Origin of the sequence: Streptomyces sp. NPDC003247, from assembly GCF_042888135.1 — a bacterium.
In the GTDB taxonomy this organism is placed as follows: Bacteria; Actinomycetota; Actinomycetes; order Streptomycetales; family Streptomycetaceae; genus Streptomyces.
On record NZ_JBIAPF010000024.1, the window covers coordinates 1 to 56011 of the forward strand.

At 70.6% G+C, this 56011-nt stretch carries 55 protein-coding genes and 5 pseudogenes (1 of these 60 cut by a window edge); 33 read left to right on the forward strand and 27 right to left on the reverse strand.

What is annotated here, in order from left to right:
* Positions 1-91: 91 nt before the first annotated feature.
* The gene (locus ACFYWQ_RS42165) at positions 92-667 is read right to left on the reverse strand and encodes a DinB family protein (RefSeq protein WP_389525736.1); all 576 of its coding nucleotides are present in this window, start codon (positions 665-667) and stop codon (positions 92-94) included.
* A 237-nt stretch (positions 668-904) separates the two neighbouring features.
* Here ACFYWQ_RS42165 and ACFYWQ_RS42170 point away from each other — a divergent pair, with 237 nt between their 5' ends.
* Positions 905-1117 carry a DUF6207 family protein gene (locus ACFYWQ_RS42170; RefSeq protein WP_389525739.1) on the forward strand — a complete coding sequence of 71 codons (213 nt, stop codon included), beginning with the start codon at positions 905-907 and terminating at the stop codon, positions 1115-1117.
* Here ACFYWQ_RS42170 and ACFYWQ_RS42175 read toward each other — a convergent pair.
* Together ACFYWQ_RS42175 and ACFYWQ_RS42180 are read right to left on the reverse strand one after the other, a co-directional pair.
* Entirely contained in the window at positions 1060-1437 is a 378-nt protein-coding gene (locus ACFYWQ_RS42175) for a hypothetical protein (protein WP_389525742.1), read from the reverse strand. The two genes, ACFYWQ_RS42170 and ACFYWQ_RS42175, sit on opposite strands and share 58 nt — an antisense overlap.
* Before the next feature lie 225 nt (positions 1438-1662).
* Positions 1663-2397: a formylglycine-generating enzyme family protein gene (locus ACFYWQ_RS42180; RefSeq protein WP_389525745.1), complete on the reverse strand. Its 735-nt coding sequence runs from the start codon at positions 2395-2397 to the stop codon at positions 1663-1665.
* 278 nt (positions 2398-2675) lie between these two features.
* Here ACFYWQ_RS42180 and ACFYWQ_RS42185 point away from each other — a divergent pair.
* From ACFYWQ_RS42185 to ACFYWQ_RS42200, 4 genes and pseudogenes are all read left to right on the forward strand, one after another.
* A pseudogene (locus ACFYWQ_RS42185) lies at positions 2676-2747 on the forward strand (DUF6420 family protein); the annotation flags it as partial.
* A 50-nt stretch (positions 2748-2797) separates the two neighbouring features.
* Entirely contained in the window at positions 2798-2965 is a 168-nt protein-coding gene (locus tag ACFYWQ_RS42190) for a DUF6420 family protein (protein WP_389525884.1), read from the forward strand.
* 351 nt (positions 2966-3316) lie between these two features.
* Positions 3317-3568: a hypothetical protein gene (locus ACFYWQ_RS42195; RefSeq protein WP_389525748.1), complete on the forward strand. Its 252-nt coding sequence runs from the start codon at positions 3317-3319 to the stop codon at positions 3566-3568.
* Between the two features lie 341 nt (positions 3569-3909).
* Positions 3910-4038, forward strand: coding sequence for a hypothetical protein (locus tag ACFYWQ_RS42200; RefSeq protein ID WP_389525751.1), 129 nt, complete (start codon positions 3910-3912; stop codon positions 4036-4038).
* A gap of 365 nt (positions 4039-4403) precedes the next feature.
* Here the strand turns inward: ACFYWQ_RS42200 and ACFYWQ_RS42205 are convergent, their stop codons facing one another.
* Complete coding sequence (locus tag ACFYWQ_RS42205; RefSeq protein WP_389525753.1) at positions 4404-4595, reverse strand: hypothetical protein; 192 nt, start codon at positions 4593-4595, stop codon at positions 4404-4406.
* Between the two features lie 563 nt (positions 4596-5158).
* Positions 5159-6172, reverse strand: coding sequence for an NAD(P)H-dependent glycerol-3-phosphate dehydrogenase (locus ACFYWQ_RS42210; RefSeq protein WP_389525756.1), 1014 nt, complete (start codon positions 6170-6172; stop codon positions 5159-5161).
* Between the two features lie 252 nt (positions 6173-6424).
* On the opposite strand from ACFYWQ_RS42210, the gene ACFYWQ_RS42215 reads away from it, so the two are divergent.
* The 4 genes from ACFYWQ_RS42215 to ACFYWQ_RS42230 are packed head-to-tail and all read left to right on the forward strand — an operon-like array spanning position 6425 to position 7898.
* Positions 6425-6778, forward strand: a complete 354-nt coding sequence (locus ACFYWQ_RS42215) for a hypothetical protein (RefSeq protein WP_389525758.1) — start codon at positions 6425-6427, stop codon at positions 6776-6778.
* A 23-nt stretch (positions 6779-6801) separates the two neighbouring features.
* Positions 6802-7083, forward strand: coding sequence for an AAA family ATPase (locus ACFYWQ_RS42220; protein WP_389525886.1), 282 nt, complete (start codon positions 6802-6804; stop codon positions 7081-7083).
* Positions 7077-7370: a hypothetical protein gene (locus ACFYWQ_RS42225; protein WP_389525762.1), complete on the forward strand. Its 294-nt coding sequence runs from the start codon at positions 7077-7079 to the stop codon at positions 7368-7370. Before ACFYWQ_RS42220 ends, ACFYWQ_RS42225 begins: the two co-directional genes overlap by 7 nt.
* A 45-nt stretch (positions 7371-7415) precedes the next feature.
* The gene (locus ACFYWQ_RS42230) at positions 7416-7898 is read left to right on the forward strand and encodes a hypothetical protein (protein WP_389525765.1); all 483 of its coding nucleotides are present in this window, start codon (positions 7416-7418) and stop codon (positions 7896-7898) included.
* Positions 7899-8003: 105 nt separating this feature from the next.
* On the opposite strand, the gene ACFYWQ_RS42235 is transcribed toward ACFYWQ_RS42230, so the two are convergent.
* A complete protein-coding gene (locus tag ACFYWQ_RS42235) occupies positions 8004-9488 on the reverse strand; it encodes an MFS transporter (RefSeq protein ID WP_389525768.1) in 1485 nt (494 codons plus the stop codon).
* Positions 9489-9615: 127 nt separating this feature from the next.
* On the opposite strand from ACFYWQ_RS42235, the gene ACFYWQ_RS42240 reads away from it, so the two are divergent.
* From ACFYWQ_RS42240 to ACFYWQ_RS42250, 3 genes and pseudogenes are all read left to right on the forward strand, one after another.
* Complete coding sequence (locus tag ACFYWQ_RS42240) at positions 9616-10617, forward strand: Lrp/AsnC family transcriptional regulator (protein ID WP_389525771.1); 1002 nt, start codon at positions 9616-9618, stop codon at positions 10615-10617.
* A gap of 299 nt (positions 10618-10916) precedes the next feature.
* Positions 10917-12095: a Cmx/CmrA family chloramphenicol efflux MFS transporter gene (locus ACFYWQ_RS42245; protein ID WP_389525773.1), complete on the forward strand. Its 1179-nt coding sequence runs from the start codon at positions 10917-10919 to the stop codon at positions 12093-12095.
* Positions 12096-12625: 530 nt separating this feature from the next.
* Positions 12626-14488 (forward strand): annotated as a pseudogene (locus ACFYWQ_RS42250) (SMI1/KNR4 family protein); the annotation flags it as partial.
* Positions 14489-14796: 308 nt separating this feature from the next.
* On the opposite strand, the gene ACFYWQ_RS42255 reads toward ACFYWQ_RS42250, so the two are convergent.
* The 3 genes from ACFYWQ_RS42255 to ACFYWQ_RS42265 are packed head-to-tail and all read right to left on the reverse strand — an operon-like array spanning position 14797 to position 16439.
* Entirely contained in the window at positions 14797-15651 is an 855-nt protein-coding gene (locus tag ACFYWQ_RS42255) for a helix-turn-helix domain-containing protein (protein ID WP_389525776.1), read from the reverse strand.
* A gap of 28 nt (positions 15652-15679) precedes the next feature.
* Complete coding sequence (locus ACFYWQ_RS42260; protein WP_389525779.1) at positions 15680-16207, reverse strand: DUF6879 family protein; 528 nt, start codon at positions 16205-16207, stop codon at positions 15680-15682.
* Positions 16179-16439, reverse strand: a complete 261-nt coding sequence (locus tag ACFYWQ_RS42265) for a hypothetical protein (protein ID WP_389525889.1) — start codon at positions 16437-16439, stop codon at positions 16179-16181. The genes ACFYWQ_RS42260 and ACFYWQ_RS42265 overlap by 29 nt, the downstream gene beginning before the upstream one ends.
* A 401-nt stretch (positions 16440-16840) precedes the next feature.
* Between ACFYWQ_RS42265 and ACFYWQ_RS42270 the strand changes: the two genes are divergently transcribed.
* On the forward strand, positions 16841-17230 hold the full coding sequence (locus tag ACFYWQ_RS42270; protein ID WP_389525781.1) for a hypothetical protein: 390 nt from the start codon (positions 16841-16843) through the stop codon (positions 17228-17230).
* Positions 17231-18010: 780 nt separating this feature from the next.
* Positions 18011-18400 carry a hypothetical protein gene (locus ACFYWQ_RS42275; protein WP_389525784.1) on the forward strand — a complete coding sequence of 130 codons (390 nt, stop codon included), beginning with the start codon at positions 18011-18013 and terminating at the stop codon, positions 18398-18400.
* 105 nt (positions 18401-18505) lie between these two features.
* On the opposite strand, the gene ACFYWQ_RS42280 is transcribed toward ACFYWQ_RS42275, so the two are convergent.
* Complete coding sequence (locus tag ACFYWQ_RS42280; RefSeq protein ID WP_389525786.1) at positions 18506-19078, reverse strand: GNAT family N-acetyltransferase; 573 nt, start codon at positions 19076-19078, stop codon at positions 18506-18508.
* Positions 19079-19449: 371 nt separating this feature from the next.
* Here ACFYWQ_RS42280 and ACFYWQ_RS42285 point away from each other — a divergent pair, with 371 nt between their 5' ends.
* A complete protein-coding gene (locus ACFYWQ_RS42285; protein ID WP_389525789.1) occupies positions 19450-19926 on the forward strand; it encodes a hypothetical protein in 477 nt (158 codons plus the stop codon).
* 20 nt (positions 19927-19946) lie between these two features.
* The gene (locus ACFYWQ_RS42290; RefSeq protein ID WP_389525792.1) at positions 19947-20345 is read left to right on the forward strand and encodes a DUF721 domain-containing protein; all 399 of its coding nucleotides are present in this window, start codon (positions 19947-19949) and stop codon (positions 20343-20345) included.
* 188 nt (positions 20346-20533) lie between these two features.
* Here the strand turns inward: ACFYWQ_RS42290 and ACFYWQ_RS42295 are convergent, their stop codons facing one another.
* Positions 20534-21730, reverse strand: a complete 1197-nt coding sequence (locus ACFYWQ_RS42295) for an MFS transporter (protein ID WP_389525795.1) — start codon at positions 21728-21730, stop codon at positions 20534-20536.
* A 111-nt stretch (positions 21731-21841) separates the two neighbouring features.
* On the opposite strand from ACFYWQ_RS42295, the gene ACFYWQ_RS42300 reads away from it, so the two are divergent.
* Positions 21842-22462 carry a TetR/AcrR family transcriptional regulator gene (locus tag ACFYWQ_RS42300; protein ID WP_389525797.1) on the forward strand — a complete coding sequence of 207 codons (621 nt, stop codon included), beginning with the start codon at positions 21842-21844 and terminating at the stop codon, positions 22460-22462.
* 13 nt (positions 22463-22475) lie between these two features.
* Positions 22476-22609 (forward strand): annotated as a pseudogene (locus ACFYWQ_RS42305) (MFS transporter); the annotation flags it as partial.
* Between the two features lie 782 nt (positions 22610-23391).
* On the opposite strand, the gene ACFYWQ_RS42310 reads toward ACFYWQ_RS42305, so the two are convergent.
* Positions 23392-24042 (reverse strand): NAD(P)-dependent oxidoreductase, encoded by a 651-nt coding sequence (locus ACFYWQ_RS42310; protein ID WP_389525800.1) that lies wholly within the window; start codon positions 24040-24042, stop codon positions 23392-23394.
* Between the two features lie 317 nt (positions 24043-24359).
* Between ACFYWQ_RS42310 and ACFYWQ_RS42315 the strand changes: the two genes are divergently transcribed.
* The gene (locus tag ACFYWQ_RS42315; RefSeq protein WP_389525802.1) at positions 24360-24605 is read left to right on the forward strand and encodes a hypothetical protein; all 246 of its coding nucleotides are present in this window, start codon (positions 24360-24362) and stop codon (positions 24603-24605) included.
* A 213-nt stretch (positions 24606-24818) separates the two neighbouring features.
* Positions 24819-25565, forward strand: a pseudogene (locus ACFYWQ_RS42320) (Tn3 family transposase); the annotation flags it as partial.
* A 139-nt stretch (positions 25566-25704) separates the two neighbouring features.
* Here the strand turns inward: ACFYWQ_RS42320 and ACFYWQ_RS42325 are convergent.
* Positions 25705-26742 carry an amidohydrolase family protein gene (locus tag ACFYWQ_RS42325; RefSeq protein ID WP_389525805.1) on the reverse strand — a complete coding sequence of 346 codons (1038 nt, stop codon included), beginning with the start codon at positions 26740-26742 and terminating at the stop codon, positions 25705-25707.
* A 32-nt stretch (positions 26743-26774) separates the two neighbouring features.
* Entirely contained in the window at positions 26775-27083 is a 309-nt protein-coding gene (locus ACFYWQ_RS42330) for a hypothetical protein (protein ID WP_389525808.1), read from the reverse strand.
* A gap of 257 nt (positions 27084-27340) precedes the next feature.
* Between ACFYWQ_RS42330 and ACFYWQ_RS42335 the strand changes: the two genes are divergently transcribed.
* Positions 27341-28009 (forward strand): hypothetical protein, encoded by a 669-nt coding sequence (locus ACFYWQ_RS42335; RefSeq protein ID WP_389525810.1) that lies wholly within the window; start codon positions 27341-27343, stop codon positions 28007-28009.
* 244 nt (positions 28010-28253) lie between these two features.
* Here ACFYWQ_RS42335 and ACFYWQ_RS42340 read toward each other — a convergent pair whose 3' ends face one another.
* The 5 genes from ACFYWQ_RS42340 to ACFYWQ_RS42360 all read right to left on the reverse strand — a co-directional run bounded on the left by ACFYWQ_RS42340 (position 28254) and on the right by ACFYWQ_RS42360 (position 32678).
* Entirely contained in the window at positions 28254-29525 is a 1272-nt protein-coding gene (locus tag ACFYWQ_RS42340; RefSeq protein WP_389525813.1) for an MFS transporter, read from the reverse strand.
* Complete coding sequence (locus tag ACFYWQ_RS42345; RefSeq protein ID WP_389525815.1) at positions 29506-30264, reverse strand: hypothetical protein; 759 nt, start codon at positions 30262-30264, stop codon at positions 29506-29508. The genes ACFYWQ_RS42340 and ACFYWQ_RS42345 overlap by 20 nt, the downstream gene beginning before the upstream one ends.
* Entirely contained in the window at positions 30257-31726 is a 1470-nt protein-coding gene (locus ACFYWQ_RS42350; protein ID WP_389525818.1) for a radical SAM protein, read from the reverse strand. The genes ACFYWQ_RS42345 and ACFYWQ_RS42350 overlap by 8 nt, the downstream gene beginning before the upstream one ends.
* Positions 31727-31797: 71 nt before the next feature.
* Complete coding sequence (locus ACFYWQ_RS42355; RefSeq protein WP_389525821.1) at positions 31798-31947, reverse strand: hypothetical protein; 150 nt, start codon at positions 31945-31947, stop codon at positions 31798-31800.
* 497 nt (positions 31948-32444) lie between these two features.
* A complete protein-coding gene (locus tag ACFYWQ_RS42360; protein ID WP_389525824.1) occupies positions 32445-32678 on the reverse strand; it encodes a hypothetical protein in 234 nt (77 codons plus the stop codon).
* 862 nt (positions 32679-33540) lie between these two features.
* Between ACFYWQ_RS42360 and ACFYWQ_RS42365 the strand changes: the two genes are divergently transcribed.
* Together ACFYWQ_RS42365 and ACFYWQ_RS42370 are read left to right on the forward strand one after the other, a co-directional pair.
* Entirely contained in the window at positions 33541-34002 is a 462-nt protein-coding gene (locus ACFYWQ_RS42365) for a hypothetical protein (RefSeq protein WP_389525827.1), read from the forward strand.
* Positions 33999-37457: a hypothetical protein gene (locus ACFYWQ_RS42370; protein WP_389525830.1), complete on the forward strand. Its 3459-nt coding sequence runs from the start codon at positions 33999-34001 to the stop codon at positions 37455-37457. Before ACFYWQ_RS42365 ends, ACFYWQ_RS42370 begins: the two co-directional genes overlap by 4 nt.
* A gap of 408 nt (positions 37458-37865) precedes the next feature.
* Here ACFYWQ_RS42370 and ACFYWQ_RS42375 read toward each other — a convergent pair whose 3' ends face one another.
* The 3 genes from ACFYWQ_RS42375 to ACFYWQ_RS42385 form a co-directional block, all read right to left on the reverse strand.
* The gene (locus ACFYWQ_RS42375; RefSeq protein ID WP_389525833.1) at positions 37866-39002 is read right to left on the reverse strand and encodes an FAD-dependent oxidoreductase; all 1137 of its coding nucleotides are present in this window, start codon (positions 39000-39002) and stop codon (positions 37866-37868) included.
* A 62-nt stretch (positions 39003-39064) separates the two neighbouring features.
* The gene (locus tag ACFYWQ_RS42380; RefSeq protein WP_389525836.1) at positions 39065-39208 is read right to left on the reverse strand and encodes a hypothetical protein; all 144 of its coding nucleotides are present in this window, start codon (positions 39206-39208) and stop codon (positions 39065-39067) included.
* Complete coding sequence (locus ACFYWQ_RS42385) at positions 39145-39996, reverse strand: hypothetical protein (RefSeq protein ID WP_389525838.1); 852 nt, start codon at positions 39994-39996, stop codon at positions 39145-39147. Before ACFYWQ_RS42385 ends, ACFYWQ_RS42380 begins: the two co-directional genes overlap by 64 nt.
* Positions 39997-40135: 139 nt before the next feature.
* Between ACFYWQ_RS42385 and ACFYWQ_RS42390 the strand changes: the two genes are divergently transcribed.
* Positions 40136-40744: a TetR/AcrR family transcriptional regulator gene (locus ACFYWQ_RS42390; RefSeq protein WP_389525841.1), complete on the forward strand. Its 609-nt coding sequence runs from the start codon at positions 40136-40138 to the stop codon at positions 40742-40744.
* 355 nt (positions 40745-41099) lie between these two features.
* Here ACFYWQ_RS42390 and ACFYWQ_RS42395 read toward each other — a convergent pair whose 3' ends face one another.
* The 4 genes from ACFYWQ_RS42395 to ACFYWQ_RS42410 form a co-directional block, all read right to left on the reverse strand.
* The gene (locus ACFYWQ_RS42395; RefSeq protein ID WP_389525844.1) at positions 41100-42137 is read right to left on the reverse strand and encodes an aldo/keto reductase; all 1038 of its coding nucleotides are present in this window, start codon (positions 42135-42137) and stop codon (positions 41100-41102) included.
* A gap of 451 nt (positions 42138-42588) precedes the next feature.
* Positions 42589-43467 carry a sulfurtransferase gene (locus ACFYWQ_RS42400; protein WP_389525847.1) on the reverse strand — a complete coding sequence of 293 codons (879 nt, stop codon included), beginning with the start codon at positions 43465-43467 and terminating at the stop codon, positions 42589-42591.
* The gene (locus ACFYWQ_RS42405) at positions 43464-43898 is read right to left on the reverse strand and encodes an OsmC family protein (protein WP_389525850.1); all 435 of its coding nucleotides are present in this window, start codon (positions 43896-43898) and stop codon (positions 43464-43466) included. Before ACFYWQ_RS42405 ends, ACFYWQ_RS42400 begins: the two co-directional genes overlap by 4 nt.
* Positions 43899-43907: 9 nt before the next feature.
* Complete coding sequence (locus tag ACFYWQ_RS42410) at positions 43908-44336, reverse strand: transposase (RefSeq protein WP_389525853.1); 429 nt, start codon at positions 44334-44336, stop codon at positions 43908-43910.
* Between the two features lie 201 nt (positions 44337-44537).
* Here ACFYWQ_RS42410 and ACFYWQ_RS42415 point away from each other — a divergent pair, with 201 nt between their 5' ends.
* The 8 genes and pseudogenes from ACFYWQ_RS42415 to ACFYWQ_RS42450 all read left to right on the forward strand — a co-directional run.
* The gene (locus ACFYWQ_RS42415) at positions 44538-46160 is read left to right on the forward strand and encodes an ABC transporter substrate-binding protein (RefSeq protein ID WP_389525856.1); all 1623 of its coding nucleotides are present in this window, start codon (positions 44538-44540) and stop codon (positions 46158-46160) included.
* 4 nt (positions 46161-46164) lie between these two features.
* A complete protein-coding gene (locus ACFYWQ_RS42420) occupies positions 46165-47094 on the forward strand; it encodes an ABC transporter permease (protein WP_389525859.1) in 930 nt (309 codons plus the stop codon).
* 1 nt (position 47095) lies between these two features.
* Complete coding sequence (locus ACFYWQ_RS42425) at positions 47096-48004, forward strand: ABC transporter permease (RefSeq protein ID WP_389525862.1); 909 nt, start codon at positions 47096-47098, stop codon at positions 48002-48004.
* A complete protein-coding gene (locus tag ACFYWQ_RS42430) occupies positions 47991-49661 on the forward strand; it encodes a dipeptide ABC transporter ATP-binding protein (protein WP_389525865.1) in 1671 nt (556 codons plus the stop codon). Before ACFYWQ_RS42425 ends, ACFYWQ_RS42430 begins: the two co-directional genes overlap by 14 nt.
* Positions 49662-49695: 34 nt before the next feature.
* Positions 49696-51153 carry an NtaA/DmoA family FMN-dependent monooxygenase gene (locus ACFYWQ_RS42435; RefSeq protein ID WP_389525869.1) on the forward strand — a complete coding sequence of 486 codons (1458 nt, stop codon included), beginning with the start codon at positions 49696-49698 and terminating at the stop codon, positions 51151-51153.
* Entirely contained in the window at positions 51150-52517 is a 1368-nt protein-coding gene (locus ACFYWQ_RS42440) for an NtaA/DmoA family FMN-dependent monooxygenase (protein WP_389525872.1), read from the forward strand. Before ACFYWQ_RS42435 ends, ACFYWQ_RS42440 begins: the two co-directional genes overlap by 4 nt.
* A 10-nt stretch (positions 52518-52527) precedes the next feature.
* The gene (locus ACFYWQ_RS42445; RefSeq protein WP_389525875.1) at positions 52528-53541 is read left to right on the forward strand and encodes an aldo/keto reductase; all 1014 of its coding nucleotides are present in this window, start codon (positions 52528-52530) and stop codon (positions 53539-53541) included.
* Between the two features lie 291 nt (positions 53542-53832).
* Positions 53833-54483, forward strand: a pseudogene (locus ACFYWQ_RS42450) (transposase); the annotation flags it as partial.
* 181 nt (positions 54484-54664) lie between these two features.
* Here the strand turns inward: ACFYWQ_RS42450 and ACFYWQ_RS42455 are convergent.
* On the reverse strand, positions 54665-55240 hold the full coding sequence (locus ACFYWQ_RS42455) for a TetR family transcriptional regulator (protein ID WP_389525878.1): 576 nt from the start codon (positions 55238-55240) through the stop codon (positions 54665-54667).
* A gap of 91 nt (positions 55241-55331) precedes the next feature.
* On the opposite strand from ACFYWQ_RS42455, the gene ACFYWQ_RS42460 reads away from it, so the two are divergent.
* Positions 55332-56011, forward strand: the 5' portion of a protein-coding gene (locus tag ACFYWQ_RS42460; RefSeq protein ID WP_389525882.1) for an oxidoreductase. 247 nt of this gene lie beyond the right edge of the window; the window shows 680 of its 927 coding nt (coding positions 1-680); it begins with the start codon at positions 55332-55334; its stop codon lies beyond the right edge, outside the window.

Genomic DNA, 56011 nt, shown 5'->3' on the forward strand with positions numbered 1-56011 from the left:
GAACGGGGCTATCCAGGAGGGCTCCGACGCCGTGATCACACCAGCCACGGCAAGATCATCTCACCCATGAACAGCAGTTACGGGACAACGCTTAGGGTGCGGCGGACCTGGCGGCCTGCTCGATCTTCGCGCAGTGGGCTGCACGGGCTTCTTCGTCGATCTGCTTCTCGAGTTCGGCGCGCACCCCGGTCCGGCCGTCGAGGCCCTCGCGCAGGATATCGGCGTGCCCGGCATGCCGGATCGACTCGCCCAGGACATGGACCATGACGGCGAACAGGTTCGTGTTGGGATAAGGCTCCGGCCACCACGGCACGTGGCCGGGGGCGTCGAGGGGAAGCTCGTTGATCGTCGCGTCCGAGTGTTCCCACGTGCGCCGGTAGAACCCGATGATCTGATCGCGCGTCTCGTCCTCGGTCGCCCACAGATCGCTGCCGTTGTAGTCCTGCCACCGGGGCAGCGGTTCCGGGGAAGGGCGGTCGAAGACCTCGCCGAAGTACCTGGCCTCGACGCTGGCCACGTGTTTGACCAGGCCGAGAAGGTTGGTCCCGGTCGCTGTCAAAGGTCGGCGGGCGTCGTATTCGGACAAGCCGTCGAGTTTCCAGAGCAGCGCCTTGCGGTCCCGCCGTAGTCTCGCGTGCAAGTGGTCTTTCGCGAATTCATCGATCATGCGGCATGAGCCTGCCATGGGCTACTCGTGGTCTCAAGATCACGTACGTGGTCCACAACGACTGGCAGAGCCGAGGCCTGGCCATGGCCGCCGCCCTGACCTGCTACAAGAAGCTCGCGAACCTTGCCACCTCACGACCAGGTTCAGGACATCGTCCACCGAGGCCCGCGTCTCCCCGCTCAGGTGGAAGCGGCGGGACCGCAGAACCTCCGCGGGCACCGGCGCGTAGTGCCAGGCATGAGGCAGATCAATGACGCGCATGTGGCCGTGCCGGGCCTGGCCGTGGTGGAGGTCGCGGCCGCCGCCGACGAGATCGCCGTCGCGGTCCAGAAGCTGCTCGCCGCGCGGTGTGCGATCGCGCCGGCGGACCGTACGACCCCCCGGGAACCCGATCAGCCCGGCGTGCGGCTGCGGTTCTTCCTGGACCTGCAGCAGGACGCCGACACGTAGGCCCGCAGCGAACGCCTGAGTCCGGCATCCGGCAGCGCGGCCGTGGACCGGTTCTCGAACAGGGCGCCGCGCAGCGTCTCGGCGACCGGCTCGGCCGGCATCCGGCCCTCGCTCAGCTCGGTGAGTTCGCGGCGCACGTAGTCGTGTTCGGCGGTGCCGACCAGCGCGGCGGACAGCATCTGCCCGACCGGGTTGCTGTGGGTGTGCTCGCCGCAGCGCACGGCGCGCATCCGGTGAAGGTTGACGGCGTCCCAGGCCCGGTTCTTGGACGCGCGCACGGCGACGCTCGCGTCGCGGGCGGCCTGCAGGGAGTGCAGCACGCCGACCACGCCGTGGCCAGCGAGGTGCTCGAAAACCTTGGCCTCGGGGACGCGGTGGGATACGCGGCCCTGGCTGAGACGCCCTGGGGCGACGACGACCACTGGCCCCTGGGGTTCATGGAGGGGTCTTGGGCCCGGGCCCGGCCGAGGTCTTCTCCTCCGGAGCTCTGCTCCGGCCCCACAGGGACGAAGAAGCCAGCGCGGATATCGGCACGGTGTCCGGTTCTACGCGGCCGGTGCCGCCAGGCGGAAGCCCACGCCGATCGCTTCGAGATCCGGCTCGTAGGCGCCGTGCCGGCGGGCGCACCGGGCCAGGTCCCGGTCGTGGCGGAAGGAGCCGCCTCGGGTGATGTGCCGGTCGAAGGCCCAGTCCTCGGTGCTCGGCACCTCTGCGGGCGCGCCGGGGTAGGGGGCGTAGAGGGTGGAGGTCCACTCGTCTGCGTTACCCGCCATGTCCAGCACCCCGAACGGGCTGGCGCCCTCGGGGAACGAACCGACCGGCATCGTGGTGCCGACACCGAGGTCCGCCAGGTTGGCCAGGCCGGTGCGGTACTCCTCACCCCACGGGAACTCCCGGCCGTCGTCTCCCCGTGCGGCGCGCTCCCACTCGTCCTCCGTGGGCAGCCGCACGCCGAGGCCGAGCCGTTCCCCGAGCCACCGGCAGTAGGCCGTCGCCGCCTCCCAGACGACCCCGATGACCGGGTGGTCCGCCGGCGCCCGTGGGACCGGTCGGCCGGTGGCCGCCGCGAAGAGTGCCCACTGGCCGACCGTGACCGGGGTACGGGCGATCCGGAACGCCGGGACATGGATCTCCGCGCGCGGGGCTTCCTTCATGTACCACTCCACCGGCACACCGGTGTCCGCGTAGTGGCGGGCTACCGCCGCCACTTCATCGACCGGCGTACCCCGACGCAGCAAACCGGCCGGGATCGCGACCCAGTTCACCTGCTCCACCCGCATGGCTCCTCCTCGGCTCGAGCGGACAACTCAAATGATCACCTCGGTGGTCGGGGCGCGCGTCGGCCGATGGACCCATCCCAACAGCGACCTTGGAACCAGGACATCGGGCTCCGTGATCACCGCCGCCTCAAGGGGGGCGCCGCTGAACTCGGCGCCACAGGCCCTGGACTGCCCGGTCCGTTCGGCGTCTGGCCCCTCGACGGCGACGCCGACGCCGACGTCGACGGGGACCAGGAGCACGAGCCCGCCGACGACCGAGCGAGAGAGACGAGGACCGCATGACGACCAAACACCGCTGTGCCGCCGGCCCGTACACCGAGTACGACGGCCTGCCCGCCCTGCATGCCGCGGAGAACGCCCTGCCGCTGCTGCACCTGTACGGGCCGGTGCCCGACGGCCGCTGTGTCAGGCCCGGGGGGGCGGCCGGCTCACTGTCTGGTCCGGCGGCGGCCATCAGCGGGTCACCCTTGATCACCTCGGCTGCCCGGCCCAGGTCACCGGGGAGAAGAAGCCACCTTCCGGCGGCTCGCCCTGGCGGTCCACCCCAGCGCCAGCAGGCCGAGCCTGATGCCGTCGCTCAGGGCGGGGCCGTGCCGCCTCCTGCTGCTGGCGGTAGTGCTTGCCCGGCTCCGTCTTCACGAGCTCGCCTGCCATCGGTCGTCCTTCCGCTGCCGGCTTAGCTGGGCCCGACGAGTCGTGCCCCGGTCAGGTGACGCCTCGGCGCGGCGGGAGAGCTGCCGGCACCTCAGAGGGTCTGCGCAGGCCGCGACCGGCGCGGGCGGACCCTCCCGGGGCGATTGTCACTGTTCTGTCGCCCGTCATGAGTCGTGAGCGAGCGACAATGTCCGCACAAGGGGCGGGGGGAGGCAGTGTGGATCGAGATGCCACGAGCGTGTGGTGGACAGGGCTCGCTCGCCGGATGGCTGTCGCCGTGCCGGCATCGGTCGTGCTCTCGTTCCTGACCTCGGCCGTTCTCATCGGCTTGCCTCACGGCTGGAAGACGGCCACGTCCTGGGCCGACATCACACTGCGCACGTCGTGGATTGCCGGTTTCCTCGTCCCGGTCACCGTCACCACACATCTGGTGATTCACTTGTGTCGCCGCACGCGGCGCCGTACGCACAGTCCCTACCAGCCCGGATCCTTCAAGAGGGGCGGTCAACACCGTTGACCGGGACCGCGCGCAGCTTCCCGGCTCGCGAGCCATTTCCGGCACTGAGGGGGCCGGCGGCCGTGACTGAGGCCATAGGGTTCGGAACGGTCACGTTGCGCCGAGCCAGCCCCCGTGCGGTGGCTGGTCACGACTCGTCGAATTCGGCGGCGGCGGCGGCAGGCTCCTTGCGGACCCGGGCCAGCCCGTGGAGCTGCCCGGCCCGCTCATCCTCCGGCGTCCGCGCGGATGACGCGCTCCCAGATCAGCGACCGGGACCTCGACGAGCCCGTGTTCAGCGACCGCTGCTGGGCAGCTGCGGCACGCTCGCCGGGACCACCCGGCAGCGCCTAGTGAACGGCTTGGTCCAACTGGAGGTCGCCGAATGGATCGAGGCGTTCGAGGCGGCCGCGGCCGCGCTGGACAGGCGGATCGGCTTGTGGAGCCGGCGGGAGGTGTCTGTCGTGGCCTACCTCAGCTTCTACCTGTAGAACGAGGTGAAGCTGACCGACGTCGACCTGCACGAGGTGCTCGACGTGCCGCGCCGGCAGTTCGTACAGGTCGCGTCACGGCGACCGGCAACTCCGCGCCGCCGCTGATGCCGGCGGCCGCCGCCCGCACCCACGGCACTCGTCCCACCGCTCCCACTTTGGCGCCGGAGCTCCGGGCCGCGCCGCGGCGAGACCCCGGCCGCCGGGCACGGGCGAGCGCACACCCGGCCGCGTATGGCGGTGGGCCCCGCGGCGTCCACGCGTACCCGGCCCCCGGCCGGCCACCAGCCCGCGTGCGATCCCCAGGCCGCGGCCCTGCGCTCCGCCGCCCGAGCCCTCCACCTCCGTCTTCGGCCGTCCACCGGTCAGGCGGTGGAGGCCGGGCCTGGTCCGAGTTGGCGCCGTCCGCCGCGCGGCGCCTGGTGGTACTCAGCGGTGGTGGGCGGCGGCTGCACGGCGGCCCGCTCGGCGACGGTGCCCGCTCGTGGGACGGCGGCGTCCGTCGCGAGCGGGGTGGACTGGGGACCTGTGGCCAAGGGGCGGCGGGTGGTGCTCACGGCGTCATCCTGGCAGGTCCGGTCGGGCCGTGCAGGCCTTCGCCGGGGGCGTTGAGGGCGTTTTCTGCGGGACAAGGGCGGCGTGGCAAGCGGCGCACACCGGGAAGCCGTCGGTGATGCCTGTCGGGTGGCACTGCCTCTGGGGCCCGGGCATGGCCACGCGCAGCAGGCGGCCCCGCCCACCGCCCGGCACGGCGCCGTGATGCTCGCGGTCGGCATACGCGCCGACGGCGCCCCGGTGGTCGAGGATCGTCTGGGGCCGGGGCGGGCTGAGGATGAAGCGGCCGGGGGGAGAGGTGGCCCGGAGACGTTCACGGGCTCGGTGCGGCCGTTCTTGGTGGTGCTGGTGAGCGTGATGGTCGTGAACGTGGCGCGGCAGGACATTGTCCAGCGCGACCGGCGGCCGGGCAGCGGAGTGAAGCCGGTGATCAGCCGTGCCACCGGGCCGAGGGTGACGGCGATCTGGACGGCGGGCAGCACGGATGCCTGCATGGGCAGCAACCGCCGGGCGGCGAGGGGGAAACGTGATGTGGGGCGGCTTGCGCAGCGCGGGGCGCCAGGGGTCAGCGCTCGGGCTTGGCGGGCCGCTGCATCAGCGCGGCGGTGGCCTCGTCGAGGGTGACCTTCTCGTGCAGCAGGGCGGAGATGACGTCCGTGATGGGCATCTCGACGCCGTGGGCGCGGGCCAGGGCGCAGATCGCTTCGGCGGACTTGACGCCCTCGGTGGTCTGCCGGGTGGCGGCCGTCGCCTCCGCGACGGTCAGGCCCCGGCCGAGGTGGGTGCCGAAAGTGCGATTGCGGGAGAGCGGAGAGGAGCAGGTGGCCACCAGGTCGCCCAGGCCGGCAAGCCCTGCGAGGGTGGCCGGGTGGGCACCCATGGCCACCGCCAGCCGGGTGGTCTCCGCCAGACCGCGGGTGATGAGCACGGCCTGTGCGTTGTGGCCCAGGCCCATCCCGGAGGCGATGCCGACCGCGAGGGCGATGACGTTCTTCACCGCGCCGCCGAGCTCGCAGCCGGTCACGTCGGTGCTGGTGTAGGGACGGAAGGAGGAGGTGCGGCACGCCTGTTGGAAGCGGCGGGCGGAGTCCTCGTCGGGGCAGGCGACGGTTGCCGCGGCGGGCTGGCCGTCCACGATCTCCCGGGCGAGGTTCGGGCCCGAGAGCACCGCGACCCGTTCGGCGGGCACGCCGGTGGCCTCGATGATGATCTGACTGGCCCGCAGCCCAGTGCGCTGTTCGATGCCCTTCATCAGCGACACGATCACGGTGTCGCCTTCGATGCGCGGCGCCCACGCGGCGAGGTTGGCCCGCAGGGTCTGAGCGGGGACGGACAGCACCAGGAAGTCCGCTCCCGAGAGCGCGGCGGCCGGGTCGGTCGTCGCGGTCAGGGCGGCGGGCAGCTCGACGTCCGGGAAGTAACCGGGGTTGCGGTGCTGCGTGTTGATCGCGTCGGCGATCTCGCTGCGGCGGGCGTGCATGATGACGCTGGTGCCGGCGTCGGCCAGGATCTTGGCGACGGCGGTGCCCCAGGACCCGGCCGAGAACACCGCAGCACGGACGGAACGCTGCTGGGGCACTGAGGGTCCTCTCCCTGCGCGGGGGCCCGTCCACGGTGCGGCATCCGGGCGCCGTCATCGTAGCGCCCGGGGCAGGCCGGGCCGCCCCAGCCGGTCCGGCCGCCGGGCAGACCAGAGGTGATAAGGACGGCGCGGCGGCCGGGCAGGCGGGACAGCAACTGCCGCGCCTCGCTCGGCATCCGCGCGGCCCGGACGTCTCCACGCCTCGGACCACGCCTGCTGGCACTTCTTGATCGATCGGCGCGAGCACGCGTGCCCGCCCGGGCCGACGGCCCCGCACACACTCAGCGCGAGGACTCCGGTGACGTCACGTTGAACGAGGCGGAGCGTTCGGCGCTGCTGGCCGAGGCGATGGCCGAGCTGGACGCGATGGTCGGCCTCGCCCCCGTGAAACGCCAGGTGCGCAGCCTGTCGGCCCAGATGAGGATGGCGACGATACGCAGGGACCATGGGCTCGCCGCGGCGCCGGCCCTCCAGCACCTGGTCTTCGCAGGGCCGGCCGGCACCGGCAAGACCACCGTCGCCCGCGTCGTCGGCAAAGTCTTCGCCGGGCTCGGCTGCTGGACCGGGGGCACGTCGTCGAGGCCCAGCGCGTCGACCTCGTAGGACAGCACCCGGGAGAGACGGCCATCAGGACGACGAACATCATCGACGAGGCCCTGGACGGCGTTCTCTTCATCGATGAGGCGTACGCACTGTCCAACACCGGCTACTCCGGCGGTGACGCCTTCGGCAAGGAAGCCCTCCAGGTGCTCCTCAAGCGAGCCGAGGACGACAGGGACCGCCCGGTCGTCGTTCTGGCCGGGTATCCGGACGAGTTCGCCGAGCTCCTGTCCACCACCCCCGGGCTCGCCTCCCGCTTCCACACGCGGGTGGACTTCCCGTCTATTCGTCCGACGAACTCGTGCTGATCGCGGAATCGTTCCTGGACGCCCAGGGGGACGCCCGCACCGGGGAAGCGGCGGCTGCGCTGCGCGCGTCATGTGACCTCGCCGTCACCAGCGGGTCGATCGACCGGCTCGGCAACGGCCGCTTCGCGCGAGAACTCGCCCGCAAGGCCGCCGCAGCGAGGGACCTGCGCGTCTTCGACCTGTACGGCAGCTCAGGAGTCCCCTCGCAGGACGAGCTCACCACGCTGCACGCCGGTGACGTCATGGACGCCCACCAGGAGCTCACGGCACGCGTACCGTCGGCGTGACGATGCCGTCAGTGCTTCCACACGTCCGGCCCACCCCCGCGCCACATGCTCACCGAGCGCCAGGGCGAGCGCCTGCCGGCCCGGCTCGACGCCGTACGGCAGGGCGACCTGCCCAGCCGCCACACCCTCGCCGCAGGCATCGACCGCGACCGCGACGCCGTCATCGCCGGCTTGACCCTGCCCTGGAACTCGGGCGTCGTGGAAGGGCACGCCAACCGGATCAAGGTGCACAAGCGCCGGATGTTCGGCCCGGGTCGTGTGCGCCAGGCGCGCGGAGCCGCCGAGGCCCGCGGCGAGTCGGGCACCCGCAAGACGAAGCGCCGCGTCCGGGCGGTGGTGCGGCCTGACGGCCGGGAGCCGGCAGGGACCGCCGTCGTCCTCCAGGGCCTGATGGCCGACCGGGCCGGAAACGTGCCGGCAGCCGGCGGGAGCATCCTGGACCTTCTCTGCACCGACTGCTGTCGCCAAGGGAGCGGGCTCGTGACGCGAGTACGCAATGCTCCTCCACGAGCCTGTTCGGCGCTGTGACCGCGTGACGGGCGCGGGCCCGTGGAGGGGACAGCCGGTGTGACGATCACCCTGTCTCGTCCCCGGCCTCGTCGGCAGGACCGGCCGGTCGGATAGGGCGCCCCGTCATCCTGTCTCCTCCCCGGCGTCGTCGGTGGGACCGGCCGGTCGGGTACGGCGCGCCGTCATCACACCGGCCGCCGCCGCGGTGGCGGCCAGCAGCACGGCGGCTACGCCGAGCGCGTGTTCGACTGCGGTGCGGGGGCCGCCGGTTGTGTCGAGGTAGAGCCCGCCGATGAGGGCGACGCCGAGGGTTCCGCCGAGTTGTTGGACCGCGTTGAGCAGTCCCGCCGCGGAGCCGGTCTCCTGTGGTCCGACGGCTCCCAGCGCGGTGGTGAAGAACGGCGGTGTGAACAGCCCGGAGCCCACTCCTGCCAGCGCGAGGGCGAAGGGGAGGGCCGTCGGGTAGGCATCGGGGGCAGCGGCGCGGCAGGCCAGCGCGGCGGCGGCCAGTCCGCCGGCGAAGGCTGCGACGCCGGCGTGCATGACGCGGGCGCCGTACCGGGGGACGAGATGGCTTCCGGCGGCCCAGGAGGCGACGGCCAGTCCCGCGGACCAGGGCAACAGGCTGAGGCCGGCAGTGAGCGGACCGTCGTCGAGGCCGAGTTCGAGGTGGAGGACGACGGTGATCATGACGCCGTTCATCACGGCGAAGAACAGAGTGGACGTGGCCAGCGCTGCGGGAAAGGAACGGCCGCGCAGCAGGGCGGGTTCGATCAGCGGGGCTTTGCCGCGGCGGGCGGTGCGGCGCTGCTGGGCGACGAACACCGTCAGGACGGCGGCGCCGGCCGCGGCGGTCGCCCACGCCGCGGGTCCGGGGCGGCCGGTGGCGAGCGGGCACACCAGCAGGGCGGTGCCGAGCATGGCCAGTGCGGTGCCGGCCGGGTCGAGGCGAGGCCGGACGGGGGCGCGGTCCTCGCGCAGCCGGGGTGTGGCGGCCAGGACGGCAGCGGCGAGAGGAAGGTTGACGAGAAAGACGGCGCGCCAGGAGGCGCCGAGCAGGTCGGCGTGGGTGAGGACGCCGCCGAGCGCGGGGCCGGCAACGGCGGACAGTCCCATGACGGGACCGATCATGCCGAGGGCCTTGGACAGTTCGGTGCCGGTGAACATCGCGCGGATCAGCCCGAACGTCTGCGGGATGATCGCGGCCGCGGCGATACCTTGCAGGGCGCGCAGGATGATGAGAGCAGTGCTGGTAGGAGCGAGCGCGCACGCCAGGGAGGCGGCGGCGAACGCGATGACCCCTGCGCGGAAGACGAGCTTCCGGCCGTGCATGTCGCCAAGGCGTGCGCCGGTGAGCAGGCCGAGGGCGAAGGCGAGGGTGTAGGAGGCGCTGAACCACGGGATGGCAGCGCCCGCTCCACCGAGGTCGGTGTGTATGACAGGGGCGGCGACCTGGACGATCGTGGCGTCGAGCAGGTTCATGGCCTCGGCGGCAAGCAGCGCGGCGAGTGCGATCCAGCGCCATCGGTACGGCGCGGGCGCGCCGGCAGAGGCGTGGGTACCCGGTGCGGCAGGCACGGTGGCGGGTGTGCCGGTGGTGCGGGACATGCGGTCTCCCTGGGGATACGGGGTGCGGCGGGCCGGTGACCACCGTGCCTTCCCACTCGCGTGCGCTTCCCTTTCCTCGCCGTCGATTAGGTGATTTCTTCCATCCGGATCGGCCGCTTTGCCGAATGTGCTCGTACTGGATGATCTGGATCGAGGTCTGATCCATGCCCTGCAGGTGGACGCGCGGGCGCCGTTCACTCTCATCGCCGAGGTCCTCGGCTCCTCGACGCAGACCGTCGTTCGTCGCTACCGTCGCCTGTACGCACAGGCCGGGCTGCGGGTGGTGACGCTGCCGACACCGCGCAGCGCGGGCGCGCACCAGTGGTTCGTACGGCTGACGGCCGCGACGCGCAGCGCGCACGACATCGCGGTGGCGCTCGCGCGCCGGCCGGACACCTCGTGGGTGCGGCTGACGTCCGGCGGCACGGAGATCGTGGCGATCATCCACACAGCACCGTCCGGTCCGGACGCGCACGCCCTGTTGCTGCGCGACATCCCGCGTACCGCCGGGATCACCTCCGTCTCCGCGCACTACCTGCTGCACACCTACCTCGGCGGGCCGACCGCCTGGCGGGGACGGGTGAACGTCCTGGACGAGGAGCAGCAGGCCCGGCTACGCGCCGAACGGGAAACAACCGGCGTCAGCGGGCGCGCCACGCACCCCGGGGAAGAGCCGTACCGGCTGACCGACGCGGACCGGGCGCTGCTGGACGCATTGCGCGAGGACGCTCGGACCAGCTACGCGGAACTGGCGGCGGTGACCCGCACGACGGCGTCGACGGTAGCCCGCAGGCTCGCCGAACTGCGGACGCGCGGAGCATTGTTCTTCGACGTGGACGTGGATCCGGCGCTGGTCGGCGTCACGGTGTCGGCGCTGTTGTGGATGCAGGTCGCGCCCGCGCAGTTGGAGACGGTGGCGACCGCCCTGGCGGGTCACGAGGAACTGGCGCTGGTCGCGGCGACGACGGGGCCGACGAATCTGGTCGCGCAGGCGCTGTGCCAGGACGCAGAGGCGCTCCACGCGTACCTCACGCGGCGCGTGGCATGGGAGGCGGTGACACGCATCGAAACGGCCCCTGTACTGCGCACATACAAAGCGGCGGTGGCTTTGCGGACGCGGACGTCCTGATCCCCGCCCCGCTCCGGTGGTCGCCCACAGCCTTGATGTTGCGGGACATGACGTGGGCGGCACAGGTCGATGCCGTGAAACCAAGATGCTTCCACGGGCATCGGTCGGCTAGCGTGCGGACCATGTCGAGTCCTGAGTCGGACGAGGTGGGGGCTTTCGGTCACGCCGTCAGCCCCCTGGACCACTGAGCTCGTAGCCCTGTCGTCGCGCCGCTTTTCGCGGTGGGACGCGTGTGCGCCGGGGACTGGCCGCGGTGACGAGATGACCTTCTCGTGCCTCTCTCACCTCGGAGCCACTCGATGCCTCTGCCGCTGTATCTGCTGGCCATGGCGGTCTTCGCCATGGGGACCTCGGAGTTCATGCTCGCCGGCCTCCTGCCGGACATCGCCTCAGATCTTGACGTCACCGTCGGGACAGCAGGCGTCCTCACCTCGGCCTTCGCGATCGGCATGATCGTCGGCGCCCCTGTGGTGGCCGCGCTTGCCCGCAACTGGCCCACGCGCGCCGGCCTTCTCGGGTTCGTGCTCGTTTTCGCGGCAGCTCACGCCGTCGGCGCCGTCACCACGAGCTTCCCCGTCCTGTTCGCTGCCCGAGTCGCCGCCGCGCTCGCGAACGCAGGGTTCCTCGCCGTCGCTCTGACGGCTGCCGCCACGCTGGTCCCGCCCGACAGGAAAGGACGCGCGCTGGCCGTGCTGCTGTCGGGCACGACGGTGGCCACGATCGCCGGTGTCCCCGGCGGGTCGGTGCTCGGCACGTTGCTCGGCTGGCGGGCCACGTTCTGGGCTGTCGCCGCTCTCTGTCTGCCTACAGCTCTCGGCATCCTGAAGGGAATGCCAGCAGGACGTGATGAGGAGGAGGCGACCGGCAGGCCGGCCTTGCGAGCGGAACTCGCCCAGCTCACCCGGCCGCAGTTGATCCTGGTGATGCCGCTCGGTGCGCTGGTGAACGCGGCAACGTTCGGAAGCTTTACCTTCCTCGGCCCCGTGGTGACCGACAGCGCCGGGCTGGGGGAGTTGTGGATCTCTGTCGCTCTGGTGCTCTTCGGTACCGGTTCCCTCGTCGGCGTCACCGTCGCCGGCCGGCTGTCCGACCGGCGTCCCGGTCTGGTCATCGCGGTCGGCGGTCCGCTGCTGCTCGTCGGCTGGCCGGCCCTGGCCATGCTGGCCAACGAGCCGGTCGCCCTGTTCATCCTCGTGTTCGTACAGGGCGCACTGTCGTTCGCGCTGGGCAGCACGCTGATTGCGCGGATCCTCCACGCGGCCGCGGGAGCCCCCACCATGGCCGGCTCGTATGCGACCGCGGCGCTCAACGTGGGCGCCGCCGTCGGCCCCGTCATCGCCGCGGCCACCCTCAGCACCGAAGCCGGGACCCTCGGGCCGCTCTGGGCAAGCGGACTCCTCGTCGCTGTCGCGCTGCTCATCGCGTTCCCCTTCCTGACCGCCATCACGGCCGGCCGGAGCACCGAGGTGCTCCGGTGACACATGCGAGATCCCGCGGTGGTTCGGGGCTGGGGTCGAGTCGCCGGTCGGTCCCCTCCACCGTCCCCGGCACCGGGTGAGTACGGCTTGCGGATCCCGTCCTCGAAGCGGGCGACGACAGAGTTCTTCGCCTCCTGGCGCGAGGCTTTGCCGGGCGCCCGCAAGTATCCGGTGGCTGTACGCGACTACTGCATGGCGAAGATCGCTTGCATCTCCGGCGTTCGGGCCACCGAGCTGTGCACGGTGCGGATGGGCGATATCCACTGGGATCTGTTTGCTCCGTTGTGGCCCTCGGAACGGCTATCGACCGCCGTTGCCTCCCTGAATCTCTGCAGAAATTGATGAGCGACCGGATCCGACGAAGCACACGAGACTGCCGACCCCGTCCACCTGATGCGCGTCTTCGGGATCGCACCCGATACCGCGATGAAATACGTCAAGGCCGCTCACTGGCACCGCTTCATCAAGGACCCCACCAAGGCGTGACAATCTGAAGCTGGTTCGCGGCCCCGCTCGTCACTCAGCAATAGGAGGAGTGGGTTCCGCGCCCGGACGCGGACGAGGACGAGGACGAGGACGAGGACGGCGAGCGGACCCTCGTCCGCCCGGGCAGGCCCGGTGCGGACGAGGCGGCGATCGCCGCGGCCGAGGCGCGGCTGGGGCGGCGGCTGCCCCTCTCGTACCGAGGGTTCCTGGCCGTGAGCGACGGGTGGCACGTCGACCAGACGGCCGGGATCTATCAGCTCGGCGGCACCTCGGACATCGACTGGTTCCGGGATCCGTACGGCATGACCCGGCTGTACGAGCAGAATCTGGGCGACGACCCGCGCAAGGAGGACGTCCTGTTGGCCGGGATGTGGCAGCGGGCGTTACGGCTGGAGACGGACTCCGACATGTCGTACGCCCTGCTGGACCCGGGCGACAGCGACCAGGACGGAGAGTGGGCGCTCTACGTCTACAAGGGCTGGAGCGGTGAACTGCCGGTCCGTTACCCGTCGTTCCGCGCGTACATGGAGGCCATGTACCGCGGCTTCCACTCCGACCAGGTGGTAAGGCCCGACTTCGTGAACGCGACCACGCGCGCCCAGGACGCCCATGTGGAGGAGGCCCGCCTGCTGGCCCTGCGCGGACGGTACGAGGAGGCCATCCCCCTGCTCGAGGAGGCGCTGTCCTTCGGAAGGCCGCGAAGCGCCGTCCTGCTGAACCAGCTCCGGCATCTGCTGGCTCCGCGCGGCTGCCGGGATCACGGCAACCTGGTGGCCGACCCTCGCTACCTGCCCGAGATTCTACCCGTGCAGGCCATGACGCCGGCACGCGGCGATTGGCGGCTGGGCGGGGACGAGCACTGGCTCGGGATGATGACCGCCCGCGGCGCCGCCCGGAAAACCGCCGAGGCCGTACTGAGCGCGATGCGGGACGGCACCCATCGCTACGCGCCTCCCGGTCCGTGGGGGCGGGCCGTGGCCGAGGCCTGGGAATCAGCCCGCTGGGGAGCGACCGACGCCGCGTGGCGGGTGCTGCGGGACGCGCTCCCGCTGTGGGAGGCTCCCGGGCCCTCGCTGATCGCCCCGACCGGCCTGCTCGCCGATCCGGTCCTGGGTCCGCTGATCACCCCGGAGCGCGGGCGGGAGATCCTCGCGACACCGCGGGCCGGGGAGACGGGACCCGCTCCCGATCCGGTGCCCGATCTCGACCCGCCGGGGCTCGCCTGGCTGACCGAGCCTGCAGCGAACGGGCGGCCCCTCGACGGATACCGCTGTGTCTGGGCCGAGGGGATCGATCCCGCCCGCCTGTCCGCCCTGATCGGCGAGGATGGCGCCGAACTGAGCGCGCCCGTGGATCCGCAGAGGGCTTCCTGGCGGGCACCCAAGCCCCACGAGAGGGAGGGCGTGGAACTCTGGGAGGACCGGGCCGTCGTCGCCGTCGGCCGCACGGGTGAAGGGTGGGCCTTCGCCTTCGACGGCCACTCCCACCACTACCTGAACGAGTTGTTCTTGTCCCCCGCCACGGCCGCCTCCGCGCCCGGTCGTGCGGTGGTGGTGTGGTCCGGCCCGAGGCGCTCTTCCCCGGGTGACCACCCGGCCGCGTTCCACCTGTCGGTGGCCGAACATGGCCAGGAGCTCTACGCATTCACCGTGCGGGGTACGGAGATCCAGCGCTCCGGCGCGATACCCGATGCCCTGGATCCCGCACGGCTGTTCCGCCCGGAGGACACTGAGCTGAACAACGAACTGCGTGTGCTGGAGGCCCTGCACACCGAACTCGGGCTCTCGCTCCCCCGCTTCGCGCTGACCCGAGGCAGGCTCCGCACCTTCACCACCCGGTCCTGGACCCGGGCGCCACGCGCGGGCGAGGGCTTCGCCTATATCAGCTTCGTGCGGCACCGGTCCTGAACGCGGGCGGGCCCGCACCCCCCGTGGAGGTCGGGCCCGCTGGCGACGACCGGCCGTGGTCTCAGCTCCGATTGATCGCGCGGGCGCTGGTCGCGCCGACCGATCTCTGGGCGACCTCCGTGAGGACCGGCTGGGGCACCGTGTCGTCCACGGTCAGGGCCCTGCTCTCGTACAGCTACGCTACGGCCAAGTGGCGTCTGTAGCCATCCGCCCTGACCAGCGGCGCCGACCCGAAGAGGCCGCCCGGCCCGCATGGTTCATCCTCGACGTGGCGGTCGCGCTCCCTGACCGTTGTGCTGTTTTTGCCGTCAGTGAAGAGCGTCGATGGCCTGTGTGATGAGGGTTCGGGCTTCGGCTCCGTAGACGGCGGCACCGCGTAGCTGTTCGAATGCTTTCAAGTAGAGGGCGATCTCGTCTGGTTGCGTGATTTGTACGCGCGCGGATACGAGCTCGACGCTGACGAGCCGGTCGTCGTAGACATGGAAGGTCTCGCGGGGCCACTGCCGGCGTGAGGGGGAGGCCGAGGGGATGATGCAGACGGAGACCTGGGGGAGGGCGCCGGCGGTCAGGAGGTAGCCGAGCTGGGCTGCCATCGCGTCGGGGTCGCAGACCTGGTGGCGCAGGGCTGCCTCCTCGATCACCGTCACGAGGCGGTGGCCGGGTTCGTGGATGATCCGGCTGCGCTCGACGCGGGCGCGGGCTGCGTCCCAGCTGTCGTCCACGGGGACGTCGTGGAGGCGGGCGCTGGTGTGCAGGATGCCCGCGGCGTAGCCCTCGGTCTGCAGCAGGCCGGGCACGAGAGTCGAGGAGTAGACACGGAACAGCGCTGTGCTCCGGTACAGGTCGACGTAGCTGTCCTGGAGCCGGCGCAGTCCGCTGCGTACCTGGCGCCGCCATTGTGTGTAGGCCGTCTCGGCGTCGCGGGACTCGGCGATGATGTGGTCGGCCTGGTCGTCGGCGCCGCAGGCGTGGCACCAGCGGCGGATGTCGTCGGGTGTCGGTGCGGTGCGGGCGTTCTCCAGGCGGGATGTCTTGGGATGGGTCCAGCCGCACCGCGCGGCGAGTTCGGTCCCGGTCAGGCCCGATTCGGCCCGCAGGTCGCGCAAGCGGCGTGCGACGCGTTCGCGGGCGGCCTGGGCCGAGGAGGACGGAGAGGTGGCCATGAGACGCGGCTGGACCCTTCGTGTCGTGCTAGCGGATCTTGTACTCGTCGTGCGGGACGGCCCTGGCCCAGACGGAGTTGAAGGCCTCGGCGCACAGCCGGGTGATGGCCGGATCCCGGCTGGTCTCCCCGGGGGCCGATGCACCGTCGCCGGTGAAGTGGTTCCAGCGGATCAGCCGGCCGTCGATCAGCCAGAAATCGTTGCCCGGCAGAGCGATGTCCGACGCCTGGCGGCGGGGCAGCCACCGCACCTGCTCGCCGGCCGCAAGGTTGACGACCGTGCCCGCATGCTCGTACCGGATGTAGTCGCTCACCGGCTCCGACACGATCCGTGCCCGCCGCACGACCACACCGCGCGCGACCGTGCGGCGCACGAGGTCCACCCACGGCCGCCAGTACGGCGAGCCGGGGTCGGTGTCGACCTCGCCGGTCTGTCTCCACCGGATCAGTGCCTCCGCCTCGCCGGTCACCTCGTAAGCGTCGCGCATTTCCAGGTGAAGGGCCGATTCGCCTGCGCCGTCCAGCAGCTCAGCGAAGCTGGGCACGCTCAGCGGCATCGCACGCCTCCCTCAGGATCGCCGCCATACGGGCCGGTACCCGCACGATCTGCTCGTGCTCCGGTATGCCGACGGCGTGGCCGGGCACCTCGAAGGCAGCACACTCGGCTTCCGTCGCCGCGTCAGGCTTCCACCCCTGGATGACGAGCTCGCCGCTGTTCTCATCAACCCACACGGTGGGGCTCTCACCCTGCCCGGTGTTCGGGTCGATGCCGATGAACCGTAATGACACGTCGGCCTCCAGCACTTGGAATGTGCACGAATGTACACACACTCATCGCTGCTGGTGTCACGGTCAAGAAGACAAACACGCCACCAGGCATGGACAGAACAGCCAGCGCGAACATTCGTGAACATCGCTGGCCGCACCGCACCCCCCGCCTCTAGCGTCGACGGCGGACACAAGCGGCAGTGAGCCGTCCATCTCACCAGGAGACGGCCCACGCACAAGGGAGCGACAGAATGCAGCAAGGCAGCCCCGCCCGGCCGCCTGCCCCATCGACACTGCTGTCGTCAGCTGCGCACCCCGGCGACAGCAGCGGACGAACCGACCCACCCCACGCCATCAGGGCCTGGCTCGCCGGCGCACACGACCTCCCTGCTCAGGCCCGCACTGAGTGGGCCGCCCGGAAGGTGGCCCTGCTCCCGCTCGGCCGGCGCTTCGCGGCCGTACGCATCCCCGGCACCGTCATCCACGCGGCCGTCGGCACCGATGACCGCCAGACCGTCGCCGATACGGTGGGAGTACAGGTGCGCGGACCAGTCATCCACGACGTACGCGCCGTCGGCCCCACCTATTGGGCACTCGTCCCCTGGCACCCCGGTCGCCATTGGAACGCCACCGCCGAGACCCCCTACCTCGGTCCCGGCACCTACCTTGGCGTCCCGGACCTCGGCTGCACCGAGCCACCCGGCCCCTACTGGGTGACCCGGCCCCGTCATCGCCGCGACCTGTGCCCCCCTGAAGCCGTCCTCGACCTCATCACCCGGGGCAGAGACCGGCTCCAGTACGAGCCACCGTGACCTCGACCGACCAGCACCGCAGCCACCCCCGAGCCCGAAGCCGCATGGCATGCTCCCCGCGCTCCCGACAAGGCGGTCGAGAGACCGACCTGGCCTCGAGGCCACGGGCCGAGGGCCTGCCCAGCGGGCGGCCTGTCCAGCGTGTGCCAGCCCCACGACTCGTACAGGGAGTGGACCCGGTCACAGAAGGCGTAAGTCGCGGACGGCCGCCTCCCATGACAGGTTCTCGCCTCACTGCGGACGGGCTGATCGGTACGCGTACTGGCCGGGCCGCAGCGACGGTGACCCGGCTGCTCGGGTGCACGGCGTTGGCGGGGGAGCGGGTGCTGGAGCGCCTGGAGGACCGGGAGCTGGTGCTGCGGGTACGTGTGCGGACGGCTTCCGGGCTCCCGAACCGGTCGCGACGGATGGTGTCGGCGGTCGCCGCCGCGCACGGTCGCACGGCCGCCGACGACGCCCAGGAGGACCGTGCAAAGGCCCTGGAGCCCGAGTTTTCAGACCCCGACGTTGCGGCAGACCTTCACACTGATCACCTTCACCTGGTTACTCCCGTCTCTTCCCCCACTCCCTCTCGTGGCTTTTCCGGCGAAGGCCGTGGTGGGTCCGGTGATCTGCCAGACCGCGCGTGCGTGCGCGAGGACGGTCCGCTGCGTGGGGAACAACCGAAGAAGTCCCCGGTCAGCGAAGCCCGGAACGGCGGCCGCGGGCCGGTGGCCGGTGCCCCGGTGCGGGTCCTGGACGGTGGAGGTCAGGGAAGACAGCAGCCGGGGGAGGGTGTCCTTGCCGCCGGAGGATCTGCGGGCCGTTCTGGCTCTGGTGGACCTGGTGTGGGCGCGGCTGGAGCGTCCGGCCGCCCGCCGCCTGGTGGAAGCCGCCGCCCACAGCGAGCTGGGCAGCGTGGTCGGGTTCGCCGGCCGTGCGGACGCACCGCAGGTCCTCGCCGACCGGCTCGCCCGGCGGTTGGCCGACCAGGTGCGGCCGGCCGGGCCGATCAAGGGCCCGGTGGGCTGGCTGATCGGCCTCGGTCTGCCGCAGCGTCAGCGGTGCGGCGACGTGCGGTGTGGCTTTGTTCACCGGTTTCGACAGCGGTTGTTCAGTCCTTCGGGAGGCACCTGGGCCGCGGCGTGTTCGATGTTCACGAGAAGCGACAGCACCCGCGCACGCCGATGAGGCTGTTGCCGTTCCAGCCAGACCCTACGAACTACCGGATGCTCCAGCGGTGCGGACGGTCGGGATCGGTGGGGTGGCGGACCGAAAGGCGAGCAGGTCACCGTCCTAGCGGCCAGCCGTGGGCGTGACCGTCGGGTGCCACTCGCGGCGGAGGAGGCCGAAGACCCAGGAGTCGGAGACGTCGCCGTTGACGACGCAGTCCTCGCGGAGGGTGCCTTCGCGGACGAAGCCGAGCTTCTCCAGGACCCGGGCGGACGCCACGTTGCGGGTGTCGGTCTCGGCCTGGACGCGGTTCAGGTCCAGGGTGTCGAACGCCCACCGCAGGATGGCGTGTGCGGTCTCCGTGGCGTAGCCGTGGCCCCACGCGGCGGCGTCGAAGACGTAGCCCAGGGACGCGCTGCGGAAGTCCGGGTTCCAGCTGGTCAGGCCGCACCAGCCGATAAACGCGCCGTCGGAGACGCGGTCGACGGCCACCCGCGCTCCCGTGCCTTCCTTCTCGATCGTCCGGCAGGTCGCGATGAAGCGCTGGGCGCGGGCTGGTTCGGTCCACGGCGGGGAGTCCCAGTAGCGCAGCACGTTGGCGCTGCTGTGCAGCGCGTAGAGCGGCGCCGCGTCGGCGTCGGTGAACGGCCGCAGTCGCAGGCGGGCGGTGTGCAACTCGGGGGTGGGCAAGGTCATGCGGAGCATCCTGCCGCGTCACGCTCGCCCCCGACCATCCGTTTATCCGGACGGTTGGGGGCGCGTACGTCCGCGGTGACATCGGACGCGCCGGATGGGCGGTGAGTCCGCAGTACCGTGCCGGCCATCGCACCCGGCAGCAACCTCTCCGTGCCAGTGCTGCTGTCGAAACCCGTGAAGATTTCGATTTCCTCTGGGGTGGCGGTTGCCTCCCAAACCGGTGTACATCCGCTGCCCGTTCTCGCGGACAGAGCCAGCGGTGCGACGACCGGGTGCTCCTGTACTCCGGGCAGGACTGCCCCCGGTGCGCGTAGCGGCAGGAAGACCGCAGGGATCAGCGCCGCGCGGTCGCGGCCGCCGTCGACGCCGGGATGCCCGGTGCCTCGGAGGCGGAGCGGCGGACGGCCACCGCCAAGCAGTTGCCCCAGGACGTGACGGCCAGGGTGTGGGTGCAGGCGCACGAGTGGGGCCTGTACCGGGAGAGGCAGGCCGCCGCAGCTCAGGACCGTGCCGAAGCCGCGGCCGCGCAGCCCGAGGACGACTTCCCAGCCGTGCCGGTGATCCCGACCGGGCTGCCCGCCCCCCGTCCGGCCGTCGCCGCCCCGGCCCCGGAGGTCGCGGACGTCCATGACGGCCAGGAGTTGGTCATCGAGGACCTGACCCGCGAGCAGGTGCTGGACTGGCGCACCCGCGCTACGCACGACCACCAGGTCGTCCACGGCCACATCGCCCGGTACGGCGAGCACTCCGCGCAGCGCCTGTTCACCAGGGCGTTCGTCGCGACCGTGCAGCGCCTCGCGGGGCTCGGGCACCTGGACCTCGACCACGCCCCGTGGGCTCAGGCCTGAGCGGCAGCGAGATGTCCGGCGTGACCTGGCCCGGGTCGCGCCGCGGGCCGCGCTGGGCGGCGTGGAAGAACGGCGGCGGCCAGAAGGCGGAGTCGAAGCTGCGGGTCGTCCGTACGGCGCGCCGCGGCGGGCGTGAGCCGATGGGCCTCGGGGCTGCGATCGGTGCGCTGGTCACCGAGCGCACGTGGAAGCGCACAGCCGCCGGCGCGACGCTGCGCGAGCAGTGGGTGGCCATCGCCCCCGAGCTCGCCGGGCACGGGGTGGCGGTCGGCTACGCCCCGGACTCCGGCCAGCTCACCGTGTGCCCGGGATCGTCGGCCTGGGCGACGGGGGCCCGGTTGGAACAGACCCGGATCACCGCGGCCGCCAACGCGTCAGAGGGTCCATCCCCGCGCGTGCGGGGATGGACCCGTCCTTGAGGGACGCGGGTACGAGGCATGTGTCTGCTCCCCGCGCCCGCGGGGGAAGATCGTGGTCTGCATCTGAGTCTGTCTCACCGCTCAGGGCTTCCCGCAGCATCGGCGGTGGGAAGCCCGCACTCCGGAACACGATTCTGGAGCGATCCGACCTGCGGGGGCGAGGATGCCGTGGGTCGTCGGGCCGGCCGTCATCTGCGGGCTGACGCCACCTCACGCACCGCTCGGGGTGAGCGGGCGGCGGGCGTGGCGAAGACAGCGGCCACCACCAGGATGAGAACGGGGAGGAGGGCACCGCGCAGTCCGTACTGCTCGCCGAGGTAGCCGAGGGAAGGCGGGCCCACGAGGAACGCGACGTAGCCGACGGTGGCGGCGAGCGCGACGCGTGCGGCGGCGTTGTCGCCGGACGCGCCTGCCGCGGAGAGGGCGACGGGGAACCCGAGTGATGCGCCGAGCCCCCACAGGATCGCGGCGGCGGCCGCGACGGCCTGGTTGTCGACGAAGATCACCAGTGCCAGTCCGGCCGCCCCGGTGATCGCACTTCCGCCCAGTGCGGCGGCTCGCCCGAAGCGGTCGACGAAGCGCCCGCCGGTGAAGCGCCCGAGGGTCATCGCGGCGGCGAACACGGCGTACACGGCTGAACCCAGGGCGGCATCGAAGCCGTGGCCGTCCACCATGACCAGCGGGAGCCAGTCGTTCGCGGTTCCCTCGGCCATGGCGAGGGCGAGAATGACGCATCCGATGAGCAGCAGCGTGGAGTCCTTCCACACCGCGGCACGCACCGCGCCCGCCTCCCGGGTCTCGGCGTCGTTGCGTCGGCCCACGCCCGGGGGGATGTATCGGATCACGGTGGCGAGCGTGGCCAGGCCCACGAGGGTGACGACCGCGAGATGGACGAGGACAGGGAAGGCGATGGCGGTCAGGGCCATGCCGCCGATCGCGCCGATGACCGTGCCGAGGCTGAAGAAGCCGTGCATGGCCGGCATCGTGGAGCGGCCGAGCAACCGCTCCACCTCCGTACCCTCGACGTTCAGGGCCACCTCGCCGCCGCCCATCCCGAGGCCGAACAGGCCGAGGCCCAGTGCCACGCCGGTGCCCGAGCCCGCGGCGGCCCCGATGCCGATGAGCGCGGCAGCGGCCGCCAGGGTCGTCGTCCCGACCGCGATGACGGGTCGGGTGCCCCAGCGGGCCACGAGCGCGCCGGAGCACAGGATGCCGGTCATCGAGCCGATGGAGAGCCCGAACAGGATGAGGCCCATCTGCGCGGTGGAGGCCCCGAGCATGTCGCGTACGTCGGGGGTGCGCGTCACCCAGGAGGAGATGGTCAGGCCGGGGACGAAGAACAGGGCGGACACGGCGGTACGGCGGTGGGTGAGGTCGGCGGTCACGGACGGTGGCTCCTGGGGGTACGGACATGAGTCTGTACGAGCGTACACACTTGCATGTACATCCGTACACACTCTTGGTCGGTCACGGTCACCCCATGGCACATTAGGGCCGTGAGCGGCACACGACGCGAGATCCCCAACGACCCCGGACGCAAGGAGCGCATCCTGGATGCCGCCCTCGACGTCATCGCCGAGGGCGGCGTGCACAAGACCACCCACCGCAAGATCGCGGCCCGGGCACAGGTCCCTCTCGGCTCGTTGACGTACTACTTCGACGGCATCGACGACCTGCTCGCGCAGGCGTTCGCGCGGCTCGCGGACACCATGTCGCTGCTCTACCGGCAGACCGTGCACGCCGCCGCGTCGACGGCCGAAGCCGAGGCGGCCGTCATCGAGCTGATCTGCGGACCGGCCTACGCCACAGACCGTGACATGACGCTCATCTTCGAGATGTACGCCTACGCCAACCACAACGAGGCGGTGTCCGTCACGGCCCGTACCTGGCTCGAACGCAGCCGGGAGAGCCTCGCCCTCCACTTCACCCCCGGAGTCTCCCGCGCGCTCGACGCACTGATCGAGGGCTGGCCCATGCACCGCGCCTTCGACGACGCCCCCCTGGACCGGCAATTGGTCACCGAGACCGTGCACGCGATCGTCACCGCCGCACCGCGACTCTCGGCGACGACCGCCGGCCGGCGCCCCGGCAACGGTCGTCGCGGTGGTCCGCAGTGAGCCCCCGTCTCCCCGCGGGCGAGTTCCTTGGGAGCGGGTTTCGGCGGTCGCGGTGATGTTCGCCGGGCTCGGGCCGCCGGCGTGCCGGGCGTGCCGTTCGGCGCCCTGGTCGGCGAAGGCTGGGGCTGGTGCGCCACGGTCTGGGCGTTCAGCGTCTCCCGGCCGCCCCACGCGGCACAGAACGACCAGCCCGTCCACGGATGCCCACGCCGCCCCGTAGCCCGTAGGCCGGCGACCGCGGCACCTGCCGCCCGGGAAGGGCGGTGGTGCGGCCGACGTACCGAAGGCGGCCTTCGCCGTCGTACTTGCCGATCGGCAGCGTGCGGGGAGCGGCCGGGGAGCCGGTGACCGCGCCGGCGCTCGCCTCGAGGACCTACCGGTGAAGGCGTACTCTTCCGACCTTGCACGGGGCAGCGCGAGCGCGATCCACTCCGACATCCCGGGATCGCCCGCCGCCAGGACGTCGACGGATGTCGTCACGCCGTGGGCGCGCTTGTGCCAGCAGCGCGGCGGCCGCTTCGCCGCCGAGTAACTCCGGGCCGCCGAGGTGCAAAGGCAGGACCGCGACCGGCCGCGGCGTCCCACATGCGAGCGTGGGAAGCTCCCCCGGTGAGCACCGCGTCCGACGCGGACTCCGGCGAGGGCGGGGCAGGCGGCGCGGTCCAGGGCGCGCAGCGGCTCGGGCTCCCACGCGGCGCACGGGGGGCATAGGTGAGCAGGACGGGGCCTGCGAGTACGTCGAGCTGCACCTGGCGCTCGATGCCGAGCCGCCACGCCTCGCGCAGTACCTGCCGGGCCTCGTCGCGGGCGCGTCCGGTTCGAGAACCGATCTCCACACGGCATCCGAGGGGCGCCCTTCAACGCCCTCCAACTGTGATCGCACTCAGTCAGGCGGCCGCCATGCGCAGCGCCGACGCCGGGCCTCGGAGTCAGTAGCCGACGGTGAAGCGTTCGCCGATGTGCCGGGGCTCTTCGATTTCGTCGATCAGGGCGACCGCGTAGTCCTCGGTGGAGATACGGCTACTGCCGTCCTCGTCGACGACCAGGTCGTCCAGGGCGGTGCGGTAGTTGCCGGTGCGCTCGCCGGGCTCGATGGTGCCAGCGGGGCTGAGGCTGGTCCACCTCACGTCGGTGACGGTGCGGCAGAAGTCCAGGGCGTCGCCGTGGGCGTGCATGATCTGGAGGAGGAACCCCGGCAGGCCCTCGGCGTCCCAGACCTGTGTGCCGTCCGGTGTGCGCAGGGAACCGGCGCCGCCGACCAGGATGAGCCGAGGGGCATCGGCGCCGAGCGTGCGCAGGCCGGTGACCAGGGACTCGGCGGCGGGCTTGATGGTCGCCATGTGGCCCGGCCCGCCGCCTCCGCCGACGGCGCTGACCACGACGTCCTGCCCCTCGGCCACCTTGGCGACGGACGCCGGGTCCAGGGCGTCGCCGGTGACCACGTCCAGATGGGGGTCGCTGCGGGTGAGCTTCGCCGGATCACGCACAACAGCCTTGACCTCGTGGCCGCGACGGAGCGCCTCGTCCAGAACGCGGGTTCCGATGGTTCCGTTGGCGCCGAACAGGGCGATCTTGGACACGTGCTGCTCCCGCTGCGGTTGATCATCTGAGGGAGTCCGCAGACTAGCGAAAGGGCCCACGGTCAGCACGGGACACCGGCCCCGCCCGGTCAACTTGACCCCATCAGGTGACACTGCCGGCCGGGCCGAATACCTCGGTGGTGACGGGCCAGGCTGCTTCGGCCGCTCCGATTCGCCAGCTCATCCGGCTCTGCCGGTGACAACTCCTGCGCTCGCGCTGCCGACGACTGCCAGCACCAGGATGAGGAAGCGGCCACCCTCCCGCGCCTGGCCGAAGGACTTCCCCCGTTCACCCTCATACTCCTCCCCGAACCTCAATGCCGCGGTGCTGTGAACCCCCCCGCCGCCTGGACGCCGCCGTCGAGCAACTGCGCGCCCTGCCCTCCGACCAGCGCGAGCACCGGGCGCTGGACAAGGTCGTCACCTGGGCCTCGCCGCTCAAGCACGCCAATCTCAACGTCCCGGGTCGCTACAGCTTCCGGACCTCCGGTCCGGTCGGCGGGGTTCTTCGGCCCCTGCATGACCCGGCTGAGGTCGAGGACGAGGACGACGCCGAGGAGTGAGCGGCACACGGCCTTGGGACTGGTAGGCCCGCATGTTCAGGAGTCGCGTATTCGCCGTAGCCGTCAGCCGATCGTCACCCTGTGTCGGTGCTCTGCGGCATGATGACCGGCGTGAACACCGGGATACGGATAGACGTCTGGCAGCGGCTTCTCGCCGACCCTCGCAAGTCGTGGGTGCTGTTCGAGCATGGCACTTGCGTCACTTCGCAGTGATGGAGCCCCCGCTCCAAGGACCTGGACGATCAGCGGTTCTGGCGGGCGACCATGCCCGGCGTGGAGACGGGGACGTACGGGGTGCTGGAGCCGCTCGCACGCAACCGGGTGAACCTGAAGAAGATCGAGACGAGGTGGCCGGACATGCTCCGGGTCGCGGGCTCCCTGGTCACCCACCAGGTCCGCGCCTACGGCCTGCTGCGGATGTTCGGCCGCGAGGGCCACCCCACGCCGCTGGGGCAGGCGTTCGCGGAGTGCGGGCGAATCGCCAGGACCGAGCACCTGATGCGGATGGTCGACCCGGTCGACGACACCTGCCGACGGCGGATGAACCGGCAGCTCACCGTGCAGGAGCCCTGCCGCAAGCCGGCCCGCGAAGTGTGCCACGGCAAGCGCGGCACCATCCACCAGGCGTACCGCGACGGGACGGAGGATCAGCTCGGTGCGCTCGGCCTGGTCCTCGACTCGATCGTGCCGTGGACGACGAAGTACATCGACGCCGCCGTCGGCCGGCTCCGCGCCGAGGGCCATGAGATCCGGGACGAGGACGTTGCCCGACTCTCCTCGCTCAAGCACCGCAACCTCAACGTGCTCGGCCGCTAGAGCTTCACCGCCGGCGTCCCGGCCGCCGGCGCCCTGCGCCCGCTGCGCGACCCGGACGCGGCCGGGCTCGGACTCGATGAGGACGACGAGGAGTGGACACCTTCTTGGCGTTTGATGCCGGGGGCGGATCGTTGTCCGGGGTGAGGTGGCGGGCCGGGAAGAACTCGGCTGGGAGTGAGGAAGGGTGCTGTGGCACGTTCGCTTCGGCGGGTGCCGGGGATCGACGGCGGGGCCGGCCGGAGGGCGTGGTGGCAAATTCCGGCCGGCCCATGTGGGTAGCGCTTCAGGCGGACGGGCGCTTGGCGCAGGCGGTGAGGCGTTCCCAGTTGCGGTGGCCGATGTCGGCCTTCTGCCCGTCGGTGAAGGGCGAGTTCTCCAGGAAGGAGCGGGCTTCGCCGTTGCTGGTGTCGACGTAGGGGAAGCCGCCGGGGCGGAAGCCGTAGGTGAAGGGGTAGTCGGTGGAGTACAGCATCCGGTCGGTGCCCATCACTTCCGCGGTCCAGCGCAGGTAGCGGGGGCTGTTGGTGCCGCTGCCCGCGACCCAGAAGTTCTGCTTGAAGTAGTCGGCGAGGGGCTGGCGCAGGCGGCCTGCTTCGCCGAAGAAGCCGGTGTGGTCGAGGTAGAACAACACGACCTCGCCCCAGTGTCCGGCGATCACCTGCAGGTCGGGGAACCGGTCGAAGACCCCCGAGAAGATCATGCGCAGGTACTGGACGCCGAGGTCGTAGTACCAGCCGAGGCCGGCTCCGGCCAGCACCGGGCCCATGGGGGCCGGAAGGTCGGAGTAGTAGGCGTCGATGACGGGCTGGACCGGCGTCTGCGGGTGGAAGTGCAGCGGCACTCCCAGCCTCTCGGCCATCGCGTACAGCTCGTCGTTGTCCCGGTGGTCGGCCAGCTTGTCCCCGGTGCGGCCGTAGAGCATGGCGCCTGGGAAGCCCAGCTCGATCACCGCGCGCTCCAGCTCCGCCGCGGCCGCGGCCGGTGACTGGGTGGGGATCGCGGCGAACGCCTGGAAGCGGTCGGGCCGGGAGGCGACGATCTCGGCGAGCTGGTCGTTGGCCTCGCGGGCCACCGCGACGGCGTCGACCTTCGGCAGGTCCTGCACGCCCGGAGACGACAGCGACAGCACGGCGACGTCGATGCCCTGATCGTCCATGTGTGCCAGCCGCTGCTCACCGACCTCGTGCAGATTCTTTGCGACCGGACTGTCCCCGAAGCCGCGCGCGGGGATCTGCGGCGATCCCATCCGCTCGTACGCCTTGTAGACAGCCGGTACCACGACGGTCTCTTCCACTCCGATGATTCGTAAACGGTCGGGCATGACGGTCCTCCCCATGTTATCAATGGAAATACTTAAACGTTATCAACGATAGCATCGATGGAAGCGTGTTGTCGGTAACACTGATAGCGTTGTTGTTGTCGCGAAAGCGCTATCGCTGGTCCGTGCCCGTCGAGCCGACCTTTGCGCGGCGTGTTGCGGAGCCCGGCGCCACGGCGCGTGAACAGACGCGCCGCCGGGTCGTCGACGCCGCGATAGACCTGCTGGAGCGCGGCGGCCGCGACGCGGTCACCACCCTGGCGGTCGCCGACGCCGCCGGACTGCGGCCGAGGTGGCGGCCGTTGCGCACGGTGATTCTCATCAATGTGACGGTAGAACATCACGATCGCCCGAAATGTGACGCGCCCGCCGGCTCCGCCTGCCGCACCCGCGGCGGGGAGACCGCCGCCGCGAAGTACCACACCCCCCGATTCGTCCTCGGCGCTGTGAGAGTTCTGCGAGAGTCCCCGGAGCGATCGCGTCTCCGCAGGTCGCCGTCCGCAAAAGTCCTCTCGAAACTCGTCTGCGCCATGCCGTCCAACGCCCTTCGTGCCGGGTGTGCGTGGGGCGTCACGGTGCCGCCGGAAGCGGGACCCGCGTCATGCGGCGCCTCGCCTGCGCCCCCGACACCCGCCCGCTCATCTCCGACCGCAACCACCTCGGAGCCCTCGCCTACTGCTACGCCACCCGCGAGGAAGACTGCCTGCCGTACCGCACGGCCCGCGACTTCTACGCCCGCCGCGTCGCCCCCGAGCTTCCGGAGACGGTCCTCACCGCGATCCTCCTGGTCAGCCCCGGCCGGAGCCTGACCCGCCGCGGCAACGTCGCCGAACTCCCGCGCGGGAAGCAGTGGTTCGACGAAGGACTCCCGGAACGGCTGCACCACTTCTGCACCGACATCGCGCCCTCGCTCTGCCCCACCCCGCCGACGGTCATCAACACCGACGGCGCCACCCCGGAGACCGTGCTCGCCCAGGTCGCCGGAGTGCTCGCGGACGCCGGCCTCGATCAGACCGCGCAACGCCTGGCCTCCGCCACAGCACACGCCCCGCGGCCGCCGCTCGATCCGCGGTTCGTTGACACCTACACCCAGCTCGGAGGACTGGAGGCCTTCGGCCACCCCTTCACCCCGCCGATCGCCCACCGCGGCGGCACCGTCCAGCTCTGCCGGCTCGGAGCCCCCCACCACGACCCGGCCGGGCACACCCGCCTGTGGAACCCGCTAGGTCCGGGCCCCTGGCCGCCACCGGGTCCGGCATGGTCGCGATGACCTTCTTGGGGTGCCGGTGAGAACCGTGTGCCGAGTAGCCGGAGGGATTCTCACCCTCCGGCTACTCGGCACAGCGTTCTCACCGGCACCCCGAAGCACGAAAACCCGGCTGTCGTCAGGGCGTCTTGCACCGCGCAGGCACTTGCCGTCCACCGCGATCGCCCTGCGCGGCACGGCGTGCCCGACTACGGAGGCAGCCGTCGCCGGCTTCGAGGGCGACGGATCGGGAGGATCCCGTGCTCCGTCAGCCGGCCGGCGTCCCGGCGGCCTTCGCGGTTCCCTCGTCCGACGGCATGGGGAGAACCTCGGGGCTGTCCTTGCGCCAGAGGTACAACGGGAGCAGCAGCAGGGGCGCGCAGCCGACGAGGAGGAACGGCAGCGAGCTGCCCCAGCGTGCTGCCAGCAGGCCGCCGAGGACACTCCCGACCGGCAGCACACCCCAGGAGATCATCCTGTGGAGAGCGTCCGCACGTCCCCTCAGGCCGTCGGGGGTCAGGCGCTGCCTCCACGAGGTGGTGGCCACGCCCCAGAACGAGAATCCGGCGCCGGTGAGGGCCAACCCTGCGAAAGCGACCATCTGCAGGTCGGACGCGGCGACGACAAGGTAGCCCGCACCGATGCAGAGCAGCGCCAGGCACACCAGGGCGGGGCTGGTGAACCGGGTGGCGAGGGGCGCCGCGGCCTGCGCGCCGAGGACGCCGCCGAGTGCAGCACTGGCCATCATCAGCGCGTACACCATCGAGTTCCCGCCCAGAACCCGCTCGGCGAAGTCCGGCTGGACCGCCAGGGCCCCGCTGTTGAAGAGGTTGATCACGGCGGCGGACACCGCGATGACCAGCACGTGGGGGGTGGCTCGCATCCAGCGGGCGCTGGCACGGACGTCCGCGAACACGGCGCGCGGGCCGTTGCCCGTGGGGTTGCGCCCCGGCTCCTGCTCCACGTCGCGTGCGATGGACATGAGCAGCACCATGGAGAGCAGGAAGGAGACCGTGTCCAGGGCGAACGGCAGTGTCTGGTGCGCTTCCAGCAGGGCGGCGCCCACGAGCGGGCCGACGAACTGGCGGCCCAGGAGCAGCGCCGTGGAGGACATCCCGTTGGCGCGTTCGAGATCTTTCTCCGCCACCAGGACGGGCAGGAAGGCGAAGGTCGCCGAGGTGGCCACCGACTCCAGCAGACCCATGAGGAAGGCCAGGGCGTACATCAGGGGCAGCGGTACCTGGTCGGCGACGAGGGCCAGGACGAACCCGCCCATGATGACGAGACGCAGTGCGTCACAGGCGATGAGGAGGCTGCGGCGGCGCACGCGGTCGGCGAGCACGCCACCGAAGACGCCGAGGACCAGGAAGGGCAGCGTCGCGAAGCCGAGCAGCACGCCGAGTCCGACCGGCCCGGCACCGTGCCGGGCGGCCAGTAGCGGCAGGGCGGCGTAGCGCATGCCGTCGCCGGCGAAGGAGGCGGCGGAGGCAACAATGAACCGGCGGGCCGGACCGTCCAGTTCAGTCCAGTTCCGCCACATGGCTGGTCACCGCCCCCAGGACCAGCTCCAGGGCCCGGTCGCTGCCGGCGCTGAGCAGCGCCCCGTCGGTGGGCACGCCGAGACCGGGGTGGTCGCTTGCGACGAGAACCGTCGCCGCACGTACGTCGTTGAGCCGGGCCGCGGTGAGTACGGCGGAGGTTTCCATGTCGATGCCGGACACCCGCAGCACCCGGCATCGGTCGACGAGCGCGGAGTCCTGGGTGAATACCGCGTCCAGGGAGAGAACCAGGCCGTCGTGCAGGGTGCCGGGGGCGGTGTCGTGGAGAGCCCTGACGAGCTGGTGGTCGGCGACGGCCGGGTAACGCTCGGCGCAGTAGGCCGCGCTCGTTCCGTCGGCCGCCACCGCGCCGGTGGGGACCAGCAGGTCACCGCAGGACAGGGAGTCGGCGACGGCCCCGCAGTAGCCGACACCGATCAGGATGCGCACGCCTCGCGCCGCCGCAGCCTGGACGGCCATCGCGGCCGCGGGCGCGCCGAGTTTGGCGGTGAGGACGGCGAACTCGTGGCCGCGGTGGCGGGCGATGGAGACCGACCGGTGGTCCCGTACGACGTCCACGCGTTTCGCCCAGCCGGTGCGGTCGTACAGGTCGGGGTTCTCCAGCGGAAGGATCGCCACCGGGGGCAGCGGGCCGTCCACGTCCGAGAAGAGCCATCCGTCGACGACGCCGGGAAAAGTGACGCCCCAGTCCTGTGCGTCAGCCGGACGGGATTCAGGCATGGTTGAGCACCCTTTCCACATGCGTGTCGACGTACCGCTCGAACCAGTACTTCCGGGTGTCGCAGAACGCATCCTTGTGATCGATGTGGCCGTATTCAGAAAGCGTGTGACCGGGGTGGCCTCCGCCGCATAGCTCGACCCATTCGCAGGAGCGGCATTCGGCGATGTTCTCGGCGCGGGCCCGGAATTCCTTGATGTGCTGCCGGAACCTTTCGCTTCGAAAGGCCTCTTCCAAGGTCATGTCACGGACGTTGCCGAGGGACCACTCGGCGTCGACCCAGAGCTGGTCGGCGAAGATGAGGCCGTCCGGTGAAACTCGCGGGAAGGCGTTGTAGGCGAAGATCTGCTTCGGGAAGAGACTGCGTTCCAGCGTGTAGCGCCCGTCGCGGCCGTTGTTGAGGTCTCCGTAGAAGTTCCCGCGGAGCTGAAGGCGCGGGTTGTCGTAGGCCAGCAGTTTCTGTCCCGCTGACGTCCACTCCTCCAGGGTGGGCGCGATGGACTCCCACGGAGTGTCGGCGGCGTTGCCCTGCGCCTCCCACTGGGAGAACACGAGCTTCGCCAGGTCGAATCGCTCCGCGATCTCGATCATCGCGTCCAGCTCATGGATGTTGTTCCTGGTGATGCAGATGAACAGCTGGGTGCGGCGGTTGAGCCCCAGTTCCTTGAACATCGCAAGGGTCTTCAGGACCTGCTCGAAGACGCCCTTGCCGCGGATCACGTCGTTGGTCTCCGGCGTCGCCCCCTCAAGACTGACCTGGAGGTTGACCCGCGCCGCGCCGATCTCGTTGATGGCGACGACCCGCTCGGCGAACTTCCGCGGGAACTTGTACGCGTTGGTGTACAGGTCCACGTTGTGGCCGCGTTCCACGGCGCAGTACTCGACGAGGTCGAGGGCGCCTCGGCGGACTGCGGCCTCGCCGCCGGTGATGGCGATGAGCTTGCCGGAGAAGGGCGGCAACTGGTCGACCACGGCGCGCAGTTCGGCGTCGGACAGTTCGTCGGGGAGCTTTTCCCCGGACGAGACGTAGCAGTGCACACAGCTCAGGTTGCAGGCATTGGTGATCTCCAGGTGCAGGCCCTGGGGTTCGGTCTCCAGCACTACGGGCAACCCCTGGCTGAGGTGGTGGGTCCGGGAGACGAACAGCAGGCCGGCGGCGCGCAGTTCGTCGATCAGCGCGTTCACCACGCGCGGGTCCCGCAGGTGTTCACTGTGGGCGACGGCGGCGACTTCGGCGACGATCTCCTGACGAGACCGGCTCCCGTCGGCAAGCGCGAGCACGGACTCAGCACCCTGGCCGAGGATGGCCCACCGCTGTGTCCAGGGGTCGACGACGAAGACCGCGACACCCTCGGCCCGGCGCTCGATACGGACGATGTTCTTCGGGTTGCTGAACGGGCGCCATTGAGCCTCACGCGAGGTAGAGGCCAACGGGAGGGGTGTTCCGGACGATATCGATCCCATGGGTCCTGTCCTCCGAGTGCGGTGAGGGGCCCGCAAGCGGACCCCTCACAGATGTGATCAGCGGCAGCCGGTCAGACCGCTCGCGCGGTGGCGGACGGGCACACCTTCGGCGTGGCCTGCACGCTGTGGTCGAATACGAGCTGGCTGCCGACGATCTCGGGGAGCTCGACGGCACTCTCCGTGTCCTGCTCCACGGTCTGGTCGATGACGTTCGCGGACATGACGCCTCCTCAATTCGGTTACGGCGCATAAACGTGCCTCGAGATTAAGATCTTCCCCCGAGGCTTCAGGGACATTACCTCGCGACCGGTTGAACGAAACAGTGCCCTTTTCGAAGTCTCATTATTTCGACCGTCGATAATCGGCCACCCGATACGGAATTTCCGATTCCATGTGCCCGACTTGGCGCTGTAATCGCCCGATCTAGCCCCCCATGGCCCGCCGTGGGGCGGGCGATGATTCTCGCCATGTAAAAATATCGGAAACATCAGCCGTGCGGAAAGTTGTAGGGGGCATCTGTCCAGGCAGGTGCAAGGTCACGTGTACAGGCGGCCGTACGCCACAGCGGAGGGGCCGCCCGATAGCCAGCCGCCCCTCACGGGTTGGTGCCGCAGTCCGGAGTGGCCGCGTATGTCGGCAACGGCTGAATTTGGGTTCTGGCTCACTTTTTGGTCCTGAGCTGATGAACAGTCACCGTCCGTACCGGCACCGGCTCAAGTCACCCCGCCAGGAGGACGCGCTTGCGCAGGAGGTCGAGCCCGGCCCGGCCGAACATCTGCCGCTTCAACATCCTGATCCCATTCACGAACGACACCAGCTCGGGAACGTCGGTGGCGTGGGCCTTGCCGAGCCAGTCGGGGAGTTGGTGGCCGGTTCGGGCGTTCGTCATCTCGGCGAAGTTCTGGACGTGGTCGGCGGTGGTGTCGAGGGTCGGGCACACTGCCTCGGGCAAGCCGATGTGGGTACCCAAGAACGGCTTCGCCGGCCTGACCTCCTGCCGGAACATGACCAAGCCCGTCATCGCCGCCGTCAACGGCTACGCCATGGGCGGCGGCTGCGAGATCGTTCCGGAGGCGGTCCGGCGCGGGACGGGTTCGGCGCGCTGCGTGGCGGGCCAACGCCCCGGGGACCTACCGGTTCTGGCGCGACATCGGGTACGCCGTCGGAGCGCGCGTGGCCGGTGTGCTCGCCGACTGGCTCGGCCTGAACGCCACCGTCATCGCCGCCCCAGTCCTCACCGCCGTCTCCGGACTCCTCGCTGCCCGCTGGATCACCGAGCACCGGGCCGGATGCCCGTTGAACGAGAAGCCTGTCCGGGCCGCTACCGGGGCAGGTTCTGGGTGACACCGGCCCCGGGACTGGTAGGCCGCACACGAGGCGGGGACGACCTGCTCCCCGTGAACGTTGCCTGGCATCGCGGTGAGCAGTCAGGGATGCGTCCGACGCGGCGGCAGCTCCTGGATTACCCCACGGCGGTATCGTCCCGTCCGGGCCGAGGTTCCGGATCCTTTGAAGGGCGCGGTTGATGCCGGATATCATCGTGCCACTTTTCGCGCTTCCCGGGGGGTTGGTATGCGCGGCCGATCTGGGCTTATCCGTTTCGTGCTCGCCACGACAGGTCTCAGTGGTGACGATGCGCCCTGTCCCGCGTCTGCACAGCGCAGGGAGAGTATGTGCGCGCTCCTCTGCGGCGGCCCATTTTGCGACGTTCCGCATGAGCCTGTTGCGTGCTGTCGGGGCCCGCGGGCACGGGAGTAAGTGCCATTTCGTCACCAAGGCGGCGTGCGCCAACTCATGTCAGAACGGGGGAGTCGATGCCAAGTCCGGAAGCGGCGCTGGCGATGACCGCGGCGACGACGATCGTCGCGGCGATGGCGACCAGAGCCTGGGAGGCCACGAAGGCCGGGGTCGCAAGGATTTTCCGGAAAGCCGGTGGTGGCGAGTCGGGGCCGGAGTCCGGTGCTGGTGTCGAGGTGCGGCTGGAGCGCAGCGCGGCGCGGAGCGCGGATGCCGTTGACCCGGCCGTGGTGCGGCAGGCGCAGATCGTCCGCTGGCGGGAGGATGTCGAGGACCTGATGCGCGAGCATCCCGATGCAGAGGCCGATCTGCGAACGCTCGTGGAGGCGATCCGGCAGCAGCTTCCGCCGGTCCAGCAGCAGTGGATCACGCGCGTCGAGGCGCGTGACGGCGGGTTCGCCGTCGGGGCACAGGGGCCAGGCAGCAAGGTCATCGTCCACCACGACCGGGACACGCCGCCCGCCGGCGCCGGGCGTTGAGTTCCGCCCAGCAGCAGACCGTTCATGCGGTCAACGGCTTCGCCTACGGCTGTATCGGCGCGGACATCCACGTCTTCGGCGACGGCGTGCCGCTGTACGTCCTTCAGCGATGGCTCCCCGAGGCCCGGCCGAATCCGTCCTGGCTACTGGACCTGCCCAGCCGCATGCTGAACGCGCGGTTCGCGGTCGTCGACTTCAGCGGGCGTGAGAACGAACTGGCTGACCTGCGCCGGTGGCGCGATCACGGTCCACGGCTGGCGGTCCAGTGGCTGCACGCGCCGGGCGGCCAGGGCAAGAGCCGACTGGCCGCGCAGTTCGCGCAGGAGTCGGAGGCCGCCGGTTGGACCGTGGCAACGGCCGCGCGTGGCCTCGGCGTCACCCACCCGCCACCCGGGAGCCAGGACCTGCGCACCGACACCCGCGCCGGCGTACTCCTGGTCGTCGACTACGCCGACCGGTGGCCGGCGGCCCACCTGACGTGGCTGCTGAGCAACACGTTCCTGCATCGGGCCACCGACCAGGCACGAGTGCTGCTGCTGGCTCGCAGCCGCGACCCCTGGCCCGCCGTACGAGCCTCTCTCGCCGACCTCCAGGCCGACGCCTCGACGTGTGCCTTGCCGCCACTGGCCGATACCGGCCGCCGGATCGGCGACAGCGAGCGCCTCGGCATGTTCCTCGCCGCGCGCGATGCCTTCGCCGCCCTCTACGGGGTGCCCGCGTACGCGATCGAACCGCCCGACGAACTGAGCGGACCCGACTTCGGGCTGACCCTGACCGTGCACATGGCCGCCCTGGTGGCCGTGGACCGCCACGTCCATGCGGTCACCGCGGCCACCGCGGCCACCGGGCCGGACATGACCGGCCTGACCGCCTACCTGCTGGACCGGGAACGCCGCCACTGGCACACGCTGCACCAGACCGGGGCGCTCGGCAGCACCACGACGGAGATCTCCCGTACCGCCTTCGTCGCTGCACTCACCGGACCGCTCCCCTACCGGGATGCGAAGGGGGCGCTCACGACGGCCGGACTCGGTGCCGACGTGGACCGCCTGCTCACCGACCACGCGTACTGCTACCCACCCGGTGCCGCCGGCACCGTCCTGGAACCCCTCTACCCCGACCGCCTCGCCGAGGACTTCCTGGCACTCTCCCTGCCGGGCCACCACCTTCCCCACCACGCCGCCGATCCCTGGACCGCCGGCATCCCCGAACTCCTGCTGCCCGCGGCCGAGTCCAGCGGTGAACACAGTGACGGCCAGGACAGCGGCGGCGGCCCGTCGCCCTATGCTCCCCGGGCCTTCGCCGCCAGCTACCGCTGGCCCCACCAGGACAGCGACGTCGGCCTGCCGCCCTATGCTCCCCGGGCCCTCGCCTTCCTCACCGCCGCCAGCCACCGCTGGCCCCACCTGCTCACCACGTTGGAAACCCTCGACGCGCGCCTGCCGGAGGAGATCGGCGCAAGCGGCGAGCTCGCCGCGGCCGCGGCCGACCTCGCCGAACGCCTCGCCCCGCGCCGCCTTTCGGCAACTGCGGATCCAGCCGAACGCGCCCGGATCAATCGCGTGTTGGGGCAGCGGCTCGACCGGGCGGGCCGGGCTGGGAAGGCCGCCTCCGCAATGGCGGAAGCCGTACGGCTGTATCGCGAGCTCGCCGCCTCGAACCCACATGCCTTCGAAGCCCTCTTCGCCAAGTCATCGTTCGAACTGGCCGCGGCGCTGGCCCTCGCGGACCTGCAACTCCCCGGGGGAGAGTCCCACGATGTCCAAGTGTCCGACATGGTGCGGTTCGAGCGGGACCTACGCGAGCTCCAAGTACCCGACGCAGCGCGGCTCGATCAGGCTGCGGGAGCGTTCCGGGATGCCATCGAGATCCTCCGCCGGCTGACAGCGGAGAACCCCGCCGAGCACCAGCAAGACCTGGTCACGGCGTTGGCCCACGCCCCCTTCCTCGTGCCGCGGCTGGGACCGTCCGACCTGGCGGTGACCACGGCGCTGGAGGCAGTCGACATCGTCCGCCACCTGGCGTTCGAGGACCTCGACGTGTCCTCAGTGCTCGCGGCCTCTGCCGTTATCCTGGCCGGAGCAGACCCCGAGCAGGCGGAGGCTCTGGCCGACGAGGCGGTCGGCATCGCCCGCCGGATGGTCCGCGAAGACCCGGAGAAGCACACGGTGCACCTGGTCGAGATGTTGTCCGCCCAGGGGGCGGTGCTGCTGAGGCTGGAGCGGGCCGAGGAAGCCATCGACGCACTCAGCGAGGCCGCGGAACTCAGCGGCCGAGGACCACAGGCGAACCAGGACATGGACCCCTGGGCCGAGGTCATGACCCGTGCGGTCACCGTCGTGTGGGTGCAGGAGCGGGCCACCGGGGTGACGACAGGACGGGACACGGCCGTACAGGCACTGAGCCGCCTGGCCTATGGCGACACCTCCGGTCGCGCGCCCGCGCTCCTGCAAGTCCTGCAGGTCCTCATTGTCACGATCGATCCGTCCGCACGTCTGGACGACCTGCTCACCGTGTTTCGCGCCATCATCCACCTCCTCAAAACGTCGGACGAGATCCCGCACGCGGGGGACGACGGCTTCGGACGGTCCCATGTCAACGGGGTGCTGGGTGCGACGACCTTCTTCCTGGCGAGAAATGGCCGGTGGGAGGAGGCCCTGGCCTGCCTCAACGAAGTGGCCCTGGCAGTCTGGTCCGAGGGTGAGCGCCCCCTCTACGAGGCCTTGGGCGACGCGCTCGTCCATATGACCGCCGTCATCCTGGGCGACCTCGATCCGGACGAGGACGACGACATCTTCCATCAAATGGCCCGGCCCGAGGCTGTGCGTGTGCTGGAGCGGACCGCCGAGACCTATCGCCGCCTCGCGCAGGACGACCTCCTCGTCCACGAACTCGGCCTGGCAGTCACGGCGAAGATCCTGTCCGAGGCGCTGTGGCACATGGGACGGTGGCAGGAAGCCGTGGACTTCGGCCGGGAATCGGTCCACACCTGGCGGCGCTGCGTCGCTCGGGACGGCGCCGCCGAACACCGCGAGCAACTCGCCATCGCCCGGCACCGCCTCGCGGACAAACTGAGGGCCACCGGCCGAACGGAAGAGGCCGCCACCATAGCGCCCACCCACCGTGAAAGCGAGGCAGAGTACGAGGAACTCAAGAGGAGGATCGCAGCAGCCCGGAGACGACAGGCGATCGAGTCGATAGGCGACTTCTTCTTCCTCCGCGCCTTGAGGGCCCGCGACCGCGCGGCAGACCTGGCACGAGAGGCGGCCTGGCCGATGCGCAGCCTCTACCTCAGCGCCTCGCACCGCGCCGGCATGCTCGCCTGGACGGCCCGCAGGCTCTACCGCCGCGCCTTGCACCGCGCCCGCATGCTCGTCTCGAAGGCGCGCAACGGCGCGGTGGCCCAGTCGATGCGCCGGCTCTGGAGGAACCGGTTCAGGTCGCCCTGGCGGTAGAGCGAACTGGCGACGGTTGAATACGCGAGCCCACCAGCACCGAGGCCGAAACCCCCGGGAATCCGTGAGGCACACCGGCCCGCCGGCATCGTTCTGCCGGTCACACATTTGTGGGCGCAGTGGCTGCTCCTCCGAGCAGCCGGGTGTTCTCCACCATCAGCGCGGGGCGAGCTCACAGCGCAGGATCAGCCTGATCGGGACGGCTGTGTCGCGGGGGGGGGGGCCGGGGCCGGGGCCCCCCCCCCCCCCCGGGGGGGTGGTGGGGGGGGGGGGGGGGCGCCCGGCGCGCGGGGGGGGGGGGGGGGCGGGGGGGGGGCCCCCCCGCCCGGGGGGGGGGGGGGGGGGGGGGGGGCGGGGGGGCGGCGCCCCCCCCCCGCGACACGGTGTGGTTCGTAGGCAGGCGGGTGGTCAGCCGGCGTCGACATGGCCGGGGTCGAAGGTTTCGTCGTCCAGCAGGCCGGTGGCGGCGCCGTCGAGCATCTTCTGCATCTCGTTGGAGCGGGGCAGCATGGTCTTCTCGTACGCGCGGATGGCGTCGGCGATGGTGTCGTGGCCTGCGATGGCGAGGGCGAGTTCGCCGGCGTCGAGCATGGCGAGGTTGACTCCGACGCCGAGCGGGGGCATGAGGTGGGCGGCGTCGCCGAGCAGGGTGACGGTGGGGTCGGACTCCCAGGTGTGGGGGACGGGCAGGGCGTAGAGGGGGCGGTCGATGTAAGGGCCGTCGTTGTCGGTGACCAAGCGGAGGAGGCTGGGTGCCCAGTCGCCGAAGCGGTCCAGGAGCAGGGCGCGGATGCCGTCGGTGTCCTGGCTGTTCAGGCCGGCCTGGGCCAGCCAGTCGGACGGGACGGCCTGGATGATGTAGACGCGGATGTGGCCGCCGCTGTTGCGCTGGGCGAACAGGCAGCGCTCGCCGTCGGCCGCCATGGCGCTGCCGTGGCCGACGAGTTCGGCGATCTCGGGGTGCTGGTTCTCGACGTCGTGGAACCAGGCTTCGAGGTAGTTGATGCCGATGTGCTCGGGGGTGGCCGGGGAGAGGACGGGGCGGACCTTGGACCAGGCGCCGTCGGCGCCGATGACGAGGTCGGCTTCGACGGCGGTGCCGTCGGCGAAGTGGAGCCGGCGGGGGCCGTCGGCGGGGCCTTCGACGCTCCGCAGGGCGTGGTTCCAGCGGACGGTGCCGGGTTCGAGCGAGTTCAGCAGGAGGTCGCGCAGCTGGCCGCGGTCGATCTCGGGGGCGGAGAACTGGTCCTCGGTGGGGCGCCGGTGGAAGCGGATCGTTGCGTCGGCCGCGTGGAACTGCCGCATCTCCTGGCCCTCGGGGCGGGCGAGGCGGGTGAACTCCTCCATCAGTCCGGCTTCCTTCAGGGCGATCTGCCCGTTGTCCTCGTGCAGGTCCAGGGTGCCGCCCTGGTTGCGGTCGTCGGGGCCGGAGGCGAAGTCGTAGACGGCCGCCTCGATGCCGTGCACTTGGAGGATGCGCGCGCAGGTCAGACCGCCGGGGCCGGCGCCGATGATGGCGATGCGGGGCTTGGGCGTGGTGGACATGATGGTGCTCCGTTCTTGTGGTCCGGCATGACGCCGGGCGCTTGCCGGCTGAGGGGTGTGGGTCACGCGGTCGTGGCGGTGGCGGTGGTCTCGTCCGGGTCGGGGGCGGGCCACGGCCCGGCTGCCTTGAGCGGCACTTCGATCACGAAGAGCGCGGTGAGGGCGGTGAGGGCGGTGAGGGCGGCGAGGGCGCAGAGGATGGCCACGGTGAGGACGATGTGGCGGGTGCCGGTGGCCACGGTCTGGAAGGAGGCGTCGCCGCTGCCGGGGTGTGGCCCTGGAGGGCGCGGGTGACCATCGAGCCGAAGACGGCGACGCCGAGGGAGCCGCCCAGGGCGCGGAAGAGGTTGATGGAGCTGCCGGCGGCGCCCATGTCGCGCAGCGAGGCGCTGTTCTGGGCGATGGTGCCCGCCATCTGCATGGCGAAGCCGAGACCGATGCCGACGAGCACCATGTGGAGGCTGGTGGTCAGGAGCGAGGTGTCGGAGCCCATGGTCGCCAGCAGGCCCAGGCCGGCGGCGAGGAAGCCGGTGCCCAGGACGGGGAAGATCTTGTAGCGGCCGGTGGCGGAGATGACCTTGCCCGCGATGGTCGAGACGATCAGGACCGGGATCGTCATGGGCAGCAGCGGCTCGGCGGCCCGCTTCTCCACGAGAGCGAACAGCACCAGGCCGACGACGGCTGCGGCGCCGGGGGCGAGGATCTGCCAGGAGCCCCAGGCGTAGGTGGTGCCCGCCCAGCTCGCTGCCAGCACCAGCGCGCTGATGGAGACGGTGAACAGGGCGATGCCCGGCCAGTCGAACACCACCTTGAGGCGTGGTGTGGGTACGTGCAGCACCAGCGCGAGCCGCACCAGGGTGACCAGGCCGATCGGCAGGGACAGCAGCATCGCGAGCATGACGCCGAGCATCACCCAGCGCACGTTCTTCGGTGGCGTCGGTGGCGTCGGTGGCGTCGGTGGCCCGGCCGCGGGCATCGGGGCGGTTGCGGACATGGCTGATCACTGCTTTCGGACAAGGAAGGGGGAAGGGCGGCCAGACTCAGGCGGCCACAGATCCAGAAAAGCACAGCGAGCCAATAAGTGCAACGACTCAACTTTTGGAATCGAGCCACAAGTGGTGTAGATTGCTGATATGCACGCTGAGAGGGAGACGGCTCCCGCGCCGGTCGGGCGCCGCGAGCGCAAGAAGGCGGCCACCCGCCAGTCCATCGCCGATGCCGCCCTGCGCCTGTTCCTGGAACGCGGCTACGACGACGTCAGCATCCGCGAGATCGCGGACGCGGCCGACGTGTCCACCACCACGCTCTTCAAGCACTTCACGGGCAAGGAAGCCCTCGTCTTCGACCGGCAGGACGAGATGCGGACCCGCCTGCTCGATGCCGTACGCGAACGCCCCGACGGCCGGTCCATCCCGGCCGCCCTGCGCGAGCACGCCCTGCAGTACCGCCTGCACGGCCCTCATGACGAGCCCGGTGTCGCAGCCTTCGTCGCACTGGTCAACAGCACCCCGGCCCTGCTCGAATACCAGCAGGCCGCGTGGATGGATTACACGGCCGACCTGGCGGCGGTCATCGCCGAGGAAAGCGGCCTTCCCGCCGATGACCCCGCCTGTACCGCCCTGGCCCACTTCGCCCTCGAAGCGCCCCACGCCGTCCGCGGACACGCCAACAGCGCCGAAGCGATCCGCCGCACCTTCGACCTGCTCGACAGCGGCTGGCAGAACATCACCTCGAAGGCGTAGCGCATCCCACGGGTGCGGTACCGCGTTCCGCGAACTCCCTGCTGACCGGCGATCGGACCTCCTTACCTCGTCGGCGTGGGGTCATGGCCTTGCTCATGCGTCCATGCAGGTGGTGGAGCAGCTGATCAGGCACTGCCGGAGTGCGTGGAACAAGGGAAGCCTCGCCGGCGGTGCGCGGAGCAAGCTGTGCACACACGGAAGGCGCTCTTCGCCGGCAGGGTCCGGCAGGGTCCGGCAGGGGACGACGCCTGCCTGCGCCCCATAGTGGTCCATGGAGCCGCCCTCAATCTCCTGCTGATGGGCTACCAGGCGGTCCAGGTCGTCCTTCTCGTCCGGCCGGTAGTCGTCCGGGGAGTCAGAGCTTGAGAGCAGTCCCGTGTACGGCGTGCTTGTCGATCAGCAGCAGTTCCGGCTCTGTGAAGGCGGGGAACTCCAGTGCCCGTGTGTTGTGTTCCAGTTGGGCGACCGAACTGGCGCCTATCAGTGCGCTGGTTACCTCAGGCCGCCGCAGCACCCATTGGAGTGCCAGCTGCGCGAGCGACTGCCCGCGCCCGAGGGCGATCTGGTTGAGGGCCCCGGCGCGTTCGCGATAGGTGTCGTCGATGGCATCGGGGGACAGGAAGGCGCTGTCCAGCGCGCGGGCCCCGGCCGGGATCGAGGCCCCCAGGTATTTGTCGGTGAGCAGTCCCTGGGCCAGCGGGCTGTACACGACGAGCCCGAAGCCGTCTTGTGCCGACAGGTCGAGGAGCCCGTTGAGCTCCGGGCGGCGGTCGAAGAGGGAGTAGCGCGGCTGGTGCACCAGGAGTGGCACGCCGGCGGCCCGCAGGAGTTCTGCCGCCCGGTGGGCCTGCTCGGGCGGATAGTTCGACAGCCCCACGTACAGGGCCTTGCCCGACGTCACCGCGGAGACCAGAGCGCCGACCGTCTCCTCCAGCGGGGTCTCGGGGTCGGGACTGTGGCTGTAGAAGATGTCGACATGGTCGGTGCAGAGGTCGCGCAGGCTGTGGTCGAGGGAGGTGAGCAGTGACTTTCGGGAGGCACCGCGCTGGTAGGGGCTCGGACCGATCGGGTTGCCGGCCTTGGTCGAAAGGATCAGTTCGTCCCGGTACGCGGCGAGGTCCCGGCGCAGGACCGTGCCGAAGAACTTCTCGGCCGCGCGGTGCGGAGGTCCGTAGCGGTTGGCGTTGTCGAAGTGGGTGATGCCGAGGTCGAAGGCGCGCAGCACGATGTCGCGCCGGGTGGCGTAGGGGTGGTCGGTGCCGAACTTCTGCCACAGACCGAAGGAGAAGGCCGGCAGTTGCAGACCGGAGGCGCCCGCACGACGGAAGGTGAGCCGTTCGTAGCGATCGGTGGCCGCGCTATGAGGAGTTTTCGGCGGGGTGGGGGTCGGCATGGAGGTTCCGTTCGTCGTGCCGTGCAAGGGCGTTGAGGATGTGTGCGAGCGTAGGTCTACAGGTGAGTACGTGTGCGTGCGGGAGCGGCGAGGCGAGTACGGCCGCTGTCGACAAGAACAGCCCGGTCATCGGGGGCTGCCGTACGGGTGAGGCGGTGCGCGACGATGACGCCGCTTTCCAGCGCCGGGGGTTGTGGTCCGTCACGGTGGATGCGTTGCGCCCGTGCTGGTCCTGGCGGAGCTGCTGGTCGGTGGCGGACGCCGCTGACATCGAAGACCAGCTCGGCCGCCCGGAGTGCGTTCTCGGCACCCGGAGCTGGGCCACAGTGCTCGCGCTGGTGTTCCCGGGCTCGGGCGCCTTCGGCGTGCAGCGTCGACGGTGAGTGAACGGCGGGCTCCAGTGCCTCCGACAGACGGCCGTGCGCCAGACACCGCGGGGCCCTGTCCTCCCTCACGCGCAGTCCACATCCACTGCCCCGGACCGCGTGAGATGTGCTCCCTGCTCCACCGGCAGTGACGGATCCCGCCCCCACGCCGACCACGAGTCGACGTACAGACCCACCTGCTGGTCCAGCAGCGCGCCCACGAAGACGAGGAGGGCGCTGGACACACCGCCGCCGCAGTACGCGCCGACCTCATGGGCGCCGATCGCCCGGCGGGACAGGAACCATCTCCTCAGGTCCGGAACGGGCCGCAACAGGCCGTCGGGTGCGACGAGTTCACTGGACAAGGCATGGACGGCGTGCGGGACGTGGCCGGTTCTCGGTTCGCCCTCGGTGCCGTTGTACGAGGGGGCGGGCCGGGAGTCGAGGAGGGTTCCGTAGCGGGCGATGTCCAGGACGTCCGAGGCGTCGAGCACTCGTCGTCCGCCCTCGCCGGTGGGTGGCGGGCTCACCGCGTCCACCACGGCCGCGGACCGGCCCGGTTCGCGGGGCGCTCCGGTCGGGCCGCCCGCCCGGACCCAGGCGGGCAGCCCGCCGTCCAGGACCCGCACCGAGGTGAACCCCGCCCAGGTCAGGACGAACCACGCGCGTGCCGCCGACGACAACTCCTCGATGCGGCGGGTGTGGACGACGATGTCGTCGTCCGGGAGCACGCCGTGCGCCCGCATCCCGGCGTGCACCGCGTCCCGGGCGGGCAGCGGCAGGTGCCCGCTGGTGGCGGTGGGGGTGCCGGCGAAGTCGGCGCGGACGGAGGTACGGACGGCACCGGGGATGCTCCCGGTGACCGGGTCCGGACCCTCCGCCATGACGCGCCACGGCGCCACTTCGACGAACACGAGGCCGTCGCGCCGGGCGTACGCCGTGTGCGCGTCGATGAGTCCGGTCATGGCAGGGGTCCTGAGGCGTGGGGGACGAAGACCACCGGGAGGCTCTCCTTGAGGGCGTTGTAGATACGGCACCGCTTCTTGTACTCGGTGACGAGCTGTTCGGGTGTCACATGGTCGACCTGGTCGATGAAGCACTCCATGACGAGGGTGCCCAGGTAGTCGCCCTCGACCTTGCGCTCGATGCGCGCGAAGATCTCGACCTGCCGCTCGGGCTGGCCGCTGCGCACGAAGTCGGTGCGGAACGCGTTCAGTGCGCAGGAGACGAGGGAGGCGACGAGCAGGTCGAGGGAGCTCGCCTCCTCGCCCGGACCTCCGCTGCGCACCGAACCGTCCGAGACGAGCTCGAACCCGGGTCCGGCGATGGTGTACCGGCCGCGGACGTCGGTGGTCCGGCCGTGGAGGTTGCTGGTCACGGTTACTTTGTCGCTCACCTCTGGAGTCTAGGTCCGTGCGTTGTGCTCTCCCGCCGGGTCCGTGGCGGGCACGTGGGCCGTGGTCGCCTCCCGCAGTTGGTCGGCGAGGAGCGCCACCACCCGGGTCAGTGAGCGGTTGTCCTCCTGGAGCACCCCGACGCGGTGCTCCAACTCGCTGATCCGCGCGAGGAGTTCGGTGCGGTTCGCCCCTCGGTACCGGCCGGCCGCGGGGAAGTCGACGGCTTCGGGGGCGTGATCGTCGGATTCGTCGTCGTAGTCGTAACTGCCGTCGTCGTAGCGGTTCAGCCACTTGCGCAGGGACTGAGGGCCCACCTCGTACTCCTCGGCGACCTCCCGGACGATCGACCGGTTCTCCGGCTCGTCCCGCCGTCTCTGCAACACACGTTCGACCGCGAGGCGGCGGACTTCGTCACTGTACTTCCTATCGAACACCACGCCGGTTCTCCGTTCAGGAGACTGCAACATTACTGACACGCTACATATCGCGCCCTCGTGCAAACATATCGGCTACGAGGGACCCGTACCCAGCAGATATCACGTCGTATCACTTGTCCAGTGTGGCTATCACTCACGACACCTCTGGCGGCGCGGCAGCTCCCCGCTCAACTCTGAGCCGAACGAGAGGAATGACACCCCGTGTCCAGATCGCGATCGACGCGCCGGCCGGCCTCCGTCTTCGCCCTTCTGTCGCTCCTCGCCACCGCCGCGTGCACGGGCAGCGCCGGGCAGGGCGGGTCCGGGGCCGACGTACCGGAGAAGGAACGCTACGGCGGCACCCTGAACATCGGACTCAGCGCCGATCCGGGAGGTGTCGACGCCGCTGTCGTCAACCAGGTGTGGCGCACCGTCGCCCGGTCGCTCGCCGACTCGCTGGTCTTCTACAACCCCGACACCAAGAAGGTCGAGCCGTGGCTGGCCACCGACTGGACGGTCAGCGACGACGCCCGGACGTACACCTTCGACCTGCGCGACGACGTCACCTTCCACGACGGCACCAAGCTCACCGCGCAGGTCGTCAAGGCGAACCTGGAGAGCCTGGACCGGCCCGGCATCCACTCCAGCGCCAAGACCATCGTGCAGGGCATCAGCAAGATCACCACGCCGTCGGAGCACAAGGTCACCGTCGAGTTCGCCGAACCGAACGCCTCCTTCCTCACCTCGCTGTCCCGGGCGTACGTGGGGATCGTCTCGGAGAAGACGGCGAAGCTCCCGGTGGAGAAGCGGCAGAACTGGCTGGACGGCTCCGGCCCCTACTACCTGGACGAGTACACGCCCAACCAGCGCATCGTGCTGAAGAAGCGCGAGGACTACGACTGGGCGCCGGAGTACTTCGACCACCAGGGGGCGGCCTACCTCGACACCGTCGTCTACAAGATCATCCCTGAGGACTCGGTCCGCAACGGCGCCGTCATCGGCGACGACGAGCTCCAGTTCGTCTACTGGGTCAACGCCAAGTACGTCTCCCAGTTCGAGAGCGCCGGCCTGACCATCTCCAAGACGCTCAACCCCGCGACCGGCACCGAACTGCCCCTCAACACCTCCTCCAAGTTCCTCAAGGACGTCCGGGTCCGCCAGGCACTCCAGATCGGCGTCGACCGCGAGGAGTTCGTCAAGATCGACTCCGGTGGCGTCGACGAACCCGCGACCGGCCCGCTCAGCAAGGACAACCCGTACTACTCCGACCAGAGCTCGCTCCTGAAGTACGACCCGCAGAAGGCCAAGTCGCTGCTCGAGAAAGCCGGTTGGACCAAGACCGGTTCCGACGGCATCCGGGTCGACGCCCAGGGCCGGCGCCTGTCGCTGCGCGTCCCGCAGGACGACGCGGGCTGGCAGGTCCTCCAGGACCAGTGGAAGAAGCTCGGCGTCGAACTGGTCCTCGACCCGCCGCTGGCCGCCGAGGCCAACGAGAAGCTGCTCAGCGGCGAGTACGACATCGCCTACTGGTACGCCTCCTCGCCCGACCCCGACGTCCTGCGCGCCAACTACGGCAGGACCACCGGCTCCAACCGCAGCTTCATCGCCGACGGCGACAAGACCGGCGCCGAACTCGACAAGCTGCTCCAGGAGCAGAACCAGACCATCGACCCGGACCAGCGGCAGAAGCTCGTCGACCAGGCCTCCAAGATCCTCGTGGACCAGGCCTACGAGATACCCGTCGCCAACGACGTCGACATCTGGGCATACTCGCCCCGCCTCCATGACATCGAGGCGGTGGGTCTGGACCAGTACCTGATCAACGCCTGGCTCGAGAAGAAGTAGCCCGATGGCACGACTGGGTCTCCGACTCCTGTACGGCGTGATCGTGGTGTGGGGCGCCTTCACCGGAGCGTTCTTCCTCCTGTACATCGTGCCCGGTGACGCGGCCGGCGGTCTCACCGCCGGCGCGGACGGCGGCGATGTGAGGCAACTCCTCGCCGAGCAGCGCGAGCTGCTCGGCCTGGACCGGCCCGTCTACGTGCAGTACTGGGGCGCGCTCACCGGCGCTCTGCGGGGCGACTTCGGCGAGAGCATCTACCAGCGGCGCCCCGCCGTCGACGTGTACTTCGAGTCCTTCCCCGAGACACTGAAGCTGGCCCTGCTCGGCCTGCTCCTCGCGGTGGTCCTCGGCGTCACGCTGTCGGTGGTGATCGAGCTGGTCAACTGGTCCTGGGCCCGGGAACTGCTCATCACCCTCCCGCCGATCGCGGTGTCGCTGCCGCCCTTCCTGGTCGGTCTGCTCCTGCTCCAGGTGTGCGCCTTCCAGCTCCACTGGATCAAAGCGGTCAGCGACCCGAGCTTCTCCGGACTGCTCGTCGCCTCTCTCGCCCTGGCCGTGGCCGGCGGCGGCAGCATCTCCCAGCTCCTGACGGCCAACCTGCGCGGCGCGCTCACCTCCCCGTACATCGAGACCGCCCGCAACTGGGGGCTCAGCCGGTTCGACATCGTCGTCCGGCACGCCCTGAAGAACGCCGCGCTGCCCGTCGTCACCTCGCTGGGCACCACCGTCGGCGTGATGGTCGGCGGCACGGTGCTCACCGAGACCGTGTTCTCCCGGCTCGGCGTGGGCCGGCTCGTCGTCGACGCGGTGGACGGCCGGGACATGCCCCTGGTCCTCGTCGCCGTCACCATCAGCGCCGTCATCTTCGTGGTCGTCAACCTCGTCGTCGACGCCCTCTACCCACTCCTCGACAAGCGCATCCGATGGGAGGGATGACATGACGCTCCTCGAAGCGAAGCCGGACCGGCCCGACGGGCCCGCCCGACCGGACCGTCCGTCCTCCGGACGCCTCCGCCCGCCCCTCCGCGCGCTGACCGGTCTGCCGCGCACCCCCGGGCTGCTCGTGGCCTACCTGTGGGTGGCGGTGATCCTGCTCGCCGCGATCCACCCGGCCCTGTTCACCCCCGGGGACCCGCTGCGCCAGGACGCCTCCGCCATGCTCCTCCCGCCCGGCGGCGACCACTTCTTCGGCACCGACGACTTCGGCCGCGACGAGTTCACCCGCACCGTGTACGGCACCCGGCTGTCCCTCCAGGCAGCGGTCATCGCCGTCGCCATCGGCCTGGTCAGCGGCTCCCTGATCGGGCTGGTCGCGGGAGCCCTGCGCGGCCGGACCGACAACGTCGTCATGCGGATCGTCGACATCATGCTGGCGGTTCCCAGCCTCATCGTGTCGCTGGCGATCATCTCGGCGCTCGGACGCGGCACCCTCAACATCGCCGTCGCCATCGGCATCAACAGCACGGCCGGCTTCGCCCGTCTGATGCGCTCCGAGGTCCTCAAGGTGGGCAACGCCACCTACGTCGAGGCGTCCGTGTTCGCCGGACACGGCTATGTGCGGCGGCTGTTCAAGCACGTCGTGCCGAACGCGTCCCGGTCGGTGCTCGCCGCGGCGACCATGGACATCGGCACCGCCGTCCTCACCGTGGCCGCGCTGAGCTTCCTCGGGCTCGGCGCACCACCGCCGACCCCCGAGTGGGGCCTGCTCGTGGCCGAGGGGCGCACCTTCATCGGCGTCCAGTGGTGGCTGAGCCTGCTGCCCGGCCTGGTCATCGTCCTGACCGTGCTCGCCGTGTACCGCATCGGCCGGTCGTTCAACCGAGGGAGGACCCGTGTCGTCGCCTGACCGCAACGGCCCGCTGCTGCAAGTCCGCGATGTCAGCGTGGAGTTCACCCTGCCGGGACGACCCGCCACCCCCGTCCTGCAAGGCGTGAGCCTGGACGTGGCGGCCGGGTCGGTGCGCGCCGTCGTCGGCGAGTCCGGCTCGGGCAAGTCCACCCTCGGCCGGGTCGTCACCGGGACGCTCGCCGGCAACGGTCGCGTCACCGGCGGCGCCGTCACCCTCGGCGACCGGACCCTCACCGGGCTGTCCGAGCGGCAGTACCGCTCGGTGCGCGGCAAGGAGATCGGCTACATCCCGCAGGACGCCCTGCTCGGCCTCAACCCGCTCCTGCCCGTCGGTGTCCAGGCCGCGGAGCCCCTGCGCGCCCACGGCATCGGCTCCCGCGCCGAACGCCGCGCACGCGTCCTCGACCTGTTCGCCGAGGTCGGACTGCGCGACCCGCTGCGCGTGTACGGGCGCTACCCGCACGAGCTGTCGGGCGGCATGTGCCAGCGCGTGCTGATCGCCGCCGCGATGAGCACCCGGCCGCGGCTGCTCATCGCCGACGAACCCACCACAGCCCTCGACGTCACCGTGCAGAAGACCATCCTCGACCTGCTCACCGGCCTGGTGCGCACCGAGGACCTCGGCATCCTCCTCATCACCCACGACCTGGGAGTGGCCGCGGAGCGCGCCGACGACATCGCCGTGGTCAAGGACGGCCGAGTCGTACGCGCCGGACGCACCCCCGACGTCATCGGTGACCCCGGGGACGCGTACACGGAGGAACTGCTGCGCTCCTCCTCACTCGGCTTCTCCGGCCGCCGGGCCGCCGAGACACGGCGCGAGTACACCCGTACGGTCCCCGCCGACGCACCCCTGGTCGTGAAGGCCGACAGGGTCGGCAAGACGTTCCGGTCCCGGAACCGGCGCGGCGAGGACTCCGTCACCGCTGTCGCCGACGCCACGTTCGACGTCCGCGAGGGCACCACCCTGGGCATCGTCGGCGAGTCCGGGTCGGGCAAGACGACCCTCGTCCGCATCCTGGCAGGCCTCACCCCCGCCGACACCGGCACGGTCGAGATCGCCGGGCAGCCGGTCGTCCACCACCGGCGCGGCGCCGGACAGGCCGAGCTGTACCGCACCGTGCAGATGGTCTACCAGGACCCCTTCGCCTCCCTGAACCCGCGCTCCACCGTCCGCGCGATCCTCGACGAACCCCTCAAGGGCCACCACCAGGGCAACGCGGCCGAACGCGCCGCGCGCGTCGCCGAGTTGCTGGAGGCGACCGGCCTGCCCGCCGCCCTCGCCGACCGGTACACGGCCGAACTCTCCGGCGGCCAGCGCCAGCGCGTGGCCATCGCCCGCGCCCTCGCGCCACGGCCCGACGTCGTCGTCCTCGACGAACCCGTCTCAGCGCTCGACGTGACCGTGCAGCGACAGATCCTCGACCTGCTCACCCGCCTCCAGCGAGAGCTGTCCCTGACATACGTCTTCATCTCGCACGACCTCGGTGTGATCGCCGAGGTGGCCGACGACATCGCCGTCCTCCGCCACGGCCACATCGTCGAACGCGGCAGCGCCGCCGAGATCCTCACCGACCCGCGTACCGACTACGTCCGCGAACTCCTCGCGTCGATCCCCGGCGCCACCGCACCCCGCACGGCGCTGTCCTCCTAGACGCCCACCCCGAGTGGAAGGAAACCCACGTACCATGCCCGAGCGACAGCTCCATCTGGGCTACATGCACTGGCTGAACGGCACCCACTGGGGCGGCTGGCGGCACCCGGACGCGCCCACGGCGGACGCCTTCGGATTGGAGTACGCGACGAGGGCGCTGCGCATCGTCGAGGACGCGAAGTTCGACTTCTTCTTCCTCGGGGACACCCTGCCCGGCGACCTCGCCGCCGAGCAGTGGATCACCACACACAACACCGGCCGCCTCGAACCGTTCACGCTGGCCTCGCAACTCGCCCTGAACTCCTCGAAGATCGGGCTGGTGGTGACGGCGCACCCCACGTTCTACGAGCCGTACATCCTGGCGCGGCTCACGGCGTCCCTGGACCACCTCAGCGGCGGCCGGGCGGCGTGGAACGTGGTGCTGGGCGCCTCCGACCTGGCCGCCCGGAACTTCAGCCTGCCGGACCTGGGCGGCGCGAGCCGCTACGAGCGCGCCGACGAGTTCATCCACGTCATCCGCCGGCTGTGGGACTCCGTCGAGGAGGGCGCCTACCTCCAGGACAAGAAGGCCGGACGCTACATCGACGACAGCAAGTTCCACCGGCTCGACTGGCAGGGCAAGCACTTCCAGGTCGCCGGCACTCTGCCGCTGGAGCGCCCGCCGCAGGGGCAGTTGCCGCTGCTGTACGCGGGCGCCTCCGAACGGTCCCGCGAACTCACCGCCAAGTGGGCCGACATCAACTTCACCGGCCCGGCCACCCCCGAGGAGTCCTACGCCTTCAACACCGACGTGCGCCGGCGCGCCGAGCGACTGCGCGGACGCGTCGACCCGATCTTCTTCCTGCCCGGCATCACCCCGCTCGTCGGAGACACCCGGGCCGAGGCGGTCGAACTGTACGAGGAACTCAACGCGCTGCTGCCCTACGACGACGACATCGTGGAGGGCGATCAGGACGAGACGTACTGGACGAGCCCGGAGTGGGCGCGCGTCGCGGGCGCGCGGTTCGCCCTGCCCAAGGGCGTGCGCAGCGTCCGCTCACTGTCCGAGCGGATCGGCACCGACCTGCGCCCGCTGGGGATCGACGGCACGGTCGACGCGGACGCCGCCGACAGGTTCAACGGCTACGGCCAGGGCCTGCTGCGGGTGCTCACCGAGCGCACGGGCCGCGCCGTGGGGAACGGCGGGGTACGCGTCCGGGACCTGCTCGGCGCGGCCATCGCCGGGAACTTCCCGCTCGTCATCGGCACCGCCGAGCACGTCGCGAACACCCTCGTCGCCTGGTTCGACCAGGGCGCCGCCGAAGGTTTCAACATCAGCGTCCCGTACCTGTGGGAACCGCTGGAGCGGTTTGCCGGCGAGGTCGTCCCGATCCTCCAGGAACGCGGCGTGTACCGCACCGAGTACACCAGCGACACCTTCCGCGGCCACTTCGGCCTGGACATCCCCCCGAACAGCTTCACCACCGAACGGGAGGAGGCGGCCGCCATATGAGCGAGCGACGCAAGCTGCGCCTCGGCCTCGCCGCGTACGGCACCGGCTGGGACCTCGACGCCTGGCGGCTGCCCGAGGCGAACAACGCCGGGCTGACCGACCCGAGCGTCATCCTCGACATCGCACGGACCGCGGAACGTGGCCTGCTGGACTACGTGTTCGCGGGCAGCGCCCTCGGCAGCGAACCCGGTCGCCTCAACCGGGTGTTCCGCTGGGACAACTTCGTGTACGCGGGCCATGCCGCCGCCCTCACGAAGAACCTCGGCTTCGTGATGTCGGTGAACTCCTCCTTCGAGCACCCCTACGCCGTGGCACGCCAGTTGGCGACCCTGGACAACTTCAACGGCGGGCGCACCGCCCTGAACGTCGTCTTCGGCATCGACCGCGACGGCGACCCCATCGGCAACTACGGCAAGAACCCGGTGCCGACCGAGCGGACCAAGTACGACCGGGCCCGGGAGTTCACCACGGTCGTCAACCGGCTGCTGTACGACAGCTGGGACGACGACCTCCTCCTCGACGACAAGGCCGAGGGCACCCTGGTCCGGCCCGGTTCCTGGCACCAGATCGACTTCCACGGCGAGCACTTCGACGTGCGCGGACCCCTCAACGTGCCGCCGCCCGTGCAGCGTCACATCCCGGTCGTGCAGGTCGGCCTCTCCGACGAATCCCTGCGCTACGGCGCCGACTTCGGGCAGCTGCGATTCTCCCCGTACTTCGGGATCAGCCGCGGCAAGGAGGAGTACCGCAGGGTCAAGGAACTCGTCGCGGCGAACGGCCGTGATCCCGACAAGTTCAAGATCATCCCCGGGATCACCTTCTATCTGGCCGGTACCGCCCGGGAGGCCCGGGCGAAGTACAACGAGATCAGCGCCTTCCAGCTCGACGAGGCCCTGCCGGCCGCGTTCTCCAAGGCCCTCGGCATCGACCTGTCCGCGGTTCGGGACAACGAGCGGGTCCTGGACGTCGTCGACGTGGACGCGCTCGCCGACGACGCACTGAAGCCCCTGATCGCCGACCGGGCCCGGAACTCCGCCGATGACCGGGAACTGCTTCGGCACGTCCTCACCGACAAGATCGGTGAGGACGCCACGCTCCGGGAGCTGTATCGGTACGTGCAGCGCTCACGCCACGAACAGCAGCCCGCGGTCGTCGGTGACGCGAGGACCATCGCCGACTGGCTGGAGGAGAACCTGGAGGAGGAGGTCCTCGACGGCGTCCAGCTCTTCCCGCCCTACCACCGTGGCCCCGCCGATCTCTTCGTCGACCTCGTCGTCCCCGAACTCCAGCGGCGCGGCATCTTCCGCACCGAGTACGAGGCCTCGACCCTGCAAGGCCTGCTCGACACCGACGACCACCACTGAGGAGACACCTGTGCCCGCGAGCACACACCTGCCCACCGGTCACCGCCGGCTCGGCACATCAGGACTGCTGCTGTCCGAGATCGGCATCGGCGCCAGCACCTTCGGCCGCTCCGGCATGCGGGCCGCCGGCCAGGAGACGGTGACCGCGATCGTCGACCGCGCGATCGATCTGGGAGTGACCTACTTCGACCTGGCCGAAGGGTACGGGGACCGGCCGGGCCAGAGCGAGGAACTGTTCGCCACCGCCCTCGGCCGCCGCCGCGAACAGGTCGTCATCGGCACCAAGTTCGGGCTGAACCTGTACAAGGAGCGCGGCCCCGCCTACGGGCTGCCCGGCGCTCGCAAGTACATCCTGGCCGCCGTCGAGGAGTCCCTGCGCCGACTGCGCACCGACTACATCGACCTCTACCAGATCCACTTCCCGGACCCCTTCACCCCCGTGGAGGAAACGCTCTCCGCCCTCGACGACCTGGTCCGCTCCGGCAAGGTCCGCTACATCGGCGCGTCCAACTTCAAAGCGTGGCAGATCGTGGAGGCCCAGCACGTCGCCAGGGCGGCGGGGCTCTCCCGGTTCATCTCCACCACCGACGAGTACAGCCTTCTGTGGCGCAGGCCCGAGGAGGAGCTGATTCCGGCCCTGCGCCACCACGGCCTCGGGTTCATCCCGTATTTCCCGCTCCAGAACGGGCTGCTCACAGGCAAGTACTCGGCGGAGCGCGCCCCTGAGGACGCGAAGATCACCAACCTGAAGCGGTACCTGCTGCACGAGGCGCCCTGGGCTGCGCTGGCCCAGTTCGAGAAGTTCGCCCGCGAGCGAGGGATCGCTCCGGCAACCGCGGCCCTCGGATGGCTGCTCGCGCAGCCGACCGTCACGAGTGTCATCGCGGGTGTCACCATTCCCGCCCAACTCGACGAGAACGTTCTGGGCTCCCGCTGGGTGCCCACGGCCGAGGAGGAGGCGGAACTGAGGGCCCTGTTCACCGGTGACCTCTCGGGCGGGCCTGGGGTGGTCGATCGGGGCTGAGGAGGGCAGGGGGACTACCACAGGCGCCAGGATCATCACATGCGCCGGTGCATAGGGCGCGTTCGCTGGTTCGTCGTGAGGTAGCGGATGGCATGTCGTGAGGCTCTGGTGATCACGCCGAGCGCGGTCACCAGGCCGCGGGCGCGGCTGTCCACGGGTTGCGTCCAAGGAAGTGGTGTACAAGTTCCCACCTGATCCGGGCGTTTGCCCAGGTGTCGGAGTGAGTGCCCGGATATGAGAACGGCCACCGGCTGATCTTCGAGATGTCGAAGCTCGAAGGAGACCAGCACGATGACCGCACCCGACGGTCTGCCCCTGCACGCCCTCGCCGGGAACAACCTCGCCGCGGCGAGTCCCGATCTGCCGCGCGCGATGATCAAGACGTTCGCCGACGCGCTCATGTCCGCGGAGGCCGACGCCCTCTACAACGCCGAATACGGCCAGGTCAGCCAAGAACGCGTCAACCACCGCAGTGGCTACCACCCACGCGAGTGGGACACCCGCGCCGGCACCGTTGAACTCGCCGTCCCAGAACTGAGGCCCGGCAGCTACTTCCCGCACTGGTTCCTGGAGCGCCGCCGACGGGCCGAGCAGGCCCTGATCTCGGTGGTGGTTACCACCTACCTCCTGGGAGTCTCCACCCGCCGGGTCGAGAAGCTCGCGGAGTCCCTCGGCGTCACCCAGCTGTCGAAGTCCCAGGTCAGTGCGATGGCCAAGCACCTCGACGAGCAGGTCACCGCCTTCCGTGACCGGCCGCTCGACGCCGGTCCCTACACGTTCGTCTGGGCCGACGCGCTCACGCAGAAGGTCCGTGAGGGCGGCCGCACCATCAACGTCCACGCCCTGGTCGCGGTGGGCGTCAACGCCGACGGGCACCGGGAGATCCTGGGTCCGGACGTCGCGACCGCCGAGGACGGCGCCGGCTGGACCGCCTTCCCCCGCCGCTATCTCTCCATCGAGAGCATGGACAGCCTCTATCCGGACGACACCACCTGCCTGCCCGGCACCGCCGAATGACCAGCTACAGCACGCCAAGGGACACAACCCAGCACACACCACGGTTCCTGCGACATCACGTGCGTGGTCGGGAATGGCGAGACGCCGAGGGTGTGCGGTGGTGCGGTCAGTGATCGGCGGGCTGGTCCGGGGCGACGAGGCGGCGTACGGCGTCAGTGATCGTTGTGCGCTGCTGTGCGGGTGGGACCAGGGAGTTGACGTCCTCGGTGTGGTGCTGCCACATGTTCGCGAGAGTCAGGACAAGCGCCAGGATCTCCGCGGCCGGCTTGTCCCGGCGGACGCTGCCGCGTTGCTGGGCGGCCTCGATAGCGGTGATCTTGTCTTGCATCGAGCGGGCCACGATGTCGGGCGCCGGCCGTTCGGTGCTTTCCAGTGCGTACCAGGTGAGGAAGCGCATGACCTGGGGGTGCTGCTGCCCGGCGTCGTGCAGGCGGCCGGCGTATTCGGGCAGGTCGTCGGCGTCGATGGGGACCGCGTTCACGGTCTGCTCGGCGATTGCCTCGTAAACGGCCTCGAACAGGCCCTCCTTGCCGGCGGCGAAGGAGTACACCAGGCCAGGGCTGATACCCGCACGTTTGGCGAGCCGGTCCACGCGGGCTCCGGCCGCACCGAACTCGGCGAACTCGGCGAGGGCGGCTTCCATCAGCTGCTGGCGCTTACGGTCGGGGTCACGTGTTGCCATCCCCCCAGCCTTCCTTAATGAACGTTCATTTGACAAATCGGGCCGGCCCCCACATAGGATGAAGTAAATGAACGTTCATTTAAGGAGTGTCATGGTGGATTCGCACTGGACCCCGGTCGACGTCCCCGATCTCTTGGGCCGGACCGCACTGATCACCGGCGCCAACAGCGGCATCGGCTACCGCACCGCCCAGGTGCTGGCGGAGCACGGTGCCCGCGTCCTGCTCGCGGGTCGGCGCCCCGACTCCCTGGCAGATGCCGTCCGCCGCTTGCGTGCGGATGTGCCCGGTGCCCACCTGGAGACAGTGGAACTCGACCTCGGCAGCCTTGGCGCGATCCGCGAGGCGGCCGCCCCGCTCGCCGCAGGCGAGACCCTCGACCTCCTCATCAACAACGCCGGTGTGATGGATGTCCCGGAACGACGGCTGACCCGCGATGGACTGGAACTCACGGTGGGCACCAACCACCTCGGCCACTTCGCGCTGACCGCGCACCTGATGCCTGCCCTGAGGCGCTCCGCAGCTGCCCGGGTCGTCACGGTGAGCGCCATCGCCGCCGCCTGGCGCTCCGGTGATCTCGCAGATCTGATGAGCGAGCGCGGCTACCGCCCGATGAGCGCGTACGCGAAGTCCAAGCGCGCCAACGTCGTCTTCACCCAGGAACTCGCCCGCCGCCTTGCCGGCAGTGCACACCGCGCTGTGGCCGTCCATCCGGGCTCGGCCGTCACCAACCTGCAGCGTCACACCTCCACCAGCCGGATGGGGCGCCTGCT

Bases quoted from the DNA above. Each gene is read 5' to 3' on its own strand.
- ACFYWQ_RS42335 (WP_389525810.1), top strand. From the start codon at position 27,341: ATGCGGCGCCTCGCCTGCGCCCCCGACACCCGCCCGCTCATCTCCGAC.
- ACFYWQ_RS42400 (WP_389525847.1), bottom strand. From the start codon at position 43,467: ATGACCGGACTCATCGACGCGCACACGGCGTACGCCCGGCGCGACGGC.
- ACFYWQ_RS42365 (WP_389525827.1), top strand. From the start codon at position 33,541: ATGCCAAGTCCGGAAGCGGCGCTGGCGATGACCGCGGCGACGACGATC.
- ACFYWQ_RS42425 (WP_389525862.1), top strand. From the start codon at position 47,096: ATGACGCTCCTCGAAGCGAAGCCGGACCGGCCCGACGGGCCCGCCCGA.
- ACFYWQ_RS42230 (WP_389525765.1), top strand. From the start codon at position 7,416: ATGCTCACCGAGCGCCAGGGCGAGCGCCTGCCGGCCCGGCTCGACGCC.
- ACFYWQ_RS42340 (WP_389525813.1), bottom strand. From the start codon at position 29,525: ATGTGGCGGAACTGGACTGAACTGGACGGTCCGGCCCGCCGGTTCATT.
- ACFYWQ_RS42255 (WP_389525776.1), bottom strand. From the start codon at position 15,651: ATGGCCACCTCTCCGTCCTCCTCGGCCCAGGCCGCCCGCGAACGCGTC.
- ACFYWQ_RS42345 (WP_389525815.1), bottom strand. From the start codon at position 30,264: ATGCCTGAATCCCGTCCGGCTGACGCACAGGACTGGGGCGTCACTTTT.
- ACFYWQ_RS42180 (WP_389525745.1), bottom strand. From the start codon at position 2,397: ATGCGGGTGGAGCAGGTGAACTGGGTCGCGATCCCGGCCGGTTTGCTG.
- ACFYWQ_RS42455 (WP_389525878.1), bottom strand. From the start codon at position 55,240: ATGGCAACACGTGACCCCGACCGTAAGCGCCAGCAGCTGATGGAAGCC.
- ACFYWQ_RS42235 (WP_389525768.1), bottom strand. From the start codon at position 9,488: ATGTCCCGCACCACCGGCACACCCGCCACCGTGCCTGCCGCACCGGGT.
- ACFYWQ_RS42420 (WP_389525859.1), top strand. From the start codon at position 46,165: ATGGCACGACTGGGTCTCCGACTCCTGTACGGCGTGATCGTGGTGTGG.
- ACFYWQ_RS42260 (WP_389525779.1), bottom strand. From the start codon at position 16,207: ATGCCGCTGAGCGTGCCCAGCTTCGCTGAGCTGCTGGACGGCGCAGGC.
- ACFYWQ_RS42385 (WP_389525838.1), bottom strand. From the start codon at position 39,996: ATGTCCGCAACCGCCCCGATGCCCGCGGCCGGGCCACCGACGCCACCG.
- ACFYWQ_RS42285 (WP_389525789.1), top strand. From the start codon at position 19,450: ATGCCCGGTGCCTCGGAGGCGGAGCGGCGGACGGCCACCGCCAAGCAG.
- ACFYWQ_RS42440 (WP_389525872.1), top strand. From the start codon at position 51,150: ATGAGCGAGCGACGCAAGCTGCGCCTCGGCCTCGCCGCGTACGGCACC.
- ACFYWQ_RS42355 (WP_389525821.1), bottom strand. From the start codon at position 31,947: ATGTCCGCGAACGTCATCGACCAGACCGTGGAGCAGGACACGGAGAGT.
- ACFYWQ_RS42315 (WP_389525802.1), top strand. From the start codon at position 24,360: ATGCCGCGGTGCTGTGAACCCCCCCGCCGCCTGGACGCCGCCGTCGAG.
- ACFYWQ_RS42325 (WP_389525805.1), bottom strand. From the start codon at position 26,742: ATGCCCGACCGTTTACGAATCATCGGAGTGGAAGAGACCGTCGTGGTA.
- ACFYWQ_RS42390 (WP_389525841.1), top strand. From the start codon at position 40,136: ATGCACGCTGAGAGGGAGACGGCTCCCGCGCCGGTCGGGCGCCGCGAG.
- ACFYWQ_RS42195 (WP_389525748.1), top strand. From the start codon at position 3,317: ATGGCTGTCGCCGTGCCGGCATCGGTCGTGCTCTCGTTCCTGACCTCG.
- ACFYWQ_RS42350 (WP_389525818.1), bottom strand. From the start codon at position 31,726: ATGGGATCGATATCGTCCGGAACACCCCTCCCGTTGGCCTCTACCTCG.
- ACFYWQ_RS42435 (WP_389525869.1), top strand. From the start codon at position 49,696: ATGCCCGAGCGACAGCTCCATCTGGGCTACATGCACTGGCTGAACGGC.
- ACFYWQ_RS42165 (WP_389525736.1), bottom strand. From the start codon at position 667: ATGATCGATGAATTCGCGAAAGACCACTTGCACGCGAGACTACGGCGG.
- ACFYWQ_RS42245 (WP_389525773.1), top strand. From the start codon at position 10,917: ATGCCTCTGCCGCTGTATCTGCTGGCCATGGCGGTCTTCGCCATGGGG.
- ACFYWQ_RS42395 (WP_389525844.1), bottom strand. From the start codon at position 42,137: ATGCCGACCCCCACCCCGCCGAAAACTCCTCATAGCGCGGCCACCGAT.
- ACFYWQ_RS42375 (WP_389525833.1), bottom strand. From the start codon at position 39,002: ATGTCCACCACGCCCAAGCCCCGCATCGCCATCATCGGCGCCGGCCCC.
- ACFYWQ_RS42170 (WP_389525739.1), top strand. From the start codon at position 905: ATGAGGCAGATCAATGACGCGCATGTGGCCGTGCCGGGCCTGGCCGTG.
- ACFYWQ_RS42280 (WP_389525786.1), bottom strand. From the start codon at position 19,078: ATGACCTTGCCCACCCCCGAGTTGCACACCGCCCGCCTGCGACTGCGG.